The organism is Geobacillus sp. LEMMY01 (assembly GCF_002042905.1).
GTDB lineage: Bacteria > Bacillota > Bacilli > Bacillales > Anoxybacillaceae > Geobacillus > Geobacillus proteiniphilus.
This window is the reverse complement of sequence record NZ_MVKA01000030.1, coordinates 1-47,930: the sequence shown is the minus strand read 5'-3', so window position 1 is coordinate 47,930 and position 47,930 is coordinate 1. Positions and strand designations below refer to the sequence as shown.

40 protein-coding genes, 5 pseudogenes and 1 other annotated feature are annotated in these 47,930 nt (G+C 50.9%); of the genes and pseudogenes, 35 read left to right on the top strand and 10 right to left on the bottom strand.

Annotated features, from left to right (window positions below; translation table 11 throughout):
- Positions 1-82 (bottom strand): annotated as a pseudogene (locus tag B1A75_RS20805) (transposase); the annotation flags it as partial.
- 151 nt (positions 83-233) lie between these two features.
- Here B1A75_RS20805 and B1A75_RS14505 point away from each other — a divergent pair.
- From B1A75_RS14505 to B1A75_RS19975, 4 genes and pseudogenes are all read left to right on the top strand, one after another.
- A pseudogene (locus B1A75_RS14505) lies at positions 234-6,446 on the top strand (DNRLRE domain-containing protein); the annotation flags it as partial.
- Between the two features lie 11 nt (positions 6,447-6,457).
- Positions 6,458-6,916: a DUF4304 domain-containing protein gene (locus B1A75_RS14500; protein WP_176202425.1), complete on the top strand. Its 459-nt coding sequence runs from the start codon at positions 6,458-6,460 to the stop codon at positions 6,914-6,916.
- 101 nt (positions 6,917-7,017) lie between these two features.
- Positions 7,018-7,878 (top strand): annotated as a pseudogene (locus B1A75_RS20800) (RHS repeat domain-containing protein); the annotation flags it as partial.
- 3 nt (positions 7,879-7,881) lie between these two features.
- On the top strand, positions 7,882-8,100 hold the full coding sequence (locus B1A75_RS19975) for a hypothetical protein (protein WP_176202424.1): 219 nt from the start codon (positions 7,882-7,884) through the stop codon (positions 8,098-8,100).
- A gap of 106 nt (positions 8,101-8,206) precedes the next feature.
- Here B1A75_RS19975 and B1A75_RS14490 read toward each other — a convergent pair whose 3' ends face one another.
- Positions 8,207-9,340 (bottom strand): IS4 family transposase, encoded by a 1,134-nt coding sequence (locus B1A75_RS14490; protein WP_079936413.1) that lies wholly within the window; start codon positions 9,338-9,340, stop codon positions 8,207-8,209.
- 100 nt (positions 9,341-9,440) lie between these two features.
- On the opposite strand from B1A75_RS14490, the gene B1A75_RS14485 reads away from it, so the two are divergent.
- Positions 9,441-9,926: a S8 family serine peptidase gene (locus B1A75_RS14485; RefSeq protein WP_368483959.1), complete on the top strand. Its 486-nt coding sequence runs from the start codon at positions 9,441-9,443 to the stop codon at positions 9,924-9,926.
- Positions 9,927-10,003: 77 nt separating this feature from the next.
- Positions 10,004-10,270 carry a hypothetical protein gene (locus B1A75_RS14480; protein ID WP_079936411.1) on the top strand — a complete coding sequence of 89 codons (267 nt, stop codon included), beginning with the start codon at positions 10,004-10,006 and terminating at the stop codon, positions 10,268-10,270.
- A gap of 56 nt (positions 10,271-10,326) precedes the next feature.
- On the opposite strand, the gene B1A75_RS14475 is transcribed toward B1A75_RS14480, so the two are convergent.
- Positions 10,327-11,514, bottom strand: coding sequence for an IS701 family transposase (locus tag B1A75_RS14475; protein ID WP_139761741.1), 1,188 nt, complete (start codon positions 11,512-11,514; stop codon positions 10,327-10,329).
- 449 nt (positions 11,515-11,963) lie between these two features.
- On the opposite strand from B1A75_RS14475, the gene B1A75_RS14470 reads away from it, so the two are divergent.
- The 5 genes from B1A75_RS14470 to B1A75_RS14455 all read left to right on the top strand — a co-directional run bounded on the left by B1A75_RS14470 (position 11,964) and on the right by B1A75_RS14455 (position 16,315).
- A complete protein-coding gene (locus B1A75_RS14470) occupies positions 11,964-13,631 on the top strand; it encodes an IS1634 family transposase (RefSeq protein ID WP_079936409.1) in 1,668 nt (555 codons plus the stop codon).
- A gap of 183 nt (positions 13,632-13,814) precedes the next feature.
- On the top strand, positions 13,815-13,979 hold the full coding sequence (locus tag B1A75_RS19970) for a hypothetical protein (RefSeq protein WP_176202423.1): 165 nt from the start codon (positions 13,815-13,817) through the stop codon (positions 13,977-13,979).
- Entirely contained in the window at positions 13,976-14,302 is a 327-nt protein-coding gene (locus tag B1A75_RS14465) for a type II toxin-antitoxin system PemK/MazF family toxin (protein WP_079936408.1), read from the top strand. The genes B1A75_RS19970 and B1A75_RS14465 overlap by 4 nt, the downstream gene beginning before the upstream one ends.
- A 211-nt stretch (positions 14,303-14,513) precedes the next feature.
- A complete protein-coding gene (locus tag B1A75_RS14460; RefSeq protein WP_079936407.1) occupies positions 14,514-15,239 on the top strand; it encodes an ABC transporter ATP-binding protein in 726 nt (241 codons plus the stop codon).
- A gap of 311 nt (positions 15,240-15,550) precedes the next feature.
- The gene (locus B1A75_RS14455; RefSeq protein WP_079936406.1) at positions 15,551-16,315 is read left to right on the top strand and encodes an ABC transporter permease; all 765 of its coding nucleotides are present in this window, start codon (positions 15,551-15,553) and stop codon (positions 16,313-16,315) included.
- 178 nt (positions 16,316-16,493) lie between these two features.
- On the opposite strand, the gene B1A75_RS14450 is transcribed toward B1A75_RS14455, so the two are convergent.
- Positions 16,494-17,180 carry a Crp/Fnr family transcriptional regulator gene (locus B1A75_RS14450; protein ID WP_079936405.1) on the bottom strand — a complete coding sequence of 229 codons (687 nt, stop codon included), beginning with the start codon at positions 17,178-17,180 and terminating at the stop codon, positions 16,494-16,496.
- A gap of 323 nt (positions 17,181-17,503) precedes the next feature.
- On the opposite strand from B1A75_RS14450, the gene argC reads away from it, so the two are divergent.
- From argC to clpB, 9 genes are all read left to right on the top strand, one after another.
- Complete coding sequence (gene argC, locus B1A75_RS14445; RefSeq protein ID WP_042379565.1) at positions 17,504-18,538, top strand: N-acetyl-gamma-glutamyl-phosphate reductase; 1,035 nt, start codon at positions 17,504-17,506, stop codon at positions 18,536-18,538.
- 17 nt (positions 18,539-18,555) lie between these two features.
- Complete coding sequence (gene argJ / locus B1A75_RS14440) at positions 18,556-19,788, top strand: bifunctional ornithine acetyltransferase/N-acetylglutamate synthase (RefSeq protein WP_074043904.1); 1,233 nt, start codon at positions 18,556-18,558, stop codon at positions 19,786-19,788.
- A gap of 12 nt (positions 19,789-19,800) precedes the next feature.
- On the top strand, positions 19,801-20,577 hold the full coding sequence (argB, locus tag B1A75_RS14435) for an acetylglutamate kinase (protein WP_074043905.1): 777 nt from the start codon (positions 19,801-19,803) through the stop codon (positions 20,575-20,577).
- Complete coding sequence (locus B1A75_RS14430) at positions 20,574-21,734, top strand: acetylornithine transaminase (RefSeq protein WP_079936404.1); 1,161 nt, start codon at positions 20,574-20,576, stop codon at positions 21,732-21,734. Before argB ends, B1A75_RS14430 begins: the two co-directional genes overlap by 4 nt.
- A gap of 88 nt (positions 21,735-21,822) precedes the next feature.
- Positions 21,823-22,887, top strand: coding sequence for a carbamoyl phosphate synthase small subunit (locus tag B1A75_RS14425; RefSeq protein WP_042379575.1), 1,065 nt, complete (start codon positions 21,823-21,825; stop codon positions 22,885-22,887).
- Positions 22,880-26,008 carry a carbamoyl-phosphate synthase (glutamine-hydrolyzing) large subunit gene (locus tag B1A75_RS14420; protein WP_079936403.1) on the top strand — a complete coding sequence of 1,043 codons (3,129 nt, stop codon included), beginning with the start codon at positions 22,880-22,882 and terminating at the stop codon, positions 26,006-26,008. The genes B1A75_RS14425 and B1A75_RS14420 overlap by 8 nt, the downstream gene beginning before the upstream one ends.
- Complete coding sequence (argF, locus tag B1A75_RS14415) at positions 26,005-26,943, top strand: ornithine carbamoyltransferase (RefSeq protein ID WP_079936402.1); 939 nt, start codon at positions 26,005-26,007, stop codon at positions 26,941-26,943. Before B1A75_RS14420 ends, argF begins: the two co-directional genes overlap by 4 nt.
- Positions 26,944-27,135: 192 nt before the next feature.
- A complete protein-coding gene (locus B1A75_RS14410; protein WP_011230299.1) occupies positions 27,136-27,315 on the top strand; it encodes a YjzC family protein in 180 nt (59 codons plus the stop codon).
- 107 nt (positions 27,316-27,422) lie between these two features.
- Positions 27,423-30,008 carry an ATP-dependent chaperone ClpB gene (gene clpB, locus B1A75_RS14405; protein ID WP_079936401.1) on the top strand — a complete coding sequence of 862 codons (2,586 nt, stop codon included), beginning with the start codon at positions 27,423-27,425 and terminating at the stop codon, positions 30,006-30,008.
- Positions 30,009-30,234: 226 nt separating this feature from the next.
- Here clpB and B1A75_RS14400 read toward each other — a convergent pair whose 3' ends face one another.
- Positions 30,235-30,423 carry a YjzD family protein gene (locus B1A75_RS14400; RefSeq protein WP_042379809.1) on the bottom strand — a complete coding sequence of 63 codons (189 nt, stop codon included), beginning with the start codon at positions 30,421-30,423 and terminating at the stop codon, positions 30,235-30,237.
- Between the two features lie 133 nt (positions 30,424-30,556).
- On the opposite strand from B1A75_RS14400, the gene B1A75_RS14395 reads away from it, so the two are divergent.
- Entirely contained in the window at positions 30,557-31,297 is a 741-nt protein-coding gene (locus B1A75_RS14395) for an alpha/beta fold hydrolase (RefSeq protein ID WP_042379592.1), read from the top strand.
- 34 nt (positions 31,298-31,331) lie between these two features.
- On the opposite strand, the gene B1A75_RS14390 is transcribed toward B1A75_RS14395, so the two are convergent.
- The gene (locus tag B1A75_RS14390) at positions 31,332-31,583 is read right to left on the bottom strand and encodes a hypothetical protein (protein ID WP_042379594.1); all 252 of its coding nucleotides are present in this window, start codon (positions 31,581-31,583) and stop codon (positions 31,332-31,334) included.
- 256 nt (positions 31,584-31,839) lie between these two features.
- Between B1A75_RS14390 and B1A75_RS14385 the strand changes: the two genes are divergently transcribed.
- From B1A75_RS14385 to B1A75_RS14365, 5 genes are all read left to right on the top strand, one after another.
- Positions 31,840-32,772 (top strand): beta-ketoacyl-ACP synthase III, encoded by a 933-nt coding sequence (locus B1A75_RS14385; RefSeq protein WP_013523164.1) that lies wholly within the window; start codon positions 31,840-31,842, stop codon positions 32,770-32,772.
- 40 nt (positions 32,773-32,812) lie between these two features.
- Positions 32,813-34,051, top strand: coding sequence for a beta-ketoacyl-ACP synthase II (fabF, locus tag B1A75_RS14380; RefSeq protein ID WP_042379598.1), 1,239 nt, complete (start codon positions 32,813-32,815; stop codon positions 34,049-34,051).
- Between the two features lie 145 nt (positions 34,052-34,196).
- The gene (locus B1A75_RS14375; RefSeq protein WP_042379600.1) at positions 34,197-35,000 is read left to right on the top strand and encodes a DUF2268 domain-containing putative Zn-dependent protease; all 804 of its coding nucleotides are present in this window, start codon (positions 34,197-34,199) and stop codon (positions 34,998-35,000) included.
- Positions 35,001-35,136: 136 nt separating this feature from the next.
- Complete coding sequence (locus B1A75_RS14370; RefSeq protein WP_011230308.1) at positions 35,137-35,343, top strand: YuzI family membrane protein; 207 nt, start codon at positions 35,137-35,139, stop codon at positions 35,341-35,343.
- An 85-nt stretch (positions 35,344-35,428) separates the two neighbouring features.
- Positions 35,429-36,169, top strand: coding sequence for a YjbA family protein (locus B1A75_RS14365; RefSeq protein ID WP_042379603.1), 741 nt, complete (start codon positions 35,429-35,431; stop codon positions 36,167-36,169).
- A 61-nt stretch (positions 36,170-36,230) separates the two neighbouring features.
- Here B1A75_RS14365 and trpS read toward each other — a convergent pair whose 3' ends face one another.
- Positions 36,231-37,217, bottom strand: coding sequence for a tryptophan--tRNA ligase (trpS, locus tag B1A75_RS14360; RefSeq protein ID WP_015374152.1), 987 nt, complete (start codon positions 37,215-37,217; stop codon positions 36,231-36,233).
- A 50-nt stretch (positions 37,218-37,267) separates the two neighbouring features.
- Positions 37,268-37,502, bottom strand: a binding site (T-box leader).
- A 50-nt stretch (positions 37,503-37,552) separates the two neighbouring features.
- A complete protein-coding gene (locus B1A75_RS14355; protein ID WP_042379610.1) occupies positions 37,553-37,927 on the bottom strand; it encodes a DUF3899 domain-containing protein in 375 nt (124 codons plus the stop codon).
- Between the two features lie 425 nt (positions 37,928-38,352).
- On the opposite strand from B1A75_RS14355, the gene B1A75_RS14350 reads away from it, so the two are divergent.
- The 4 genes and pseudogenes from B1A75_RS14350 to B1A75_RS14335 all read left to right on the top strand — a co-directional run bounded on the left by B1A75_RS14350 (position 38,353) and on the right by B1A75_RS14335 (position 42,709).
- Complete coding sequence (locus B1A75_RS14350) at positions 38,353-40,005, top strand: peptide ABC transporter substrate-binding protein (RefSeq protein WP_074043911.1); 1,653 nt, start codon at positions 38,353-38,355, stop codon at positions 40,003-40,005.
- 120 nt (positions 40,006-40,125) lie between these two features.
- A complete protein-coding gene (opp3b, locus tag B1A75_RS14345; protein ID WP_011230313.1) occupies positions 40,126-41,055 on the top strand; it encodes an oligopeptide ABC transporter permease in 930 nt (309 codons plus the stop codon).
- Positions 41,052-42,074 (top strand): oligopeptide ABC transporter permease, encoded by a 1,023-nt coding sequence (gene opp3C / locus B1A75_RS14340; protein ID WP_044732061.1) that lies wholly within the window; start codon positions 41,052-41,054, stop codon positions 42,072-42,074. The genes opp3b and opp3C overlap by 4 nt, the downstream gene beginning before the upstream one ends.
- A gap of 21 nt (positions 42,075-42,095) precedes the next feature.
- Positions 42,096-42,709, top strand: a pseudogene (locus B1A75_RS14335) (ABC transporter ATP-binding protein).
- A gap of 88 nt (positions 42,710-42,797) precedes the next feature.
- Here the strand turns inward: B1A75_RS14335 and B1A75_RS14330 are convergent.
- Complete coding sequence (locus B1A75_RS14330; RefSeq protein ID WP_074043913.1) at positions 42,798-42,980, bottom strand: hypothetical protein; 183 nt, start codon at positions 42,978-42,980, stop codon at positions 42,798-42,800.
- A 302-nt stretch (positions 42,981-43,282) separates the two neighbouring features.
- On the opposite strand from B1A75_RS14330, the gene spxA reads away from it, so the two are divergent.
- Positions 43,283-43,681 carry a transcriptional regulator SpxA gene (gene spxA, locus B1A75_RS14325; RefSeq protein WP_011230318.1) on the top strand — a complete coding sequence of 133 codons (399 nt, stop codon included), beginning with the start codon at positions 43,283-43,285 and terminating at the stop codon, positions 43,679-43,681.
- Between the two features lie 50 nt (positions 43,682-43,731).
- Here the strand turns inward: spxA and B1A75_RS14320 are convergent, their stop codons facing one another.
- Positions 43,732-44,391, bottom strand: coding sequence for a TerC family protein (locus B1A75_RS14320; RefSeq protein ID WP_074043914.1), 660 nt, complete (start codon positions 44,389-44,391; stop codon positions 43,732-43,734).
- Between the two features lie 211 nt (positions 44,392-44,602).
- On the opposite strand from B1A75_RS14320, the gene mecA reads away from it, so the two are divergent.
- The 4 genes and pseudogenes from mecA to B1A75_RS14295 all read left to right on the top strand — a co-directional run.
- On the top strand, positions 44,603-45,283 hold the full coding sequence (gene mecA / locus B1A75_RS14315) for an adaptor protein MecA (protein WP_079936399.1): 681 nt from the start codon (positions 44,603-44,605) through the stop codon (positions 45,281-45,283).
- 96 nt (positions 45,284-45,379) lie between these two features.
- On the top strand, positions 45,380-46,888 hold the full coding sequence (gene cls / locus B1A75_RS14310) for a cardiolipin synthase (protein ID WP_079936398.1): 1,509 nt from the start codon (positions 45,380-45,382) through the stop codon (positions 46,886-46,888).
- 187 nt (positions 46,889-47,075) lie between these two features.
- A pseudogene (locus tag B1A75_RS14305) lies at positions 47,076-47,525 on the top strand (competence protein CoiA); the annotation flags it as partial.
- A gap of 100 nt (positions 47,526-47,625) precedes the next feature.
- Positions 47,626-47,930: DUF4277 domain-containing protein (locus B1A75_RS14295; RefSeq protein ID WP_139761740.1), on the top strand; the 305-nt coding region annotated here is incomplete at its 3' end.

Sequence of the window (47,930 nt, the reverse complement as noted above, 5' to 3'; positions counted from 1 at the left end):
ATATCACACCCATCAAATACACAATGATTTGATATTGGGTCTTGATTATTTCGAGCAAATAGGCTAATAATTGAGGTAACAAAGCTTGTCACTCCTTTGTTTTGGCTGTTGAGTGTGTGGTTACCTCAATGATGGCCGAAAACAACGGGGGTGGCAAGCTTTTTTTCTTCCAACCGTTGAAACTCAAGAGAAAACCGTGAGTGTGGAGGATAAACTTTTGACAATACCCCCAACGGTCGGAGGATGTAAGGTATGAATTGCAAAAAGATGAGGAAGGCTACATTTTAACAGTTAAAGCTGATCCCGAATGGCTGAAGGATCCTAAACGTGTATACCCTGTTTATATTGATCCGAGCACTTCCATTCATGTGTCTGCCGATGCATTTGTGATGAGCGCCTATCCGACAACCAACTATAGTTCCTCATCAAGCAAGTGGGACTCCGCACAGGGACAATACGTTTTGAAAGTGGGTTATTATGATGGAACAACAGGCACTTGCTATGGCTTTTTGAATCAAGATCTATCGAGCATCAAGAATATGAACGTGACGAGTGCCACATTCCATGTATATGTCACCCATTCGTACTATGCAACGACACCAACAGGGTTATGGCTAGATGCTGTCAATGGCTCATGGTCAGCGAGTACGTTAACATGGAGTAATCAACCTTCCTCCACCAACATTGGCAAGGTCGATGTCGCAAGAGACCAGTGGGCGCAATTTGATGTCACGAATACGGTAAAAGAATGGGCATCCGGGACAAAGCCAAATTACGGATTGAAACTTCATACGAATGGCAATGGACAAACGTATTGGAAAAAAGTTGTTTCCACGACGAATAGCAGTTATAAACCATATTTGTCTGTTACGTATACGATACCCGTTCCCAATACGCCAACAGGAACGGCCTTCAGTAATGGGGATGGCACAGGATATATCAATTTATCATGGGATCCGGTTCCTGGCGCTACGGGTTATAAAGTTTGGATTTATAACGGGAAATCATATGAAGCGTTTGATGTAGGCAATGTTACTTCCTGGAGTACAAAAGGGAAAAAAATTTGGCCGACCCCTTCTGAAATTAGTGCTGGAAGATATGACCTGCATCAAGATCAGTTAGGGACGGAGTTGGCTGTCGATCCTTCCCCGGTCTATCGAAATTCAGGTGGAAGTTATCCAAACAGCAAGAACTACTGGTTCCGAGTCAGTGCCATTTTCCCTCAAGGCGAAAGCGCCATGTCCGGTGCGTATATGCCGACCATTCCGAATTTGGCAAAACCATCGGCCCCGACGGGGGTAAGTTATACAAACGGAAATGGAACCGGATATATCGATTTCAAATGGAATCCTGTGAGTGGAGCGACGGGGTATAAAATTTGGATTTTTAACGGTTCCTACTATGAATCGTTAGATGTCGGGAACGTCACTTCTTGGACAACGAAAAACAAAAAGTATTGGCCAACCTCCACGGAAATTCATGCAGGTAGATATAAGTTGCATTTAAACGATGGTCTTGGCACAGAATTAGCTGTTGACCCGTCCCCGGTTTATGCCAATGCAGGGACGAAATACGCAACGGCTACCAACTACTGGATTCGAGTCAGTGCCTATAATGCTCAAGGGGAAACCGTCTTTTCTGATGCGTATATGCCTAGTATTCCGGATTTGCCAGTGCCGCCAGCGCCTTCGGGGTTTGCTTACAGCAACCAATTAGGAAGCAACTCGGGTTATGTCATGTTAGACTGGGATAAGATTCCTGGAGCGACAGGGTATAAAGTGTGGATTTTCAATGGACTTTACTATGAAGCATTTGATGTAGGAGACGTGGACCATTGGACGACGCAAAACAAAGGAATTTGGCCAACGCCGGAGGAAATCCAACAAGGGGATTCCAGCACCTTAACGCTGCATCATGATGGAAAAGGATTGGAACTTCCGAAAGATCCTTCCCCCATGTATGCGAAAATGGGGACCAAATACGCGACAAGCACCAATTACTACTTCCGACTCAGTGCCTACAATGCGGATGAGGAAACCGTATTTTCCAGCAATGCATTGACGGTGAACATTCCGGAGGCGAATGAGTATTTAGGAAAAGAAGAGTACTGGTCCATCATTGATGTTCCGTATGGCAGCGTGAATGCCGCTACCGGTAATCTGATTATAGACGAAGACGATGTTTCGATTTCCGGAAGAGGACCGGGGCTTGAAATCACAAGAACTTACAATAGTTTATCCACATCGGTTGGATGGTTCGGAAAAGGATGGCATAGCGATGCGGAAATGAACATCGTTGCCCAAGGAAATGAAGCAAGATTGACGGATGAAGATGGCACGCTCCATATCTTCACAAAATTATCCGACGGCACGTATAAAGCCCCGACAGGTGTTTACTTGGAGTTAAGCGAAACAACCGATGAATATATCCTAACGACAAAAGATCAAACGAAAATTCATTTTCAAAAAAGTGATGGCAAGTTAACCAGAATCGTGGATGGACATGGGAATGCCACTACCTATAGTTATTCTAACGGAAAGCTCGTGTCGATCACCGATGCGTCGGGCAGAAAACTGAGCATCGAGTACACCGCAAGCGGAAGAATCCAGAAAATTACCGACCCAATGAATCGGACCATCACGTATGAGTATAACAACGACTTGTTAACAAAAGTAACCCAGACGGGCGGGGAAGTCACAAGATATGAATATGATGACCGTGGCCGTCTTGTGAACGTATTCGAGCCGACGCATACGGTGGAAAAACCGGTTGTCTATCAGTTCGTGTACGATGGCGACCGACTCAGCCAAGCGATCGATCCTGAACACCACGCGTATGCATTGAACTATGACCCGACAAAGCGGCAGTTGGTCGTGACGAAGCCAAATGGTCGAAAAACGCAATACACTTTTAACGAGGCAGCCAATCCGATTCAAATCGTCGATGATGCAGGCGGCTTGAATATTACCACCAACTATGTGTATGAAGGGAACAACCTAAAGGAATCGTACGATCCGAATGATGCGGGAACGACAACGCCGACGGAGTCGTATACGTACGATGCGAACGGGAATGTGCTGACCGCGACGGATCGTTATGGGACGGAAACCTATCAGTATAATCAACATAACAATGTCGTCTCCATCATCGATACGGAAAATGACAAGACCACCATTGCTTATGATGGCTTAAACCCGGTATCGGAAATCGATCAAGCGGCCAAAACGGCTTCCTTTGCCAAGTATGATGCATATGGAAATCTGATGGAAGAAAGTGATGCGCTCGGCAGTGCGGCGAATCTCATCGTTAATCCCAGCTTTGAACAGGGGATGACTGCTTGGAGTCTGACCAGCACCTATGATGCTGGGCAATGGTGGGAGGATGCGAATGTTGATCATGGATTGGCCGGGCGAAAGACATTAAAAATGACCGTGAACTCCACTTCCCCTGGCAACGAACTTGGCTACGTGGCGGCAACACAAGTCATTTCGGTGAAACCGAATACGACGTACACGCTGAGCGGGAAGATCAAAACGAATTTGACCAAGGCGAACGCGTTTTTCAACATCGAACAACTGGACAGCCAAAACCGCCGGCTGGCGTGGGTGGATAATCGCTACAGTTCATTATCCGGCATAAGGCCTTGGACAGAGCGGCAAGTGACGTTTACCACGCATTCCGATGCGGCCAAGGTGCGCGTCTATTTAGAAGTGGATCATCGATCGCCAACCGCATCCGGGGAAGCGTGGTTTGATCAGATTCAGTTGGAAGAAGCCCAAGTGTCTTCGAGCTATAACCCGGTCGCCAACAGCAGCTTTGAAGGAAGCTTGACCAACTGGAGCGGCATGGGCGGAAGTATAGATGGTACAGAATCGTTCGATGGGGCTTGCTCTCTTAAACTAACAAGAACCAGCACCACGCAGTCGGCTAGTGAATATAAGCAGACGGTGATCGTCGGTCAAACGTCAATCGATGCGCCGCTTCGTTTGACACTCACAGGCCTTTCCAAAGCGCAGGATGTCAAAGCCAGTGGCACAGTGAGCCCAAGCGATTATTCCATTACGGCTAAAGTATACTTTGTGGATGGAACGACCCAAACGTATACTGCGGATTTCCCTGCTGGCAATCAAGATTGGAACCGTGCCGCCGTTTCGATTCAACCTTCCAAGCCAATTGATAAAATCGACATATCCGCTGTCTTCCGCGGCAATTACACGGGAACGGTATGGTTTGACGCGATCCGGCTCATGGAAGGAAACGTGGTGACGAAAAACAAATACGATGCCAGCGGAAATTATGTCACGGAAGAAGTGGATGAAGAAGGTTATGTGGCGAAAAAGAATTATGATGCCGTTGGGAATCTATTAAGCGAGTACGATAAGAAAGGAAACAAAAAAGAGTACACGTATGATTTATCGGATCGCTTAAAACAGCTGTTGTTAGCGAACGGTACTTCCGTCAACTACGATTATGACTTAAATGGCAATATGACTTCAAAAGTCATTCGAACCAGCGACGGCCAGTCTCAAACATTTGCCTATTCTTATGATGCGGCCGGCAAACTCGTGAAAACCGTCGGTCCGCTCCATGATGTGACAACGAATGACTATGATGCCAACGGAAATAAAATCAAAACGGTTTTGCCGAAAGGAAACACGATTCAATGGACGTATGACGGGGCCGAAAGAGTCAAAACGGTTTCCTACAACAACGTCCCGTATTACGAATTTCGTTATGATAAAAATGGGAACGAACTTTCTGTCAAATATTTAAAAGACGGCACCACCAAAACGAGAACATTTGATAAAGCGAATCGGCTGGTGGAACTGTCGGACCGTGGCGGGCTGCAAAAATGGCTGTACCCAACCACATCGGATAAATTGCAGCAGTTCATGTTCTCTCATGGGTCCTTTAGTCAAACGATCCATTACCAATACAATGCCTTGGATCAAAATACCATCGTCCAAGATGGAACGTATACGTACCGCTTTGACTATGACGAGAGAGGAAACGTTCGCACCTTCACGACAGAAAATGGAGCTGGTTCGACCTTTACGTATGATGACCGCGGTCTCGTGGAAAGTCTTTCGGTCGGTACGGCGGACGGAAAAGAAATTTTATCGGAAACGTACCGTTACGATGAAAACGGCAACCGGACGGAAATCGCCACCCCGACCGGCGCGAAGACGCTCTATCGTTATGACGCCTTGGATCAACTAGTCGAAGAGCAATGGCCGGATGGAACGACGATCGCGTATACGTACGACGGATTCGGCAATCGCACGCAAGTCGTCAAAACGAAGGATGGACAATCGACGGCGATCACGGCCGAGTACAACGCGGCGAATCAGTTGATCCGTTTCGGCGGCGAGGCGATCACGTATGACGCGAACGGCAACCGATTGGAAGACGGCCAGTATCGATATGAATGGAACGAAGCCGACCAACTTGTCTCCATCACCCGAAAAGGCGAAAGCACGCCGTTTGCGACGTATCAATACGACGAAGACGGCCGGCGCATCCAGAAGACCGTGAATGGCGTGGTGACGAACTACCATTACCAAGGCGACAGCCTGAACGTCTTATATGAAACCGATGCGAACGGAAATGTGGTAAGATCGTATATATACGGAGAAAACGGTCAGCTCCTTGCCATGAAAAAAGGCAATGAGACTTACTTTTATCACTATAACGCCCATGGCGATGTCATCGCCCTGACGGATGCGCAAGGAAACATCGTGGCCCGTTATCAATATGATGCGTGGGGGAACATTCTTTCCCAATCCGGCGCATTGGCGGACGAAAATCCATACCGATATGCGGGATACCAATATGACCAAGAAACGGGTCTCTATTACTTAATTGCCCGATACTATCATCCAACGCATGGCGTGTTCTTGTCGCTCGACCCCGACCCAGGCGATGCGGATGACATCTTGACACAGAACGGCTATACGTACGCGAACAACAACCCAGTAATGTTGGTGGATCCGGATGGGCATTTCTTCTGGTTTGCGGTTAACGCTGGGTTTGCGGCGTATGATGGGTATAAGGCGTATAAAACCGGAAGAGGATGGATGTATGTCGCCAAAAAAACGGCTCTTGGCGCGGTTGGTGGGAGAAAGCTTAAACTTGTTAGAGGCGCAGGGAAGTATATTGTTAAGGTTGGAAGGCAGTACACAAAATCTAATTTCCAACTTGGCCGGCAGATGCATAAAAAATATATGGCTCATTTGCATGATGAATTAAAGGGAAGAATTAAAGAATATAAAGGGATAAAAGGTATTCGTCCAGATTTTGTGGACTTCAATACGAGAACGATCTATGAACTAAAACCGTATAATCCTAGAGCCATTGCTCGAGGGAAGCGACAGTTAAAAAAATATAAGCGAATGTTTGAACAAGAACATGGAGGAAAATGGAAAACAGTCTTGCATGTTTATTAAGGGGTGATAGAATGGATAAATCCGAGTTTGTAAAATATCTAGATAAGTTGTTTAAAGCCCACTCTTTTAAAAAGAAGGGGACCCAATGGAGCTTTAGCAATGACGAGATTATAAAAATAATTAAATTATCAAAATCAAATTATGGTAATTATTATCATATCGATTATGGGTTTATTATAAAAAACCTTGAGCTAGGCCGCCTTGTGATGCATATTTATCATAGACTAAGTTCCTTGGATCAGGGAGAAAGTATAAGAATTAAGGAGCTATTAGATTTTGAGATTTCTATCCCTGACGAAGATCGAAAGAACGAACTGAAAAAGTTTATCGAAAGGGAAATATTTGGAATGTTTGACAATATTCATACAGAAAAAGATCTGTTAATGGAACTAAAGAAACGCGATCATTTAAATGATATTCCATTACGAGTGAAAAAATATTTTGGATTAGAAGATGCCGATGAATGTTAAGATTTTTGAGTTTTGAATTAGAATGAAGTAATTAGGTCTATTAAGTATGCCAACCTTAGGAGAGTCTATATCTCTCTTAAGGTTTTTCTCTTTTTCAAGATAAAGAAGGCGAAAGCACGCCGTTTGCGACGTATCAATACGACGAAGACGGCCGGCGCATCCAGAAGACCGTGAATGGCGTGGTGACGAACTACCATTACCAAGGCGACAGCCTCAACGTCTTGTATGAAACCGACGCGAACGGCAACGTGGTGCGGTCGTATGTATACAGCGCCGACGGCCAACGCCTGGCGATGAAGCAAGGTGGCGCGGTGTACTTCTACCACTACAACGCCCATGGTGATGTCATCGCCCTAACGGATGCCCAAGGAAACATCGTCGCCCGCTACGAATACGACGCGTGGGGGAACCTTCTTTCCCAATCTGGCGGCTTGGCGGCGGAAAACCCATACCGATATGCGGGGTACCAATATGACCAAGAAACAGGGCTATACTACTTGATTGCCCGCTACTATCATCCCACGCACGGCGTGTTCCTGTCGCTCGATCCCGACCCGGGCGATGCGGATGATCTCTTGACGCAAAACGGGTATGCGTATGCGAATAACAATCCGGTTAGGTTTGTGGATCCGGATGGGCATTTTGCTTGGGCGATTCCTGTAATTATTGTTGTAGGACAAGCTATTGCAGATGGTATTGCAATAGGGGTAGGACTGCACATGGGGAAAAGTTTGCCCCTTAGAGGCCCTAAAAAAGGAAGCTTAACTTTAAGAGATAAGAACGGAAAAGTTATACAACGAAGATATTATGATAGTGGGGGAAGGGTGAAAAAGGACATGGATTATGACGATCACGGAAATCCGAAACACCATCCTTGGGAACCACATCGACATAAATGGAAATGGGACGGAAAAAAACCTAAAAGAGGAAAAGCAGAACCAATGAATAAAGGAAGGAGGTAAAATATGAGCTTAGAAAAATTAATAGAACTTATAGAAATTGGACATGATATAGAATTTATCTATATACATGCAACGAAAAAGTTTAACATATCATTGACGGAAAAGTCGCTTATCCACTTTTCGACTGGCGGTGACCGAACAATCACCCGCTTCACAGCCCCATACATGGTTCCGGAAGCGGCGTTGTTCGCTCGCCCGACAGTCGATCCAATCGCTCTGTAAAAACTACAAATGTTAAAGATTCAAATTGCATCTATATATAATGGTGAACGTTATTCAATAACGAATACTCAAGTGGGCATTTGCCTTACAAAGTCACGAGTGTTGATTATCCAAAATTAGACATACGCCTTCCATAAATTTGGGCATACTCAAACAAAGCAGCGGCCATCCCAGATTTCCAATCGAGAGGAAGCTGCCCAGAGAAAAAACGGCGAACAAACGAAATGAAGGAAAGAGAGACGTTCGTCCGTTTTTTGGTTTGATCATACAGCCATCGCAGCAACACATACGCGATGAACGCCGCAAACAATTGATGGTATACCGCATTTTCGGTGGTGCCAAACAAGGTTGGGACATTCAGATATTGCTTCACCCAACGGAAAAAGACCTCAACGGTCCAACGTTCTTGGTACATGTCGGCAATGGTTTCCGGAGACGCATGGAAGAGGTTCGTCACGACCCGAATGTCGCGGCCATTCGCATCTCGAAAGATCACCACCCGGTGACGCTTGGTCGAGCGGCATTGTTTCGTCCCCAACTGGCACGTGAAGTCGGCTTGAACCGATGAGGATGTGCTGGAAAGGCGTTTCAAGCTTTTTTTCTGATGAATTTCGATGTTGTCCTTCATCCGAATGACAAAGAGCTGATGTTGCTCCACAAATCGATCGAGGCGTTCGATTTTGAAATACGCCCGGTCTTCCACCAGCACTTGTTGAGCATTCGTCAACTGTTCTCCCACCGGGCCATCATGACGCAGCCCGGTCGTTTCCACCACGTCTGCCGGCAACGAGGATTCCGGCGAATACGCGACGTGCAGCTTCACTCCGGCGCGTTCGCCGTGATACGGMGCCCATGGGAGGCGGTTTTTCCCGACCGTGACGGTCGTCGAATCCACCACCCGAAGCGGTTTGGGAAACCGAAGCGARCGGCGGGTTTGGCGGTTGCACTTGGAAATGATCAACGCCAACAAGCGTTTCATGATGTCATAGGGAACTTCTTTCGCTTTCTTGGATACTGTGGAATAATGGAATCGCGGCAATCCATACAGAGGCCCCACGTCRGCTCCATGGCGAAAGCTTTTCCATTGATGCATGGCGGCCAGCRGGAAGAAGTGAATCAACTCGCGCAACGTAAAGGTTCGAGACGAATCACGATACCCAACCGCTTCGGCAATMAGTTGAATCTCTTCATCCGAAACAAGTTTTTGCATCAAATTCGGGAGTGTGGTATGCTTGTTCATAGAGAGCACCTCCTGGGTTTGTTTGTGTCGCTACTCACATTCTACAGGAAAGGTGCTCTTTTTTCTATACCCTTTGGATTTTATTGGATAATCAACACGCCTGGATATAGATATTATTCTCATGAGTTTTGGTGGAAGTAAAGATTCACGTATATTAAAAGAAGCTATTAAGAAAGCTGATTCAGAAAATATTACTCTTATTGCATCTACTGGAAATACTGCTCTATCAAACAACTCTATTACATATCCCGCAAAATACGAAGAAGTTATTGCTGTAGGGGCAATAACTGAAAATAACGAGAGGTGGGTTGGCTCTAATACTGGAAAAGAACTCACGGTTATGGCACCAGGACACAAGATATTAAGTACATCTATAGACGGTAACTATACTATAAGAAGCGGTACATCTTTAGCTGCAGCTCATGTTGCCGGAGGCCTAGCATTACTCTTAAGCTATAATCCTTTATTAGATAATAAAGATTTAAGAGAGATAATCATACAATCTTCTATCAAAAAAACTCCTGACGGATATAGGATCTTCAATTTAGAAGAGGCTTTTAAGATATGTAAAAATTCAGAAAAATAGCACAAATATATGTATAATAATGGTATAATTTATATATAATTCATAATTAACTAACTTAGTTGAGGAGGCGAGACAACTTGAACTTTAAAGTTTTTTTATCTAGTTTGATTGCAATTGTAATGGTATTTACAGCAGTAAGTCCTTCCGTCTTATATGCAGAAGAAGCAGTAAAAGAAATATCAGTAACAGAAAATAGCGAAGATACTTTTTCAAAAGAGTTACAAACACCAACCTATGAAGAAGTTATAAATCTTGAAAATAATGAAGTGGAAATAATTGCTGAGCAAGCTGCACCAGCTACCATAGAACAATTATCCGAATACTATAATACTAATTTACTGTAGATGAGCATTTTTCATTACAATAATTTCCATGGTTAGAGAGACAAACAGGGAACCCCTTAGGCGATACGGAGCTGTTTTTTGATCACATCAATGGGAATATCTTGCTTTGCAGCGTCATAAATGAACTCTATGACGCTATGGCCTTTCCGCGATCGAAGAAGCTCCAATCCGGTGGAGAGGTCTTGCTGGGATTCCGCTATGCTGTACACGCAAGCCAACAAAACGGTCACCCAATACCGTTTGACCGCCCGAATGTGGCGGACGCGGTACCCATCGAGCTTCAGCTGGTCTTTTGCCTGCCGGAAAAAGCATTCGATCGACCAGCGTTGGGCATAGTAACGCAAGATGTCTTCGTCCCCGAGCTCCCGGTCGGGGCTCAAGACGCAATGGAGATGTTCCGGTGTCATCGGCTGATCCGCCTTCCAAGCCAGCAGCACCACCGCGTCATCGAGGCCATGGATCGCCCCCTCATAGCGATACACGCGGCAACGCTCCTGACCCACCGTGACGAGGCGGGTGTCTTTGGGCTCGATATAGCGGGCGAACTGCTTGGCTTGGATCGCAATGCCTTTCGGATAAAGAATCCGGTTCGTCTTGAGCATCGCGATGACATGAAATCCCTTGCTCAAGCAGGCTTCGATGAGCTTTTTGGACGGGTACCACGAATCCATGAGCACATACACCGGCCGATCCGGTTCCACCTTGAGTGAGGAAAGCATCTCGATCGCCAGGTCGATTTTGCTCCTTCCCGCCTTCTTGTCATACAGGCGGAACGCAAATGGGAACGCCTGCGTGAAGGTGTGCACCATCAGCCAAACGAGCGAATGCCCCCAGACCGATTGATGATCTTTGTGAGAGAAATGCCAACCACACCCTTGAATGGCGTGYGTWGCCCGTGACGAAGGCTTCGTTTTTTGGCAAATGGTATCATCAATCGAAACAAAAAGGGGTTGATTCTCCCGTTTGGCGATTCGCTTGATGCGATGAAGGATCCATTGCTGGAGTTTGCGAAGCAACGTCTCTTCATCCCAAGGGCTTTTCGTGAAAAAATGGCTGAGCGTTGTTCGATGATTGGGATGAAAACTCCAGTGATGGAGATCCGTCAGCGTTCCCGAGAATCCCTTGGTGGTCAAGGCATCGAYGATATGAACGAGATGCTTCAGAACCGGCTTCGAGAAATGCAATGCCAACCCCAATGCGAAGAAAAACTTGTGGATTCCTTGATGATGTGCTAATCTATTCATGAGACATGAACCTCCTTGTGAATGGTTGGTTAGCACATCTATTTTAACCAAGGAGTCCGGTTCATGTCTCCTTTTTTGTTTGGTTGTCAATTTATGTTAGTGAATTTGCTCATCTACAGTTCTTACTACGAGAAACAAAATCAAAAATGTATTTAGCCTTTTTAAGGTTATCCCGTGATTTAAGGGATAACCTTTTTATTGTACAGTGAAGACAGCGGGCGCATCCAAAAGAATGTGAATGGCGTCATTACGAATTATCATTACCAAGGGGATAGCCTAAACCCGAGTTCGACAGTTTTGAGGTCATTTTAGGCAAATGGAAATGACCAAAATGCTGTTATATCAAGGGTTTCGTGATGCGGATCCTAGGAAAAAACGCTGAATTTCATAGGCACACCATTTATTAATTTTTTCTTTTAAAAATAAAGTTTATACGTTATAATATAGGCATGTACATACGACGAGTCACACGCAAAAACAAGGATGGAACAACCGTTGCTTATCTCCAGCTTGCTCACAATGAATGGGATCCAAAGGCCAAATATGCGAAAGCGAAGGTGATTTATTCGTTCGGGCGCGAAGACGAGGTGGATCGCGCCGTCCTGGAACGTCTGGCCAAAAGCATTTCGCGATTCCTTTCTCCTGAGCAGGCTTGGGAAGTCGAAAAGTTGACAGGAGAAGCTTCCGATGACTTTCAATTCCAGTCATGCAAACACCTCGGCGGTGTTTGGCTCTTGGATCAGCTCTGGAGACAACTGGGGTTGGGAGAGATTCTCCACTCCTTGTTTGCTTCCCGGCACCATCAGATCTCGTTGGAACGGCTGATTTTTGCCATGGTGGCCAATCGCGCCCTTCATCCGTCAAGCAAGTTGGCGATGGAGGAGTGGGTGGAGAAAGACGTGTATATCCCTCACCTTCCTCAAGTCGCCAGCCATCAGTTATATCGGGCGATGGATGAACTGCTGGCCGTGCAACCGGAATTGGAACGCCAAGTGTTCCATGCTGTGGCCGATTTATTGAATTTGGAAGTCGACTTGATTTACTTCGATACGACTTCGTCGTACTTCGAAGTGGATCCCTCTGAAACACCGGAAGGAGAATCGCTTCGAAAACAAGGATTCTCGAAAGACAAACGCCCAGACTTGGTTCAAATCGTCATGGGGCTGGCTGTCACCCGGGAAGGAATCCCGATTCGCGCTTGGGTATGGCCTGGCAATACCATGGACATGACGGTCATCAAACAGGTGAAACAAGACTTGATTGGCTGGAAGCTTGGACGTGTGATCAGCGTCATGGACCGCGGCTTTTCCTCTGAAGAGAATTTGCGAATCCTGCAACAGGCCGGAGGACACTACATTGTCGGCGAAAACATGCGATCTGGCAAAGCCGCCGTCGAAGAGGCCTTAAGCCGTCGCGGACGTTATCATGAAGTGGACGAGAATTTGCACATCAAAGAAATCATCGTGGGCGACGGAGAAGCGCGTCAGCGCTATGTTCTCGTGTACAATCCCAGCGAAGCCGAACGCCAACGCAAGGAGCGGGAAACGCTGCTCGAATCGCTGAAAGAAGAGTTGGAAGGGCTTCGACAACTCCCCGACGAAGCCCATCATAAGGCGACCTGCCGATTGCGTTCCCATCCGTCCTATGGAAAATACTTGCGCCAATTGAAGGATGGAACGCTTCGCATCGACAAGCAAGCGGTTCGTGACGCGGAAAAGTACGACGGCAAATATCTCATTCGAACATCCGACGATACCTTGTCTGCGGAAGATGTCGCCATCGGGTATAAGCAACTGGTGGATATCGAGCAGGCCTTTCGGACGTTGAAATCGACACTCGAGCTGCGTCCCATGTATCATCGCTTGGAAGACTGCATCCGGGCGCATGTGCTGCTCAGTTGGCTTGCTCTCTTGTTAGTTCGGATCGTGGAGATCCGAACTCATGAATCGTGGCCAAACGTAAGAGACGAATGTGAGCGTCTTATGCTTGGACATTTTTCTTCCAAAAACGGAGACCTTTATCAACGAACCGAACTGATGGCCAAACAAGCGCAACTCTTTGCGGCTCTAGGGCTGGAGCCTCCTCCGAAGATCCTAGGCATCCATCCTCGCGCCTAGATACACGCCCAAAGTGTGCCCAAATGTCTCTCGTCCCTTTTGCATCAAGGGGCGAGAGGCATTTTGTTTGCCTAGTGACTGTCGAACTCGGGAATGAGAATCATCGTTTTGTACCAGCCTTTTCGGTAAAATAATAATTAAAGTCATATTCATCAACGAGTACGATAGGGGAGGTCGATGATCATGGAAAAACCAATGACGGCAGAAGAAATCTTAGAAGCCATTCAAAACATGAGCAATGAGGAGCGATGGAAATTGCTTGATAAAATGTATGATTTGTATTATTCCAAAGAACATTTAATCAAAAAAGAAAAGCTTGAACGCTTATGGGAGGAGGATGATGAATGAGAGGAGAAATATGGGTATATATGGATGCGGAAAGTTCGAAAAGAAGGCCGGGGGTGATTGTTGCAGATGGGGGAACCATCGCTGATATTGATGTCACTCTTGCGAAGGTGACGAGTCAGGGGATTCGAAATATGTTTGATGTCCCCATCGAACATTGGAAGGAAGCGGGGCTTAGCAAGCCATCGGTTGTCCGTTGCTCAAAATTAAAAACGGTAAGCAGTGTAGAGTTGCTATTCAAAGTGGGTTCATTGCATCATGAGGATTTGCGGCGGGTGATGGATGCGGTCATCAAATATATTACCGCGGGGTGGTCAGAAAATTAAACATTTCAATTATGGTATGACTCGCCTTTGCATCCTCTAGAGGGCTGGTGATTTAGTGCATAAGACTGCTGATTTCGGCTAATTTTCAATTGGAAAAACCTTGTGAAGCCAGCTTTCTTTTCTGACGAAATGCCACTAATTTGCGCTGGGCGCCCATTTTTCACTGGCCTTCTAGAGTAATGGTGAAAAGATAGGAATCGAGGGTTGTTCCATGTTAACCGTCCACAATGTCAACAAACAATACCCCGGAAACCGTCAGGCGCTTCGAGGCGCATCGTTTGAGCTGCGCGAAGGGGAACGAGTGATTCTTCTCGGACCGAATGGAGCGGGAAAAACGACGCTCATCAAATGCATCGTCGGGCTGGTGGCGCCAGATGGCGGCAGCATCCACCTCAACGGCGTCGACGTGGTTTGCCGCTCCAGTTATGCGCGGCAATCCGTCGCCGTTGTGTTTGAGGAAGCGGATAACTCGTATTCTTACTTGACTGTTCGCGAAAATCTTCTGTATTTTGGCCTTCTCAATCGGTTGAGCATGGCGGAGGCGAAACAAAAAGCAGATAAATTGCTTGATCTGTTCGGGTTGTCTGAACACGCCCACCGCTTGACGCAAACGCTTTCGCGCGGGATGAAGCAAAAATTGGCGTTTTCCATCGCCCTTATGAAAGGGGCGCCGCTTCTGTTTCTCGATGAACCGACGTTGGGGCTTGATGTCGAGTCGCAACGCCAGATGAGGCATTTGCTTATGGAAAAGAGTGAATGGTGGAACACGGTGCTGATTACGACACACGACATTCCCTTCGCCCATGCCGTCGGAGAACGATTTTTGTTTATGAAAAATGGAGAAATCATTTGGGAAGGGACAAAAGACCGATTCGCCACACCGGATGATTTGGAAACCGCTTTTTTGTCCGCAATTGGCGTCGGTTCACGGGCCTAGAAGGCTGGTGATTGAAAAGAAAATGCCGTTGAATCACGCCGCTTCTCCAATTGAGAAAGTTTATACATGTCGCACTTCTCGCGACTCAAGAATCATCGGTTCAGGGGAAATGGTTATTTTTCCCCACCTTTCTAGAAAAGTGTGAGGCTTCCCTTTCGTGGAGAACCGGCGATTTGCTGGATGATGAGGGGGAGTGGTGATGTAACAAAAAAGCAGCCTAATCAATGGTTCAAACCTTATGAAACTTGTTCTTCGTTTCATTCTCAAGTCATTGATTTAAGAAAAACGGTTCGACTTCAGAGGTGTTTGTCATGTTCGTTTCGCAAGTTGTCGCCGCGTCATTTTTAAAAAAGCGAGCCGAATACCGCCGATATTGGTTTGATTTTACCGTTGGATTGGTCATCAAATTCATTTTTTTCCTTGGCACGTTGTACGCCAGCCCTGTGCAGACTGGCAAGGAAGCGGCCGTCCGCTTGTTTGGTTTCAGCCTTTGGTATTTAAGCGCTCATTTGATCTCTAAGCTCGGAAATACGGCTATTGAAGAAGCGTATTTAGGCACCGCAGAGCAAGTGTTGTCAACGAGAACACCGCCATGGCAGCTGTTGATCGGGGTGATCGTTTCGGAAATGTTGCTATCGCTCGTTTGGATCGTTCTCTTTTTCATTTGTGCCGCCGCGATGCTTGGATTTTCAGAAATTTGGAAAGGGGCGACGGCCATCATTGGTTATATTGCCGTATTTTGTGGAATCAGCCTCTTGGGAATGATCGGCATCGGTGTCTTGATTCTTGGGCTGTCGTTTCGTCTGAAACAAGTCGGAGCGGTGACGGAAGTGTTGCTTTATTATTTGCTGATGTTTTCAGGGTTTTTCCTTTCACCGAAACTGCTTCCAGCGGTCTTTCATGCGCTGAATTTCTTTTCCCCTCTCTCTTGGGCCGTGCAAGGGATGCGCACCGGTTGGCCGATGCTTGCGCCCGCCTTGTTTGTATCGTGCTTTTGGGTGGGGGTCGGCGCGGCGGTGCTTCGCTCGCAATGGAACTGGGCGAGAAAGGCCGGGAAGTTGGGAAGTTATGTGTAACAAGCGGTGTGAACGCATGGGGGAAACGTGATGGTCTGTTTCGTGACAATTTGGACGTGAAGAAACGGGAAAATGACGTGAATCCCTTTCGGAAGGGGAGAACGGTCGTTTTTCTCTGCGAAAAAAAGGATGCCTCATGTACGCTGAGGACATCCTTCTTTTTTGCCGCACCCGCCCGTCAGTCAATGCGGCACAGCTCGGGCGGGCAGCCTTCGCAGGCGATTTCGTCGCGCAAATATTGCAAGTCGTGGACGCAAATTTTTCCTTTTTGCACGGAGATGACGCCTTTTTTCCGCAAGTCGCCGAGCATGCGGTTGACGACTTCACGGGCGGTGCCGCAAAAGTTGGCGAGCTCTTGGTTCGTAAGAGGCACGTCGATCAAAATGCCGTCTTCCTGCATGACGCCGTAGCTGTTGCACAAACGGATGAGCGTCGAATAGAGCGCTCCTTTTTTGCCGTGCAAAATGAGGTCGCGGAATTTCGTCTGTGTTTTGCGGAAATGGAGGCTCATCCATTTCATAAACTCGATCGCCAGCGTCGGATGATTGGCGAGCTCTTGTTCGAGCATTTCGCGCGGAATGGCGGAAACAACGCTGTCTTCGAGCACTTTCGCCGTCAGCATGTAGCGGGCGCCAGGGCAAAACAGCGTCAGCTCGCCGATCAAATCGCCCTCGCTGCAAATGCGCAGCGCGAGCTCCCGTCCGTCCATGTCCATTTTGCTGATTTGGATTTTCCCCGATTGGATATAGTAAATGTCGTCTGCTTTTTCCCCTTCTTGAAACAAGTACGTTCCCTTCTCAAGGCGAAGATCGCGCCCAAGCGATGTAAGCCACTTCTGCCATTCACGAGATTCAATCTCGTTCATCCGATCACAACCTTACGTAAAATGTATCGCTATATAAAAGTGTACAGGAAAAAAGAGGGAAGTCAATATAAGGATAGTGGAAAGATTGAAAACTTGTTGAACATCGATGGAATCGTTTGTGAAAGTCTTTACATCCGGAGGGCATGAGGGCGGTTGAGCCAAGGATGCACTTTGGCTGTCGGGACAAATCGGTATTCGTTTCCCATAGGTTTAGGGAGGGACAAGAAAAAAATCCTCGAAAATTATTAAATATACATTTGATTTTATTTTTATACAGTATTATAATGAGAACTACATGAGGCATACGGGTGAGGGGGAACATGATGAACGTAGCCATTATCGGGGCGACGGGGTACAGCGGCGCGGAGTTGTTCCGCTTGTTGCACGGGCATCCGCATGTGAGCCGCTGCGACGTTTTCTCGTCGTCGCAGGACGGGGTTCATTTATCGGAAAGTTTCCCGCACGTCGGCTCGGTCGATGGTGCGGTGTTGCATAAACTTGAAATCGAGGCGCTTTCCCGTTACGATGCGGTCTTTTTCGCCACGCCGCCCGGGGTGTCCGGGGAGTGGGCGCCGGCGCTTATTGATCGGGGAGTGAAAGTGATCGATTTATCGGGCGATTTCCGTTTGAAAGACGGAGCGGTGTACGAACAATGGTACGGACGGCAGGCGGCGCCAGCGGAATATTTGCAAAAGGCGGTATACGGGCTGACCGAGTGGAATCGGGAGGCGGTGCGCGAGGCCGTGCTCCTATCCAACCCGGGCTGTTATCCGACGGCGACGCTGCTTGGCCTGGCGCCGCTTGTCAAAGAAGGATTGATTAAGGAAGACTCGATCATCGTTGACGCCAAGTCTGGCGTATCAGGCGCAGGACGAAAAGCAGGGCTCGGGACGCACTTTTCCGAAGTGAACGAAAACGTGAAAATTTATAAAGTAAATGTCCATCAGCACATCCCGGAAATTGAGCAAACGCTGCAAACGTGGAATGAAGCGATGGAGCCGATTACGTTCAGCACCCATTTGATTCCGATGACACGGGGCATTATGGCGACGATATATGCGAAGGCGAAACAGCCGCTTTCGCCAAACGACTTGGTAGATTTATATAAAACAAGTTATGAAGGTTCACCGTTTGTCCGCGTTCGCAAGGTCGGGCAATTTCCGGCGACGAAAGAAGTGTACGGCTCAAATTATTGCGACATCGGCCTCGCCTACGATGAACGGACGGGACGGGTGACGGTCGTGTCGGTGATCGACAACTTAATGAAAGGCGCTGCCGGGCAGGCGGTGCAAAACTTCAATTTGATGATGGGTTTGGATGAGGCCGAGGGCCTCCGCTTCCTGCCGATCTATCCGTGAGGGAAGGGGAACGAACGATGACAGCAACGAAACAAACGGCGCAAGTGACGGCGCTTGCCGATGGAACCATCGTCACACCGAAAGGATTTCAAGCGGCTGGGGTGCACGCCGGGCTGCGCTATTCGAAAAAAGATTTAGGGGTTATTCTATGCGACGTGCCAGCTTCGGCGGCGGCGGTGTATACGCAAAACCACTTCCAGGCGGCACCGCTCAAAGTGACGCAGGCGAGCCTCGCTGTAGAACAAAAATTGCAGGCGGTCATCGTCAACAGCGCATGCGCGAACGCCTGCACCGGCGAGCAGGGGCTTCGCGACGCCTATGAAATGCGCGAGCTGTGCGCGAAACAGTTTGGCCTGGCGCTGCACCATGTGGCCGTCGCTTCAACGGGCGTGATCGGGGAATATTTGCCGATGGAAAAAATTCGCGCGGGCATCGAAAAGCTCGTTCCAGGGGCGACGATGGCGGATGCTGAGGCGTTTCAAACGGCGATTTTAACGACGGATACGGTGATGAAGCGCGCCTGTTACCAAACGACCATCGACGGGAAAACGGTCACCGTCGGCGGGGCGGCGAAAGGATCGGGGATGATCCATCCGAACATGGCGACGATGCTCGCGTTCATTACGACCGATGCCAACATCTCTTCGGCGGTGCTGCATGATGCGCTCCGGTCGATTACCGATGTATCGTTCAACCAAATTACGGTCGACGGCGACACGTCGACGAACGATATGGTTGTCGTGATGGCGAGCGGCCTTGCTGGAAATGACGAGCTGACGCCGAATCATCCGGATTGGGAACACTTTTACGAGGCGCTGCGGAAAACGTGCGAAGACTTGGCGAAGCAAATCGCCAGAGACGGCGAGGGGGCGACGAAGCTCATTGAAGTGCGCGTGCGCGGCGCGAAAACGGACGATGAGGCGAAAAAAGTCGCGAAGCAAATCGTTGGCTCCAACTTAGTGAAAACGGCCGTTTACGGCGCGGATGCCAACTGGGGGCGGATCATCGGCGCGATCGGCTATGCGGACGCTGACGTTGATCCGGACAACGTTGATGTCGCGATCGGGCAGATTGTGATGCTGAAAGGAAGCGAGCCGCAGCCGTTCTCGGAAGAAGAAGCGACGGCGTATTTGCAACAAGAGACGGTCGTCATTGAGGTGGATTTGCACTTAGGCGATGGCTTCGGCGTCGCGTGGGGCTGCGACTTGACGTACGATTATGTGAAAATCAACGCCAGCTATCGGACGTAAGGGGAGAGAAAGATGGGGAAAACGGTCGTCATCAAATGCGGCGGCAGCGTGCTCGATGAGCTGTCTCCCGCCTTTTTTGCCAGCGTGAAAATGATGCGGGAACAAGGGATGGATGTCGTCATCGTCCACGGCGGCGGGCCGGAAATCGGGCAAATGTTGAAAAAACTGGCGGTGCCGAGCGAGTTTGTCAACGGTTTGCGGAAAACGACGAAAGAGGTGCTTGCCGTTGTGGAAATGGTGCTCTCCGGCAAAGTGAACAAACAGCTTGTGGCGATGCTCAGGCAGAACGGCTTGCCGGCGGTCGGCGTTTCCGGCGTGGACGGGGGGCTGCTTGAAGCTGAACCGATTGACTTTGCCAAACTTGGCTATGTCGGCCGTGTGAAAACGGTTCGCTCCCGTCTTTTGCGCACGCTGCTTGAGGCGGGCTACATTCCGGTCGTTTCGCCGCTTGGCATCGACCAAAGCGGGCAAACATACAACATTAACGCCGACACGGCGGCTGGGGCGGTCGCGGCCGCCATCGGCGCCAGCCAGCTCGCGTTTGTGACGAACGTGCCCGGCATTTTGCAAGACGGCGCGCTCGTGGCCGAGGCGACGGCGGAAACGATTGAACGACTGATCGAAGACGGCGTCATCACTGGCGGGATGATTCCGAAAGTGAAAGCGGCGCTGTCCGCCTTGTCCGATGCGCTGCCCGAGGTGATGATCGTCAGCGGCAAAACGCCGTTTTACCAGAACGGAACATGGCACGGGACAACGATTCGCAAAGAAGTGGGGGTATATTTATGAGCGCGCTGTTTCCGACATACAACCGTTGGAAGATCGCCGTCCAAGCGGCGGAAGGGACGGTTGTGACCGATGTAAATGGAAAACAATATCTCGACTTTGTCTCCGGCATTGCCGTCTGCAATCTCGGCCATCGCCATCCGCACGTCCAAAAGGCGATTGAAAAGCAGCTGAATCAATATTGGCACGTATCGAACTTGTTTACGATTCCCGTTCAAGAAGAGGTCGCGTCCTTGCTTGTCGCCCACAGCGCCGGCGACTGCGTCTTTTTCTGCAATAGCGGAGCCGAGGCGAACGAAGCGGCGCTGAAGCTGGCGCGCAAACATACCGGACGACACAAAGTGATCACGTTTTCCCAATCGTTTCACGGCCGGACGTTCGCGACCATGGCCGCGACCGGGCAGGAGAAAGTGCATAGCGGTTTTGGTCCGCTGCTTCCGGAATTCATTCACTTGCCGCTGAATGATGTCGACGCTCTCAAGCAGGCAATGAACGAAGAAGTGGCCGCGGTGATGCTTGAGGTCGTCCAAGGGGAAGGGGGCGTCCGCCCGGTTGACCCGGCGTTTTTGCAAATAGCGGCGGAGCTGTGTCAACAGCATGGGGCGCTTCTGATCATTGACGAAGTGCAAACCGGCATCGGCCGGACCGGAAAGCCGTTTGCTTACCAGCATTTCGGCGTGGAGCCCGACATCATCACCGTGGCGAAAGGACTTGGCAGCGGCATTCCGGTTGGTGCGATGATCGGCAAAGCGTTTTTGAAAGAGTCGTTTGGGCCTGGCGTGCACGGGTCGACGTTTGGCGGCAACCCGATCGCGATGGCCGCTGCCAAGGCGACGTTAGAAGTTGTGTTCGATTCGGTATTTTTGCAAGAAGTGCAGGAGAAAGGCAGCTATTTGCTTGAGCGCCTCAATGACGCGCTCGCCCCGCTTGACATCGTCAAGGACGTGCGCGGGCTCGGGCTGCTTGTCGGGATCGAGTGCCAAACGGACGTCGCACCGCTGTTGCCATTGATTCATGAAAACGGCTTGCTTGTCCTCTCGGCGGGGCCGAAGGTGATCCGCCTGCTGCCGCCGCTTGTGGTGACGAAAGCGGAAATCGATGAAGCGGTGGACATTTTAACAAACGTGTTGAACAACGCCAACGCCTCAGCCGTCTTGTAAACGGACGGCCGACGGCTTAATTTTTATTCCTGTTCATGCATAAAAATTCTTGAACGGTTATAAAAACTCAAACGATGAGGTGGCGCCAATGAAAGCGTACTTGCATGTGGCGAGCGGAAAAACGTTCAGCGGCGAACTCGCCGCTCCGCTTGAAGAAAAGGTGAGCGGGGAGATCGTTTTTTTCACTGGCATGACCGGTTATCAAGAAGTGTTGACCGACCCGTCGTATAAAAACCAAATCATCGTCTTTACGTACCCGCTGATCGGCAATTATGGCATTAACGAAGACGATTTTGAAAGCAAGCGGCCGCACGTCGAAGCGGTCGTCGTCTACGAAGCGAGCGGCACAGGATTTCATTACGGGGCGAAATACAGCTTGGCGGAATACTTGCAGCATTGGAACATTCCGCTTCTCACGCACGTGGACACGCGCGCCCTTGTGAAAGAAATCCGCACCGCTGGGACGATGATGGCGGAATTAAGTTTGTCGCCGATTCCAGCAGTTGCTGATGAGGAAGCGGCGTTTCCAGTGCGCGCGGTGTCAACGAAAACGATCGAAACATACGGCCATGGCGACCCGCATTTGGTGCTCATCGATTTTGGCTATAAAAAGTCGATTTTGCAGTCGCTCCTTGCACGCGGCTGCCGGGTGACGGTCGTGCCGCATGATACGGCGCCGGAAGCGATTGACGCGCTGAAACCGGACGGGCTTGTCCTCTCGAACGGCCCGGGCGATCCGAAACAGTTAAGCCATCAGCTTCCCGCTATCCGTCAGCTTATCGACCGGTATCCGACGCTTGCGATCTGCCTTGGCCATCAGCTTGTCGCCTTAGCGTACGGGGCGGATACGGAAAAACTCCGCTTCGGGCACCGCGGCGCCAATCAGCCGGTGTGGGACGCCGTGAAGCAAAAAGTGATGATGACATCGCAAAATCATAGTTACGTCGTCAAAGAGGAAAGCTTGGCGGGCAAGCCGTTTGACATCCGCTTCATCAACGTCAACGACGGCTCGGTCGAAGGCATCGTCCATCGCCATAAACCGATTTTGTCGGTGCAATATCACCCGGAGGCGCATCCGGGGCCGCAAGATACCGGCTATATTTTCGACGAATTTTTGCAAACCGTGTTCAAGGGAGAGAACGTGTATGCCTAAAGATTCTTCGCTTCAGTCGATTCTCCTGATCGGGTCGGGGCCGATTGTCATCGGCCAGGCCGCCGAGTTTGATTATTCCGGCACACAAGCGTGCATCGCCTTAAAGGAAGAAGGATATCGCGTCATTTTAGTGAACAACAATCCGGCGACGATCATGACCGATGAAGTTCATGCCGATGCCGTGTATTTTGAACCGCTCACCGTCGATGCGGTCGAAGCGATTATTGCCAAAGAACGCCCGGACGGGCTGCTCGCCACGTTCGGCGGCCAGACAGGGCTCAACTTGGCGTTTCAGCTGCATGAAGCCGGCGTGCTTGAAAAGTATGGGGTGAGACTGCTCGGAACACCGATTGAAGCGATCAAGCGCGGGGAAGACCGCGAAGCGTTCCGCGCGTTAATGCATGAGCTTGGCGAACCGGTGCCGGAGAGCGAAATTGTCACAAGCGTCGAGGAAGCGGTCGCGTTTGCCGAACAAATCGGTTTTCCGATCATTATTCGTCCCGCGTATACGCTCGGCGGGACGGGCGGCGGCATTGCCGAAAACATGGAGCAGTTTCTCGCGCTCGTGGAAAAAGGGCTGGCCGAAAGCCCGATCAGCCAATGTTTGATCGAACGGAGCGTCGCCGGGTTTAAAGAAATTGAATACGAAGTGATGCGCGACCAGTCGAATACGTGCATCACGGTTTGCAATATGGAAAACGTCGATCCAGTCGGCATCCATACGGGCGATTCGATCGTCGTCGCACCGTCGCAGACGTTGACCGATGAGGAGTACCAAATGCTCCGTTCGTCGGCGGTGAAGATCATTTCCGCATTAGGGATCATCGGCGGCTGCAACATTCAGTTCGCCCTTGACCCGAACAGCAAACAATATTACTTAATCGAAGTCAACCCGCGCGTCAGCCGCTCGTCAGCGCTCGCCTCGAAAGCGACCGGCTACCCAATCGCCCGCATTGCGGCGAAGCTGGCGGTCGGCTATACGCTCGCGGAACTCGTCAATCCGGTGACGAAAACGACGTACGCCAGCTTCGAGCCGGCCTTGGACTACGTCGTCGTCAAGTTTCCGCGCTTGCCGTTTGACAAGTTCCCGCACGCGGACCGGAAGCTCGGTACGCAAATGAAAGCGACCGGGGAAGTGATGGCGATCGATCGCAATATGGAGCGGGCGTTCCAAAAAGCGGTGCAGTCGCTCGAAGGAAAAAACAACGGACTGTTTTTGCCGGAGCTTTCGGCGAAAACGAATGACGAGCTGAAACAGCTGCTTGTCGACAAAGACGACCGCCGCTTTTTCGCCATTTTGGAACTGCTCCGCCGCGGGGTGGCGGTCGAAGCCATTCACGAATGGACGAAAATCGACCGCTTTTTCCTTGCTTCGTTCGAACGGCTCGTGGCGCTCGAAAAACAGGCGGCAGCCACCACGATCGATACGATCGATGAGCCGACGTTGCGCTTCTTGAAAGAAAAAGGGGCAAGCGACGCCTTTTTGGCCGAAACGTGGGGCGTGACGGAGCTTGATGTGCGCAACAAGCGGAAGGAACTTGGCATCGTGCCGTCATACAAAATGGTCGACACGTGCGCGGCCGAATTTCATTCGGAAACGGATTATTACTACTCGACCTATTTCGGCGAAGACGAGCGGAAGAAAGCGAGCGGCAAGGAGAAAGTGCTGATCATTGGAGCCGGACCCATTCGCATCGGCCAAGGCATTGAGTTTGACTACAGCTCCGTTCATAGCGTGTTCGCCTTGCAAAAAGAAGGCTATGAAACGGTGATGATCAACAACAATCCGGAAACCGTCAGCACGGACTTTGCCGTCGCCGACCGCCTTTACTTTGAGCCACTTACCTTAGAGAGCGTCTTGGATGTCATTGAAGCGGAACAAATCAAGCATGTCATCGTTCAGTTTGGCGGACAGACGGCGATCAATTTGGTCAAAGGACTCGAAGAAGCAGGTGTGCCGCTGTTGGGCGTCACGTACGATATGATTGACCAGCTTGAGGATCGCGATCGTTTTTACCAGTTGCTTGAGGAGCTTGACATCCCGCACGTACCGGGCTTGATGGCGAACAACGCCGAGGAGCTCGCCGCCAAAGCGGCCGAGATCGGCTGCCCGGTGCTGCTTCGCCCGTCGTATGTCATCGGCGGCCGCGGCATGTTTATCGTCCATAGCGAGGCGCAACTCGCCGCTTTGATTGAGCAAGGCGAGTTGACATATCCGATTTTGATCGATGCGTATTTGGACGGGAAAGAGGCGGAGGCCGACATCGCCACGGATGGGACGGACATTTTACTGCCGACGATTATCGAACATGTCGAAAAAGCCGGCGTCCACTCCGGCGACAGCTATGCTTGGCTGCCGGCGCAGACGCTCACAGACGAAGAAAAAGCGAAAATCATCGACTATGCGGGCCGGATTGCGAAAAAACTTGGCTTTAAAGGAATCATGAACATTCAATACGTCATTGCGGACGGCAATGTATACGTCCTTGAAGTGAACCCGCGCGCGAGCCGGACGGTGCCGATCGTCAGCAAAACAACCGGTGTGCCGCTTGCGCAAATTGCGACAAAGTTATTGCTTGGGAAATCACTCGTCGACATCGTTGACGAAAAAGCGCGCGGATTGGCGGTCATGCCGTACGCCGTGTTAAAGTATCCGGTCTTTTCGAGCCATAAGCTGCCGGGGGTTGACCCGATGGTTGGACCGGAGATGAAATCGACCGGTGAAGGCATCAGCATCGCCGCGACGAAGGAAGAAGCGGCGTACAAAGCGTTTTACGCGTACTTGCGAAAGAAAGCAAACGCCAATGAAATGTATGTGATTGGCGGCATCGATGAGACGCTGGCCGCGGAAATCGAAGCGAAACAGCTTGTGATCGTGTCAGATGTCCCGTTTGCCGATTGGGTGAAGCGCGACACGGCGCTCGCGGTGATCAACTTGGGCAAAGAGGAAGACGAGGCAAACAAACGAATGACTGCGTTGTCCCGACAATTGCTCGTCTTCACGGAACGAGAGACATTGAAGCTCTTTTTGCAGGCGCTCGATGTCGATCAGCTCGATGTGCAGCCGATCCACGGCTGGTTGGAAAAGAAAAAACAGGCAGAACAGGCGGTGATCGCATGAATGCAATCCTATCGTTAAAAGGGAGAGATTTTTTAACGCTGCTCGATTTTTCGACGGAAGAAATTATGGACTTGTTGGCGCTCGCAGCCGATTTAAAAGCGAAACAAAAAGCCGGCGTGCCGTATGCGCCGCTTTCTGGAAAAACGATGGCGATGATTTTTGAAAAGCCGTCGACGCGCACGCGCGTGTCGTTTGAAGTCGGCATGATCCAGCTCGGCGGCCAGGCGATGTATTTAAACGGCAACGATTTGCAGCTCGGCCGCGGCGAAACGATTGCGGATACGGCGCGCGTCTTGTCCCAATATGTCGATGTCATTATGATCCGGACGTTTGCCCATCAAAAAGTCGAGGAATTGGCCGAATATGCGTCCGTTCCGGTCATCAACGGCTTGACGGACGACGATCATCCGTGCCAAGCGCTGGCGGATTTGTTGACGATTTACGAAGTGAAGAAAACGTTCCAAGGCGTCAAACTCGCCTATGTCGGCGACGGCAACAACGTCGCCAACGCCTTGCTTGCGGCGGCGGCCAAGGTCGGGATGGATATCGCCATTGCCTGTCCGCCGGGCTATGAGCCGAAGGCGGAATACGTCGAGGCGGCGCGCCAGATCGGCGAGAAAACCGGAGCAACAGTTGTTGTGACGCACGACCCGCTTGAGGCAGCGGCGGGAGCCGATGCGATTTATACGGACGTATGGACGAGCATGGGCCAAGAAAGCGAAAGCGCCGAGCGGTTTCAAGTGTTCCAGCCGTACCAAGTGAATGAAGAGCTCGTCAAAGCGGCGAAGCCGGATTACCTCTTTTTGCATTGCCTGCCGGCCCATCGCGGCGAAGAAGTGACGGCCGGCGTCATGGACGGCCCGAACTCGGTCGTATTTGAGCAGGCTGGCAACCGGCTTCATGCCCAAAAAGCGATTTTAGTGTCGATCCTATAGGAAAAAGGAATTCCCGTTTCGGGAGTTCCTTTTTCGCTCTTCGCAAGGAAAAGGATTTCCATGAGGAAAAAACGTTTTTATTGTGAACGGCTTGACGCTCCGTGTGCGGCGGCCCCATCATTTCCCTTCTTATGAACAGCGGCGAAACCGGGAATGATAACAAATGCAATCGAAGCAAGGGGGATGAAACAAATGGGCCAACCGCGCCATTTCAAACCAGGGGATAAAGCGCCGAACAACGGCGTGTACATTGAAATCGGCGAAACGGGCGACAACGTAAAACACCCGAAAAAGCTGAAACTGAAAGCCGGCGATACGTTCCCGGAAACGTCGAACCATAATCGGCATTGGACGTATTTGCGTAAACCGTGAAGCACAACAAAAGCCATTCCAAGTATGGAGTGGCTTTTGATTTGCCGTGCGCTTCGCGATCGGCTATAATGATTTATAGTCAAAGAAGGTCAAATGGAGGGAACGGCATGGACGCAAGCCGTTTGACGGAAAAACTGCAAGAGGCGCTGATGGCGGCGCAGTCGCTCGCCAAAGAACGACATCATCAACAGCTTGATGTCGAGCATCTCCTGATTGCGCTGCTCGAACAAGAAGGCGGCCTGGCGCCGCGGCTCGTGGAGCTTTCCGGCGCCGACAAGGAAAAGGCCGTTGACTGGCTTCGCAGCCAGCTTCGCCAAAAGCCTGAAGTGCATGGGGCGGACGGGCAGCTGTATGTTGCGCCCGCCTTAGCGCGGCTGCTTGAGGAAGCCGAAGCGGAAGCGAAGAGAATGCAAGACGAGTACATATCGGTCGAACATGTGCTGCTCGCGTTGCCTCATGGCGCTGAGTCGGTCGCTCGGCAGCTGGCGTCGTTTGGACTGACGAAGGAAGCGCTATTAGCGGCAGTGAGAAACGTAAGGGGGAATCAACGCGTGACGAGTCCACATCCGGAAGCAACCTATGAAGCATTGGCAAAATACGGGCGCGACCTTGTCGCGGAAGCGAAAGCGGGGAAAATCGACCCGGTCATCGGCCGCGACAGTGAAATTCGCCGCATCATCCGCATTTTGTCGCGAAAGACGAAAAACAACCCGGTGTTGATCGGCGAGCCGGGCGTCGGGAAGACCGCTATTGTCGAAGGGCTCGCTCAACGCATCGTGCGCAAAGACGTCCCGGAAGGGCTGAAAGACAAAACGATTTTCGCTCTTGATATGAGCGCGCTCGTCGCCGGAGCAAAGTTTCGCGGTGAATTTGAAGAACGGCTGAAAGCGGTGTTAAACGAAATCAAAAAAAGCGACGGCCGCATCATATTGTTCATTGACGAGCTGCATACGATCGTCGGCGCCGGCAGAGCGGAAGGGGCGATTGACGCCGGCAATATGCTCAAGCCGATGCTTGCCCGCGGCGAGCTGCGCTGCATCGGGGCGACGACGCTTGATGAGTACCGGCAATACATCGAAAAAGACCCGGCGCTCGAGCGCCGCTTCCAACAAGTGCTTGTCCAAGAGCCGAGCGTCGAGGACACGATTTCGATTTTGCGCGGATTGAAAGAGCGGTATGAAGTGCACCATGGAGTGAAAATCCACGATCGCGCGCTCGTCGCGGCCGCCGTTTTGTCCGATCGTTACATCTCTGACCGCTTTTTGCCTGACAAAGCGATCGATTTGGTCGATGAAGCGTGCGCGACGATCCGGACGGAAATGGAATCGATGCCGTCGGAGCTGGACGAAGTGATGCGCCGCGTCATGCAGCTTGAAATTGAAGAGGCGGCCTTAAGCAAAGAAACGGATGAAGCGAGCCGCGAGCGGCTTGCGGCATTGCAAAAAGAACTTGCCGATTTGCGTGAAAAGGCGAACGCCATGAAAGCGCAATGGCAAAAAGAAAAAGAGGCGCTTGACCGCGTCCGCCGTTTGCGCGAGGCGCTCGAGCGGGCAAAACGCGAACTGGAAGAGGCGGAAAACGAGTATGATTTAAACAAGGCGGCGGAGCTTCGCCATGGCCGCATTCCGCAGTTGGAAAAGCAACTCAAACAGCTCGAGCAAGAAATCAGTGAGCAAAGTGAAGGGAAATTGCTGCGCGAGGAAGTGACGGAAGAAGAGATTGCCGAAATCGTGTCGCGCTGGACGGGCATTCCGCTCACCCGCCTCGTCGAGGGAGAGAGGGAAAAGCTGCTTCGCCTTCATGAATTGCTGCATAGACGGGTCATCGGTCAAGACGAAGCGGTCGAGCTTGTCGCTGACGCCGTCTTGCGGGCGCGGGCCGGCATGAAAGACCCGAACCGCCCGATCGGATCGTTTTTGTTCCTCGGACCGACCGGCGTCGGCAAAACGGAACTGGCCAAAGCGCTCGCCGAGGCGCTGTTTGACAGTGAGGAGCAACTCATCCGTCTTGACATGTCCGAGTATATGGAAAAACACGCCGTCTCCCGCTTGATCGGAGCGCCGCCTGGCTATGTCGGCTATGAGGAAGGCGGCCAGCTGACCGAGGCGGTGCGGCGCAAGCCGTATTCCGTTCTGTTGTTCGATGAAATCGAAAAAGCTCATCCGGAAGTGTTCAACATCCTGCTGCAGCTGCTGGATGACGGACGGCTCACCGATTCGCAAGGGCGGACGGTCGACTTTAAAAACACGGTCGTCATTATGACGTCGAACATCGGCTCGCCGCTGTTGTTGGAAAACAAACATGGCGACATCGATGAAGAAACGCGCAAACAAGTGTTTGACCAACTGCGCGCCCATTTCCGCCCAGAATTTTTAAACCGGATCGACGATATCGTCTTATTTAAGCCATTGTCGATGAATGAAGTGAAAGGCATTGTCGAAAAGTTCGCCCGCGAGCTGTCGGGCCGTTTGGCCGATCGGCATATCGAACTCGTGCTGACCGAAGCGGCGAAGCAATACATCGCCGAAGCGGGCTTCGACCCAGTATACGGCGCCCGCCCGCTCAAACGGTTTATGCAAAAGCAAATCGAAACGCCGCTTGCGAAAGAGCTGATCGCTGGGCGGGTGAAAGATTACAGCACCGTCACGGTCGATGTTGACAACGGGCGGATCGTCATTCGTCCGTCGGCGTAAACGAGCCGAAGGGGCGCCGCCGACGCGGAGAGACGTGCTTCTTGTTTGCCGGGGTTGATCGCATCGTTTGAGCATGGGCGGAAAACACAAGTCTAGATCAATCGGGATGGAATGCTCCTCCACTTACCCTATATAGGTGTTGAAGTGGGGGGATTCTCGGTTAGAGATGACAAAAAACAACGCCTTGGGACTTTCACCTCAAGGCGTTGTCTTATGAAGCGAATGATCAATGATGGTGATCCCCGGCCGGCTCGTCCGGAATCAAGGCTGCAATCACGAAGACTAAGATCGTCACGATGACGCCAAGCAAAGCACCGGTCGCGAAGTGATAGCCGATCCCTTGCATCGAGCCCATGACGTACGTTGCCATTTGCACGAGCAAAAACGTCCAAAAAAACGTCCAAAACAAGCGCATCTTTGTTCCTCCCATCTTCTCGTCATTCCTTTTCTTATCTTATCACAATTTGTCGCGTAGGCATATACCCGGACGTTTTTTTTGGCCGCGCATATCGTATACTGTACCATTATGCATTGCCAAACAAGGGTGAATGGAAACGATGGCAGGACAACGGCGGTTTTTTCAACTCGATGAGCAATGGTGCATCGTTCACGTGCCGGAGCGCCCAAATGGGTTTGCCCTTTTTTTAATGGGCGACGGCGACCATTTTGTGAACGAACAGACGAGTTTTTGGCTCGAGCATCCGGGGCGGCGCCAATGGCTGGAAGATTGGTTGGAACGCGGATACACGGTCTTTTCGTCCCATTTGTACGGCCGGCATTGGGGAAGTCCGAAAGCGGTCCGGCTGGCGCGCCAGCTCATTTACTCGGTGTTGAAAAGCGAAATTGTGAACCAGCGCATCTATATCGTTGCCGAAGGAATGGGCGCGCTCGTTGCCTTGCAACTGCTTGGCGCCATGCCAAGTCAAATCCGCGCCGTCGCCATGATCAACCCTTGCCTTGACGTACGCGCCCAGCTTGACTATGAACAGGAACATCCATTCGTGTACCGGCGGATGGTGAAGGAAATCGCGACTGCCTATGGCTTGAAAGAAGAGGAGGTGCTGGAGGCTGTTCCGTCCCTCTTTCTCAGTCCTCATGACGTTCCGGTGACGATTTGGCAGCTGGCCGGAGTGAGCCCGTATCCATCCGCCTTGCATAGCCGTAAATATGAACAATGGATGAAAACGACAAACAACCGGGTGCGCGTCGTTTACGAGCTGCCGGAGAAACGGCGCCAACTGGCTCGGCAAATCGGGCAATTTTTCTGCCAATACAATGAACTCCCGTAAACGACAAGGGCAGACGCATCGACCGGTGCGTCTGCTATTTTTTCAATAAGTCGACGAGCGAGGTGATCTTTTTCACGAGCGGTTTTAATTGTTGCAATGAGTCGGCTAGCGTATTGACGTTTTCAAACAGCTTCATGAAATCGATGTTCGGCAGTAAAGGCTGCTCTGCCCCGTTCCCTTGATCTTCGCGCTCGCCGGTTGCGCGAGAAGGAAAAGATCCGAACATTAGGCGGGAAAAACGGTCTTGTCGTTCGCGATGTTGTTCTCGTGCTTCGCCGTTGGCCATGGGCGATCCTCCCTTTCATGCGATGGTTGCTCGTATTTGTATTGTATGGCAGAAAGGAAAAAGCGGTTTGGACAAATGCCTTAGGGGCACGGAAAGCGCTGGTTCAACTTTCGTTTTCTATTGCGCATCCACGCTCTTTCGGCTAAAATTAGTACCAAGTAATAATAATTGGTGATGTAGACTGATTGTACATTCAAGTTTGGTTGTCAGCGCGAGCGTTTTTTTCATTTTGGGAAAGAAAGAGGAGATGGATGATATGGGAGCAGGAATTATCGGGGTCGGCCGCTATGTGCCGGAAAAAGTGTTGACCAACTTTGATTTGGAAAAAATGATGGATACATCGGATGAATGGATCCGGACGCGCACAGGGATTGAGGAGCGCCGCATCGCTCCGGATGACATCGATACGTCCGATATGGCGTATTTTGCCGCAGAAAAGGCGCTTCAAGACGCTGGCATGGAGGCGAAGGACATTGATCTCATTTTAGTTGCCACCGTCACTCCGGACCGTCCGTTTCCGTCGGTCGCTTGCATGCTTCAAGAGCGGCTTGGCGCCGTCAACGCCGCTGCGCTTGATATTAGCGCTGCCTGCGCGGGGTTTATGTACGGGATGGTCACGGCCGCCCAATTTATTGACACAGGCGCCTACAAGTATATATTAGTAGTGGGGGCAGACAAACTATCGAAAATCACCGATTGGACCGACCGCAACACGGCGGTGCTGTTCGGCGACGGCGCCGGAGCGGTCGTCATGGGTCCGGTGTCGCCCGGGCGCGGGATTTTATCTTTCGAATTAGGAGCTGACGGAACAGGAGGAAAACATTTATACAAAGACGAATATATCGTCATGAACGGCCGTGAAGTATTCAAGTTCGCCGTCCGGCAAATGGGAGAATCAAGCGTGCGTGTGCTTGAAAAAGCCGGGCTCACGAAAGACGATGTCGACTTTCTCATTCCGCATCAAGCGAACATTCGCATCGTCGAAGCGGCCAGACAGCGGCTCGAGCTGCCGGAAGAGAAAATATCGACAACCATCCGTCGATATGGCAACACGTCGGCCGCATCCATTCCGATTTCGCTTGTCGAAGAGTTGGAAGCGGGCAAAATCCATGACGATGATCTCATCATTATGGTCGGATTCGGCGGCGGGCTGACGTGGGGCGCGATCGCTTTGCGCTGGGGCCGTTAACGGCACGTATATTATCGAAATAAAAGGAGAGACGGAAACGATGGAAAAAAGACGAGTCGTCGTGACAGGCATAGGCGCCGTCACCCCGCTTGGGAATGACGCAGAAACGACGTGGAAAAACATTATCGCCGGCCAGTCCGGCATCGACATTGTCACCCGCGTCAATCCGGACGATTTTCCGGCGAAAGTGGCGGCGGAAGTGAAAGACTTCGATCCGTCGCTGTTTATCGACCGCCGCGAGGCGCGGAAGATGGACCGATTTACCCAATTCGCCGTCGTTGCGGCGCTCATGGCGGTCAAAGATGCCAATCTCGACATTAATGAAAGCAACGCTGAACGGGTCGGTGTTTGGATCGGTTCTGGCATCGGCGGCATGGAGACGTTTGAACAGCAGTTTGAGATTTTCCAGCAGCGCGGTTATCGCCGAGTGAGCCCGTTTTTCGTGCCAATGATGATCCCGGATATGGCCGCTGGGCAAGTATCGATCATCCTCGGAGCGAAAGGGATCAATTCGTGCACGGTGACCGCTTGCGCGACCGGGGCGAACTCGATCGGTGATGCGTTTAAAGTCATTCAGCGCGGCGACGCCGATGTCATGATCACTGGCGGGACGGAAGCGCCGATTACGAAAATGTCGTTCGCCGGTTTTTGCGCCAATACGGCTCTCTCAACCAATCCAGATCCAAAAACGGCGAGCCGCCCATTTGACAAAAACCGCGACGGTTTCGTCATGGGTGAGGGAGCAGGCATCGTTGTTCTTGAGGAATTGGAGCACGCGTTGCGCCGCGGCGCGAAGATTTACGCAGAAATTGTCGGTTACGGTGCGACCGCCGATGCGTACCATATCACCGCGCCGGCGCCGGGCGGCGAAGGCGGCGTGCGGGCGATGCGCCAGGCGCTTCAAGACGCTGGCTTGAAGCCGGAGGAGATCGATTACATCAACGCCCACGGCACGAGCACCGAGTATAATGATAAGTATGAGACGGCGGCGATCAAAGAAGTATTCGGCGATCATGCATATAAGCTCGCCGTCAGCTCGACGAAGTCGATGACCGGGCATTTGCTCGGGGCGACCGGCGCGGTGGAAGCGATTTTCTCCGTGCTGGCGATCCGCGACGGCATCATTCCGCCGACGATCAACTACGAAACGCCGGATCCGGAATGCGATCTCGACTATGTGCCGAATGAAGCGCGCAAGCAAGACGTGCGTGCGGTCTTAAGCAACTCATTTGGATTTGGCGGCCATAATGCGACATTGATTTTTCAAAAATATGCGTAATGGATGAAAAGGAGAGCCTTGGTTAAGCGGAGCCGAAAACGCGTGACTGACGGCGGTTTCGGTCCAGCGCCGGGCTCTCTTTTTTTGTTTTGTTTCACCGTCTTTTCCCTGCCGACATAACGTAGGAGAAAAGGAGGGAAAAGCGATGGGATTGCTTCCAACCGATCGATGGCTTGAAGAGGATGAAGGCGATCCGCTCCGGTTGTGCGCGAGGTTGGCGCCGCTTTTTGGCAAGATGCCGGCGCGTGAGATTTACAGCTATTTACGGCTGTATGGCATGTACCGAAGCACTCGGCAGGCCGAGCGGCTTTTGCCGGAGATGAAAGAGCGCCGTCTTTGGGAACGTCTTGGCCGTTTGTACGAACGGCAACGGGGGATATGGAAGGGACCGGACGTTCCGGTATTTTTGCTGCCGGCCGATGACGAAAACCGGAAGCTTGCGCGCGAATTCCAAGGAAAAGGCGGGGTGGCGTTTGCCGATAAATTGTTTTTCTTCTTGCTGCCTGATCATTGCGACGAGGAGATCGCCGCGTTGGTGGCGCATGAATACAACCATGTATGCCGTCTCAAGCAGTTGCCGAACGAAGGCGAAGATGCGACGTTGCTGGATGCAGTCGTTATGGAAGGATTGGCGGAGCATGCGGTCGCCGAGACGGTCGGCGTCAAGCAGTGCGCGGTCTGGACGAAGTATTACACCGATCGAGAGATTGAACGGTTTTGGCGGCGTTATATTGTCCCGAACCAACATTTGCCCGTTTCGCACCCACATACTTCCCGCATTTTGTACGGACTTGGATGGCATCCGAAAATGGGGGGCTATGCCGTTGGGTATGCCATCATCCGTCGTTGCCTAGAAAGAGGATATTCGCTCGCCCAATTGATGACGATGGAAGCGAAAGACATCGCGGAGTTGGCGGGCTTTTCAGGCAAACAGCAAGGAGCGTCTTAGCTCGAAACCGCATGGCGACCGCCGCTGTCCGGTTATCACAAGAATCTTAGGGACATCGGGCGCAAACAGGCATGTTGTCCATGGCGCCGACATATATGTAGAACAAGGACGTGGACAAGAAGGAAGGGAAAGCCCGGTGGTCCGCCTGTTTTTTTATTTGGTCGGTTTCGGTTTTTCGGTCGTCGGCGGCATGATGGTGATCGCCTATTTGAACATCATCACTCCAGAGCGCGGTTTTAGCGAATACTTATCTTATATTTCGACAAGGGTGGAATGCTATTTATTCCCTATTGGCCTTCTTTTGATGTGGGGGAGCTTGACGTTTCCAAGCCGCAGCCCCTAGAGGGGAAAAGAGGACGAAATGGAATAAAATTCTCCCCCTCTGCCTATACTGATGGACAAACACGTCTGGAAGTGAGGGGTCTCGCATGCTTTATCTGCACGACATTTGGGTCAACTGGTTTGAAGGAGAAGAGAACGGATACAACGTCTGCCATTTCCATGAATGGCGCAAGGACGATCAAATCGAGCTGCTCGACCAAGTGCCGCTGTTAAAAGTATCCCCGGCCCTGTTTCATTACATTGAAAACAGCTTGTCCGATCTTCCAAAACCGCTGCTAGACGATGTGCATCAGAAGGCGTATGTCCGCAAAAACCATGAACGCATTCAGCTGGACTATTGTTTCGTTGTCACGGACGGCGCCGGCGTTTTGGCTGTCGATACAATCGGTTATCAAATCCCGATTCGCAAAAGCCGTCTCATTCCGCGTCAGGAACAACTCGTCTACGAAATGGCGGCCGAAGCGGAGGAACGGGACTATCCGCTGCAGAGGTATGAAAAAGAATACCACATTTTATCGCCGGCTCCGGAACTGATGTGCGGACTCACGCGCAAAGAGCGGCAGTTGAAACAGCTGTTGTTTATGGCGCTTGACCAGCTTTATTCGACAAAAAATACTGCCCAGATGCGCTATTGGTATACGGAATGGGCGCCGGAAAAATACGCCGCTATTCAAAAAATGTCTTTTGATGAAGCGTGGGAACAATTGTATAACGAGACGAAATACGGGTGGTCCGAACGGCATGAGCAGCTGTGCGAAAACTTGATCAAAGGGCAGCCATTTTTCGAAAAACTGTGGGAAATGGAGCAAGAACCAAAAGTCAATTAAAAAACGGGCCAAGGCGATAGGCGCCAGCCCGTTTTTGTATGGCTTCGCTGGATGCGGCTATTTACCGCCGCCGCCCGAGCCCCATGGCTTGCTCCATTTTGCGCACCATTTCCGATGCAACCCGATTTGCTTTTTCCGCCCCTTCATCCAACACGCGGTCAAGCTCCTCGCTTTCCATCCAATGGTGATACCGCTCTTGAATCGGTCGAAGCGTTTCGATGACGACTTGAGCGAGGTCGGCTTTGAAGACGCCGTATCCTTTTCCTTCGTATTGCCGCTCCAACTCCTCGATCGATTGACCGGATAGCGTCGAATAAATATTGAGCAAGTTCGAAATGCCTGGCTTCGCTTCTTTGTCGTAGCGAATCGTTCCTTCCGAGTCGGTGACCGCGCTTTTGATCTTCTTCTCGATCGTTTTCGCATCGTCAAGCAGTGTGATGTACGCTTTCGGGTTGGGGTCGGATTTGCTCATTTTTTTCGTCGGGTCGACAAGCGACATGATGCGGGCGCCGACTTTCGGAATGCGCGCCTCAGGGATCGTGAACAGCTCGCCATACCGTTTGTTGAAGCGCTCGGCTAGATCCCGCGTCAATTCGATATGCTGCTTTTGATCATCGCCGACCGGGACGATGTCGGTGTTATAAAGCAAAATGTCAGCGGCCATCAGCGGCGGGTACGTGAGCAGTCCGGCGCTGACCGCCTCTTTGCCGGCCGATTTTTCTTTAAATTGCGTCATCCGCTCAAGTTCGCCGATATAAACGATGCACTGCAGCATCCAAGCGGCTTGAGCGTGCGCCGGCACTTCTGACTGGATGAACAACGTCGCTTGCGTCGGGTCGATGCCGACTGCTAAATACAAAGCGGCGAGGCGGCGGATGTTTTGCCGCAGTTCGTGTGGGTCTTGCGGAACGGTAATGGCGTGTTGGTCAACGATGCAAAAATAGCAGTTGTATTCATGCTGCAGCTCGACAAACTGCCGCAGCGCCCCGATGTAGTTGCCAAGGGTGATGACGCCGCTTGGCTGAATGCCGGAAAAAATGGTTTTCATCGATCTTCACTCCCTCAAGCAAAAAATAAAAAAGGCCCTGCCAGCCCTCTGATAGGGACGGTAGGACCGCGGTGCCACCCTACTTATTGCGCCGACAAGCGCAATCGCTCAGCCCATGCTTAGCGCATGGCCCCTTGTAACGCGGGGAAACGTCCTCGCCTACTGCGTCGCCGGTTCGGCGGGAAGCTCGAAAGCCCATTCCATATGGCTAGCCGCTTGTTCGCACCGTCCACAAGCTCTCTGAAGGCATCGCCCATATGTACTCTTCTTTCTCATCGCTCGGTTGATCCTAGATTTGCCTTATATTATACGGAAAACATTCAGCTGTTGCAACCTTATTGCACGGCATATCCGGCGGCAATCATCGCCAGAAACAGAAGCAGACCAGAAAAGAGAAGCGGATACGTGATGGCGAAACGCCGCGGACCGAGCAGCTCATCCGATTCATGTTCTGCTGCCGCTTCCTCAAGATACCGCTCCACCTTCGTTCGATTCCTGCGCAATCGGCGAAACCCGTATGCGAATCCGCTGAAAAACCCGCGTTCATAAACAAACAAAAGCCCGCCAAGCGACAGAGGCAAAAGGGAGAGCAAAAACGAAACGTTAATAAAGGCCACCGTGGTCCATGCTCCTTGCCCTATTACGATGAGTGCGCTCACCGCCAGCATCGCGGCGACGAGCCATCCAGTCCGCACAGCCGTTTGTTTCATGTCGTCTGTTCCCGCCTTTCCCTTCTCACTGCTTATTTTATCATAAATCATGTGGGCGGGAAGGTTGTCAAAATTATTAACAAAATTATATTGAAAAATATAGAAGAAACCTGGAAGTTCAGGAGAGATTTGCTTCGAAGCTGAGAGGAAGGGCAAAAAAATTATATTGTAAGCGTTTTCTTTTTTCTGTAGGCAGAAATTTTTTGTTTACAATTGTGGCAAAAGTCGTTACAATGCAGGTGTAAATGCAATCCGTCCTCATCCCGTTTGTAAGTAGTTTGAAATTTTTTTATTTAATAAAATAAAAAAATCCTTTTCAAATATACTAACACAGGATATAATAAGCGATGTAAGTACAATCTTCTGAAATCAAATGGTTCAGAAGATTTGTAATACGCTACATAAATTTTAAGGGGGGTTTTTTAGTGAAGAAGCGATTCTCTTTATTCCTCGTCCTGCTTCTCGCGCTGTCGACGTTTTTAGCGGCGTGCGGCGGAGGCAAGGACAACAACAACGCCCAAGGCGGCCAGGGCGGCGAAAAGCCGGCGGAGAAGAAGGAGCAGGTGCTGAACTTGCTTGAAACCCAAGAGATCCCGTCGCTTGATTCGGCGCTCGCCACTGATGCGGTGTCGTTCATCGTTTTGAACAACGTCATGGAAGGTCTGTACCGTTTAGGCAAAGACAACAAGCCGGTGCCAGGGATCGCGGAAAGCTATGAAGTGAGCCAAGACGGCAAAACGTATACATTCAAGCTCCGCAAAGATGCGAAGTGGTCCAACGGCGATCCGGTGACGGCGCACGATTTCGAATTCGCTTGGAAGCGCGTGCTTGATCCGAAGACGAAATCGGAATATGCGTACATTATGTACGACATTAAAAACGCGCAAGAAGCCAACACAGGCAAGGTGCCGCTTGACCAAGTCGGCGTCAAAGCCCTTGATGACTACACCCTTAAAGTCGAGCTGAAAAACCCAGTTCCGTATTTCGTCGGCTTGACAGCGTTTGGCACGTTTATGCCGCAAAACGAAAAATTTGTGAAAGCTCAAGGCGAAAAATACGGACTTGAAGCCAACACGACGCTGTACAACGGTCCGTTCGTGTTGAGCGAGTGGAAGCACGAACAAGGTTGGGTATATACGAAAAACCCGAACTACTGGGACAAAGACAACGTCAAGCTGGAAAAAGTCAATGTGAAAGTTGTGAAAGACACGGCAACGGCCGTCAACTTGTATGAAACAAAACAAGCGGACCGCGTCGGCTTGACGGCGGAGTTCGTTGATAAGTACAAAAACGATAAAAACTTCCATACGAAATTGGAACCGACGCTCTTCTGGCTGCGCATGAACACGAAAAAAGAACCGTTGAACAACGTCAATGCCCGCAAAGCGATTGCGATGGCAATCGACACGCAAGCGATGGTCGATACGCTGCTGAACAACGGTTCGATTCCGGCGAAGTTCACCGTTCCGAAAGACTTCGTCACCGGTCCGGATGGCAAAGACTTCCGCGATGTGAATGGCGATTTGGTCAATTACAATCCGGATGAAGCGAAAAAATTGTGGGAGCAAGCGAAAAAAGAGCTGGGCAAAGACAAATTTACGCTTGAACTGCTGAACTATGACACCGACAACGCGAAGAAAATCGGCGAGTATGTGAAAGCGCAGCTTGAACAAAACTTGCCGGGCTTGACGATCAACATTAAGCAACAACCGTTTGCACAAAAACTGAAGCTCGAAAGCAACATGCAATATGATTTGTCGTTCTCCGGCTGGGGTCCGGACTATCAAGACCCAATGACGTTCCTGCAGCTTTGGACGTCGACAAGCCCGCACAACGAAACAGGCTGGTCGAATCCTGAGTACGACAAGCTGATCAAAGACGCGCAAACGACGCTTGCCAACGATCAACAAGCTCGTTGGGATGCGATGCTGAAAGCAGAAAAAATCGTCTTTGAAGGAATGCCGATCGCTCCGCTGTACCAACGCGGCGCTGCGTATTTGCAACGCGAATACGTCAAAGATTTCGTCACGCACACGTTTGGCGCCGACTACAGCTTGAAATGGGCGTATATTGAGTAACCGTTCTCTTGAGAGATGCGGAGGAGAGTATATGCATAGGCATATACTCTCCTTTTGCCTGCCAAGGCGAAAAATGTCGAAAAACAACGAAGATTATAGAAAAGCAGAGGAGGTGCGGTCATGGCGCGGTATACGCTTCAGCGGTTCGTTTATATGATTATCACGTTGTTTATCATTGCTACGTTGACGTTCTTTTTAATGAAGCTGTTGCCTGGTTCGCCGCTGCAAAACCAAGAGAAATTAACGCCGGAACAGAAGGCGCTTATTTTAAAAGAGTACGGATTGGATAAGCCCGTGCCTGTTCAATACATTCAATATTTAGGGAATTTGTTGAAAGGAGACTTGGGGGTATCGTTCCAATATGACAACCGCCCAGTGACAGAGCTCATCAGCGATCGAATCGGCCCGTCGGCCCAGCTCGGGTTTCAGGCGATTGTTTTTGGGACGATCGTTGGGTTGATTCTCGGAATTGTCGCGGCGATTCGACATAATCATTGGGAAGATTACACAGCTACGGTCATTGCGGTGTTGGGCGCCTCGATCCCGTCGTTTGTGTTAGGGGGGTTTTTGCAATATTTTATCGCTGTGAAACTGCAATGGCTTCCGGTCGCCTTTTGGGAAGGCTTCAAATATACGATTCTCCCGACATTGGCGCTGTCTGTCGGGGTCATCGCCAGCATCGCCCGCTTTATGCGCACGGAAATGCTTGAAGTGTTAAGCTCTGACTACATTTTGACGGCTCGGGCGAAAGGGATCAGCCAGGCGGGGGTTATCATCAAGCACGCCATCCGCAACTCGCTTATCCCCGTCATTACCATTTTAGGACCGATGACCGTCAATTTAATGACGGGAACGCTTGTCATTGAGAAACTGTTTGCTGTCCCTGGTCTTGGAGAGCAGTTTGTCCGTTCGATTGAACTGAACGATTACCCGGTTATTATGGGAACGACGTTGTTTTATTCCGCCTTGTTGATTTTGGCAGTCTTTATCGTTGATGTGTTGTACGGGGTTGTCGACCCACGCATCCGGTTAGCGGGAGGGAAAAAATGATGGCGAAACAACAATACGAACAACTTTCACCGGAATGGTTTCAGCCCGCCCCGCCGAACGTCGGTGAGCAGGAAAAAATCAATCGTCCGAGCTTGACGTTTTGGCAGGATGCTTGGCTTCGCCTTCGGGAAAACAAGGCAGCGATCGTGGGGCTCGTGATGATTATCATTTTGACGCTCATGGCGATCATCGCCCCGATGGCGAGCGACCGGACGTATAAAGATCAAAACTTGCGGCATGCGAAACTTCCGCCGAAAATCCCGGTGCTCGAGCATGTTCATTGGCTTCCGTTTGACGGCCGGGATGCGAACGGCGTTGATGTGTATAAACAGCGCGGCGTGAAAGAGTACTATTGGTTTGGCACGGATGACTTAGGACGCGACTTGTGGGTGAGAACGTGGTATGGCACGCGCATCTCACTTTACATTGGTTTGCTGGCGGCGTTGATCGACTTATTGATCGGGATTGCGTACGGCGGCATTTCCGGCTACTATGGCGGCCGCGTCGACAATGTGATGCAGCGGATCATCGAAATTTTAAACGGCATCCCGTATTTAATTATGGTCATTTTGTTCATTTTGATTTTTGAGCCTGGAATCATTTCCATCACGTTGGCGATGGTCATTACCGGTTGGACGACGATGGCGCGGATCGTGCGCGGACAAGTGTTGAAATTAAAGAACATGGAATACGTGTTGGCGGCAAGGACGCTCGGAGCGCCGACATCACGGCTCATTTTCAAACATTTGATCCCGAACGTCATCGGCCCGATCATTATTACGACGATGTTCACGATTCCATCGGCCATCTTCACTGAGGCGTTTTTGAGCTTTATCGGCCTTGGCATCCGTCCGCCGGAAGCGTCGCTTGGCTCGCTTGTCAATGATGGATACAAATCGATCCAAACATATCCGCATTTGATGATTATTCCGGCGATTGTCATCAGCTTGCTCATTTTAAGCTTCAACTTGGTGGCAGACGGAATCCGCGATGCGCTTGACCCGAAAATGCGCAAATAACCGACGGAAGGGGTGAAACCGATGGAGAAAATTTTGCAGGTGAACGATTTGCATATTTCCTTTGACATCCACGCCGGTGAAGTGCAGGCGGTTCGCGGCGTCACGTTCGACTTGTATAAGGGAGAAACGCTGGCGATCGTCGGCGAGTCAGGGTCTGGGAAATCAGTGACTTCAAAAGCGTTGATGCGCCTGTTGCCGACACCGCCGAGCCGGAATTCATCATCGCCGATGAGCCGATTTCGGCGCTTGACGTTTCCATTCAGGCGCAAGTCGTCAACTTGCTGAAGCGCCTGCAGCGTGAAAAAGGGTTGACGTACTTGTTTATTGCCCATGACTTGTCGATGGTCAAATACATCAGCGACCGGATCGGCGTCATGTATTTCGGAAAAATGGTCGAGCTCGCCGAATCGGAAGAGCTGTACCGCAATCCGATCCACCCGTACACGAAGGCGCTCTTGTCGGCCATTCCGCTTCCTGATCCGGAAACGGAGCGGACGCGCAAGCGGATCGTTTACGACCCGGCGCAACATGGCTACAGAGATGGAGAGGAACTTGAATTCCGTGAAATTACGCCTGGCCATTTTGTGCTTTGTTCGGAGGAAGAGTATAAGCGGTATCGGGCGATGTATGCCTAGCAGAATAGAAAAGAGCGCTGCTCCTTCACTGCCGTGTGATGCGAACGGTGAAAGAGGCGGCGCCCAACTATGCGCCTGTTTTGGCGCGTTATTTTTTTCCCCCGACGACTTTCCATCCTTGTTGGATGCGGCGAGAGGCCTCGACATGCTTTCCACTTTTGTTTCGGCCGAACATCCGCTCTCCGATCGTGTTGCTGATGTTCCCCATCAATGCGGTGAGGGCGACGATCAATGCCGAAGCAATGGCAAAGTCGATGAAATAGCCGGCCATCGGTTCTTCCTCCCTTTTCCTCTTCTACTTTGATTGTAGAGGATTTTCCTTCACTTTGGAAGGGGAAAGAAAGAAAATTGCATTTATCATCGAAAAACTATATCTTTCTTGTCTGATGTATTGTATAATATATCATGTTAAAGTCATTTCAATTTGCAAACGATTGGCAAAGCGGCTGATCGCCAGACTGGCGTTCAGGCCGTGTCGCTATGCTGTCAGACGTCAAACCGGCATAGCGGTGCACGTCTGTCGTCTGACGGACGAGGGAAGCAAGGGATTCCTTGTCAAAAGGAGTGATCGAAGTGGTCAAGCTATACACATCACCGAGCTGCACGTCATGCCGGAAGGCGAAGGCGTGGCTCGAGAAGCACAATATTCCTTATGTCGAGCGCAATATTTTCTCTGAGCCGCTCACGGTCGAGGAGATTAAAGAGATTTTGCGGATGACGGAAACGGGGACGGATGAGATCATTTCCACCCGTTCGAAAGTATTCCAAAAGCTGAACATTAACTTGGAAGCTCTGCCGTTGCAAGACTTGTACGAACTCATTCAAAAAAACCCAGGCATTTTGCGCCGGCCGATCATCATTGATGAAAAGCGGCTCCAAGTCGGCTACAACGAAGATGAAATCCGCCGCTTCCTGCCGCGGAAAGTGCGGGCGTATCAGCTTCGTGAAGCGCAGCGGCTGGTGAACGGGTAATAAAAAAACTTCTACATGGTCTGCCATGTAGAAGTTTTTTATCATTTGCTTTATGCGGCGCGCGACCGGCGGTTGGCCGCCAAGCCGAGCAAAACGGCAAGAACGGCCGCCGCCATTGGAAACAGCGCCTCCCCATTCGGGGGGTAAAACGGGCGCAACCGCTCTTCGGCAGCGATCATCTTTCCAGCGGTGTACGCCAAGAGGGCGCCGCCGGCATAAATGAGAATCGGGAACCGTTCCATGGCATAAAGGATGATTTTGCTGCCTAAAATGATGATAGGAACGGAACAGAGAAAACCGAACACAACAAGTCCGATATGGCCTTGAGCCGCTCCAGCGATGGCGATGACGTTGTCAAGACCCATGGCGACATCGGCGGCGACGATCGTCTGGATAGCTTTCCAAAGCGACGGTTCGGCTTTGATCATAGTCGGTTTTTCGTCTTTTTGCCCGATCAGTTTCAAGGCGATCCAAAAGAGGACGACGCCTCCAGCGAGCTGCAAGAACGGAATCGTCAACAGCCAAACGACGGCCACCGTCAAGACAATGCGAACAGCGATCGCCAGCGCGGTGCCGACAATGATGGCCACATTCCGCTTTTGTTCCGGCAAGTTGCGGCTTGCTAGCGCAATGACAACCGCATTGTCCCCGCCAAGAATGACATCAATGCCGATAATCAGCAAGATGGAAACGATGTATTCATCCACCATAGGCGTCCCTCATTCCGTCCGTGTTCATCATCATTATAGTAGGGCATGGCCGGTTTCATAACCAATTTTTAAAAATGCGTTTTTTTATTTCCCTTCTTTCGCTTTTTATCATAAAATAAAAGTACAAGATCATAAGTTTTTATTTAAATAGTTTCAGGGGCACAATCCCTTCCTTTTTTATTTCTCTGTTTTAGAAGGGAGAGTTGAGAAAATGGAAATCGAACGCATCAACGAGCATACCGTGAAATTTTACATTTCATATGTTGATATAGAGGAGCGCGGCTTTGACCGCGAGGAAATTTGGTACAATCGGGAACGAAGCGAAGAATTATTTTGGGAAATGATGGATGAAGTTCATGGGGAAAGCGATTTTTCGCTCGATGGCCCGCTTTGGATCCAAGTGCAGGCGCTCGAAAAAGGGCTTGAAGTCGTCGTGACGAAAGCGCAGTTGTCTAAAGACGGAAGCAAGCTCGAGCTGCCGCTTCCAGAAGAGAAATGGCGCGAGTTTCCGCTGTCAGCTGATGAAAAGGTGGAATCGCTGTTCGGCCACCATTTCCACTTTGGTCAAAACGGGGACGCCGAGGAGAGAGAAGAGCAAGATGTCCTTCAATTCATCCTTTCGTTCAAGGATATCGAGGATGTCATTTCCTTGGCCCATCGCGCTGACTTCTCTGAGTTGTCGAACCGCCTGTTCCAATTTGAAGGCCGCTATTACTTGTTCGTCGAGTTTGACGAGCGCTACACCGAGCAGGAAATGGACAATATGCTCAGCCTTCTGTTGGAATACGGAAGCGATTCCCAGCTGACGATTTATCGACTTGAAGAATACGGAACTGAAATTATGGGCGACAATGCACTCGAAACGATCAAAACGTATTTTCCAGCCCCATAATGTTTCCATTCCGCCGATTTCGCCGCCAGAAATCGGCGTTTTCTACGTTAGCGGAAGAAAAACGGCCATCATGAAGAGCCGAGTGGAGGGGTTTTGTTGCGAAACACATCTAGAGTGGCGATTCTCGTCGTCATTGTCGGCGCGTTGCTGGCATTGACGAACGGGTTTTGGGAAGGGAAGCTGCTTGGTCTTTTCAGCGTATTGATGTCTTGTTCCGTCATCTTTATCGCGCTGGTCATTTCTCTTGAGAATCGAAAGCCGGCGCAGACGATTGCTTGGCTGGCGGTGCTGGGGAGCTTTCCGATTGTCGGTTTTTTGTTTTATTTATTGTTCGGACGCAACTACTGGCAACAACGGCGCTATAAAAAGAAAGCCGATTTTGATGAGGCGGTGCTGCTCAAGTTCCAAGAGCCGTCGCCGATTGCCGTCGAGCGGCTGCCGATGGCGCCCCATCAGCGTCCGCTTTTGCGCCTTGCTTATCGCATCGGCCAGCATCCGGTTTCACTCGCGTCGCAGACGGCGGTGTTGACCAACGGTGAGGAGACATTTTCGGCCATTTTTGCCGAACTGGAAAAAGCGGAACACCATATTCATTTAGAATATTATATCGTCCGTCATGATGAAATCGGTCAACAGTTGAAGCGCGTCTTGATGGAAAAGGCGCGCCAAGGGGTGCGCGTCCGTTTTTTGTACGACGCCGTTGGAAGCTGGAAGTTGTCAAACGCCTATATCGAGGAGCTGCGCGCGGCGGGAGTCGAGATGATCCCGTTTTCGCCAGTGCGCCTGCCGTTTTTAAGCAACCAGATCAATTTCCGCAATCACCGAAAGATCATTGTCATCGATGGAGGCGTCGGCTTTGTCGGCGGGCTGAACATCGGGGATGAGTATTTAGGAAAAAACAAATATTTCGGATTTTGGCGTGATACGCACTTATTGATCCGCGGTGAAGCCGTCCGGACGCTCCAGCTCATTTTTTTGCAAGATTGGTATTACATGACGGGGGAACGCTTGTTGACGCCGGACTATTTGTCGCCGCCGCTCATCGTCGAGGAAGGGCAAGGCGGGGTGCAGCTCATCGCCGGCGGTCCGGACCAAAAGTGGGAAGTGATCAAACAGCTGTATTTTGCCATGATTACGTCGGCGAAACAATCGATTTGGGTTGCCTCGCCGTACTTTGTGCCGGATGAGGACATTTTGACGGCGCTCAAAGTGGCGGCGTTAAGCGGCATTGACGTTCGCCTGCTGGCGCCAAAGCGTCCGGACAAAAAAATTGTCTTTTACGCTTCGCGCTCGTATTTTCCCGAGCTGCTCGAGGCTGGGGTGAAAATTTACGAGTATGAGAAAGGGTTTTTGCACAGCAAAGTCATCGTCGTCGATGGCGAGCTCGCCTCGATCGGCACGGCGAACATGGATATGCGCAGTTTTCATTTAAACTTTGAAGTGAACGCCTTTTTGTATTATACCGACAGCATTCATAAACTCGTCCGCGACTTTTTGGAAGATTTTCGCCACGCTTCCATGATCGATTACGAACAGTTTCAACAGCGCCCGTTCCGGGTGCGTGTCGCTGAATCGGTCTCCCGGCTGTTGTCGCCTCTGTTGTAACAAACCGCTTGTAACACCAGTCCGCCGAATCGGCGGACTTTTTTCGGCGCAATCTGGCTCAGGGCAGGAAAACCGGCGATGGTCGACGAATAAAAGGGAAGAACCGGACGGTTAAGGGGGAACAGCAGAGAACATCCCAGCTGCTCCCGCCCACAGGCAACCATTTTTCACTGGAAAGGAAGTGATCATGTTGTTTGTCGCTCTCTCAGCTGATGGCAGGCCGGTTTCGCTTGCCGGGGCGGAAAGATGGGAACGAGAGGGGCTGATGCGCCTGAAACGACAGGAACCGTTTTTTTGTCCCGCATGCCGTCAAGAAGTGGTGCTCCGATCGGGCCGCTACCGTTTGCCGCATTTCGCCCACCGCAAAGGGGCGACTTGCCCGGTCGAGCACGAGCCGGAGTCGGAGCGCCACTTAACCGGGAAGCGAGACTTGTTCGCGTGGCTCATTCGCCAAGGCACCGAGGCGAAGCTCGAGCCGTATTTGCCCGCCATCAAGCAACGTCCTGACGTATTGTTCCGCCATGGCCCTCACCTTTATGCCCTCGAATACCAATGTTCCACGATCGATGAATCGCTGTTTCGCGAACGCAATGACGGCTACCGTCGCCTCGGCATCCGCCCGTTGTGGGTGTTAGGACTCACATTTCGCACCCTTCCGACGAAAATCGGGAGGATTTTTTCGTTCCGATGTCGAATGAATCCTTGACACACAAGGAAAGTGAAGGAGTTTTTCTCTCATGGATGTTCAAGTCGAAGCGGTCTATCGCAATTCTTATTTGAATATAATAAGTGCCCTATTCAAGAAACTGGGTCTGCCTCAATTGATTGACCATCTCGTGCCCGTCGATCCGCAGTGCCAAACGCGAGTCAGCGATGCCGTTCAGGCCATCCTCTACAATGTGTTTGACGGCCGGCAAGCCCTCGTTCACTTGGAACATTGGGCTCAGGAGGTCGATTGTGAGAAACTCATCCGTTCCGGGCTCCATCCTTCCCAGTTGAATGACGATGCGTTGGCCCGTCATCTCGATCGCCTGTATGAGGC

Coding starts and splice junctions, on each gene's coding strand:
- argJ (WP_074043904.1), top strand. CDS start 18,556: ATGACAGCAACGAAACAAACGGCGCAAGTGACGGCGCTTGCCGATGGA.
- argF (WP_079936402.1), top strand. CDS start 26,005: ATGAATGCAATCCTATCGTTAAAAGGGAGAGATTTTTTAACGCTGCTC.
- B1A75_RS14420 (WP_079936403.1), top strand. CDS start 22,880: ATGCCTAAAGATTCTTCGCTTCAGTCGATTCTCCTGATCGGGTCGGGG.
- B1A75_RS14500 (WP_176202425.1), top strand. CDS start 6,458: ATGGATAAATCCGAGTTTGTAAAATATCTAGATAAGTTGTTTAAAGCC.
- clpB (WP_079936401.1), top strand. CDS start 27,423: ATGGACGCAAGCCGTTTGACGGAAAAACTGCAAGAGGCGCTGATGGCG.
- B1A75_RS14365 (WP_042379603.1), top strand. CDS start 35,429: ATGCTTTATCTGCACGACATTTGGGTCAACTGGTTTGAAGGAGAAGAG.
- B1A75_RS14355 (WP_042379610.1), bottom strand. CDS start 37,927: ATGAAACAAACGGCTGTGCGGACTGGATGGCTCGTCGCCGCGATGCTG.
- B1A75_RS14455 (WP_079936406.1), top strand. CDS start 15,551: ATGTTCGTTTCGCAAGTTGTCGCCGCGTCATTTTTAAAAAAGCGAGCC.
- B1A75_RS14395 (WP_042379592.1), top strand. CDS start 30,557: ATGGAAACGATGGCAGGACAACGGCGGTTTTTTCAACTCGATGAGCAA.
- B1A75_RS14385 (WP_013523164.1), top strand. CDS start 31,840: ATGGGAGCAGGAATTATCGGGGTCGGCCGCTATGTGCCGGAAAAAGTG.
- B1A75_RS14400 (WP_042379809.1), bottom strand. CDS start 30,423: ATGCGCTTGTTTTGGACGTTTTTTTGGACGTTTTTGCTCGTGCAAATG.
- mecA (WP_079936399.1), top strand. CDS start 44,603: ATGGAAATCGAACGCATCAACGAGCATACCGTGAAATTTTACATTTCA.
- argB (WP_074043905.1), top strand. CDS start 19,801: ATGGGGAAAACGGTCGTCATCAAATGCGGCGGCAGCGTGCTCGATGAG.
- B1A75_RS14390 (WP_042379594.1), bottom strand. CDS start 31,583: ATGGCCAACGGCGAAGCACGAGAACAACATCGCGAACGACAAGACCGT.
- B1A75_RS14430 (WP_079936404.1), top strand. CDS start 20,574: ATGAGCGCGCTGTTTCCGACATACAACCGTTGGAAGATCGCCGTCCAA.
- B1A75_RS14465 (WP_079936408.1), top strand. CDS start 13,976: ATGAGAGGAGAAATATGGGTATATATGGATGCGGAAAGTTCGAAAAGA.
- B1A75_RS14320 (WP_074043914.1), bottom strand. CDS start 44,391: ATGGTGGATGAATACATCGTTTCCATCTTGCTGATTATCGGCATTGAT.
- B1A75_RS14425 (WP_042379575.1), top strand. CDS start 21,823: ATGAAAGCGTACTTGCATGTGGCGAGCGGAAAAACGTTCAGCGGCGAA.
- B1A75_RS14470 (WP_079936409.1), top strand. CDS start 11,964: ATGTACATACGACGAGTCACACGCAAAAACAAGGATGGAACAACCGTT.
- B1A75_RS14330 (WP_074043913.1), bottom strand. CDS start 42,980: ATGGCCGGCTATTTCATCGACTTTGCCATTGCTTCGGCATTGATCGTC.
- trpS (WP_015374152.1), bottom strand. CDS start 37,217: ATGAAAACCATTTTTTCCGGCATTCAGCCAAGCGGCGTCATCACCCTT.
- B1A75_RS14410 (WP_011230299.1), top strand. CDS start 27,136: ATGGGCCAACCGCGCCATTTCAAACCAGGGGATAAAGCGCCGAACAAC.
- fabF (WP_042379598.1), top strand. CDS start 32,813: ATGGAAAAAAGACGAGTCGTCGTGACAGGCATAGGCGCCGTCACCCCG.
- B1A75_RS14460 (WP_079936407.1), top strand. CDS start 14,514: ATGTTAACCGTCCACAATGTCAACAAACAATACCCCGGAAACCGTCAG.
- B1A75_RS19970 (WP_176202423.1), top strand. CDS start 13,815: ATGGAAAAACCAATGACGGCAGAAGAAATCTTAGAAGCCATTCAAAAC.
- argC (WP_042379565.1), top strand. CDS start 17,504: ATGAACGTAGCCATTATCGGGGCGACGGGGTACAGCGGCGCGGAGTTG.
- B1A75_RS14375 (WP_042379600.1), top strand. CDS start 34,197: ATGGGATTGCTTCCAACCGATCGATGGCTTGAAGAGGATGAAGGCGAT.
- B1A75_RS14450 (WP_079936405.1), bottom strand. CDS start 17,180: ATGAACGAGATTGAATCTCGTGAATGGCAGAAGTGGCTTACATCGCTT.
- opp3C (WP_044732061.1), top strand. CDS start 41,052: ATGATGGCGAAACAACAATACGAACAACTTTCACCGGAATGGTTTCAG.
- B1A75_RS19975 (WP_176202424.1), top strand. CDS start 7,882: ATGAGCTTAGAAAAATTAATAGAACTTATAGAAATTGGACATGATATA.
- opp3b (WP_011230313.1), top strand. CDS start 40,126: ATGGCGCGGTATACGCTTCAGCGGTTCGTTTATATGATTATCACGTTG.